General features: G+C 65.4%; 53 protein-coding genes (2 of these 53 cut by a window edge). 18 read left to right on the top strand and 35 right to left on the bottom strand.

Annotated elements, in window-relative coordinates; all coding sequences use genetic code 11:
* A protein-coding gene (locus J2Y55_RS19350) for a retroviral-like aspartic protease family protein (RefSeq protein ID WP_310156870.1) crosses the window boundary here: on the top strand, positions 1 to 503 show its 3' end. It extends 682 nt beyond the left edge of the window; only the last 503 of its 1185 coding nucleotides appear in the window; its start codon lies off the left edge, out of view; its stop codon occupies positions 501 to 503.
* A gap of 110 nt (positions 504 to 613) precedes the next feature.
* Here J2Y55_RS19350 and J2Y55_RS19345 read toward each other — a convergent pair whose 3' ends face one another.
* On the bottom strand, positions 614 to 1357 hold the full coding sequence (locus J2Y55_RS19345; RefSeq protein WP_310156868.1) for an SDR family NAD(P)-dependent oxidoreductase: 744 nt from the start codon (positions 1355 to 1357) through the stop codon (positions 614 to 616).
* A gap of 94 nt (positions 1358 to 1451) precedes the next feature.
* Between J2Y55_RS19345 and J2Y55_RS19340 the strand changes: the two genes are divergently transcribed.
* A complete protein-coding gene (locus tag J2Y55_RS19340) occupies positions 1452 to 2357 on the top strand; it encodes a LysR family transcriptional regulator (RefSeq protein ID WP_310156865.1) in 906 nt (301 codons plus the stop codon).
* Positions 2358 to 2441: 84 nt separating this feature from the next.
* Here J2Y55_RS19340 and J2Y55_RS19335 read toward each other — a convergent pair whose 3' ends face one another.
* The 4 genes from J2Y55_RS19335 to J2Y55_RS19320 form a co-directional block, all read right to left on the bottom strand.
* Positions 2442 to 3062: a helix-turn-helix domain-containing protein gene (locus J2Y55_RS19335; RefSeq protein ID WP_069692390.1), complete on the bottom strand. Its 621-nt coding sequence runs from the start codon at positions 3060 to 3062 to the stop codon at positions 2442 to 2444.
* A 135-nt stretch (positions 3063 to 3197) separates the two neighbouring features.
* Positions 3198 to 4121, bottom strand: a complete 924-nt coding sequence (locus tag J2Y55_RS19330) for a DMT family transporter (protein ID WP_310156863.1) — start codon at positions 4119 to 4121, stop codon at positions 3198 to 3200.
* A 146-nt stretch (positions 4122 to 4267) separates the two neighbouring features.
* Entirely contained in the window at positions 4268 to 4705 is a 438-nt protein-coding gene (locus J2Y55_RS19325; protein WP_310156929.1) for an ABZJ_00895 family protein, read from the bottom strand.
* A 186-nt stretch (positions 4706 to 4891) separates the two neighbouring features.
* On the bottom strand, positions 4892 to 5671 hold the full coding sequence (locus J2Y55_RS19320; RefSeq protein ID WP_310156861.1) for an SDR family oxidoreductase: 780 nt from the start codon (positions 5669 to 5671) through the stop codon (positions 4892 to 4894).
* Between the two features lie 124 nt (positions 5672 to 5795).
* On the opposite strand from J2Y55_RS19320, the gene J2Y55_RS19315 reads away from it, so the two are divergent.
* Both J2Y55_RS19315 and J2Y55_RS19310 read left to right on the top strand, forming a co-directional pair.
* Positions 5796 to 6626: a UDP-2,3-diacylglucosamine diphosphatase gene (locus J2Y55_RS19315; protein WP_310156859.1), complete on the top strand. Its 831-nt coding sequence runs from the start codon at positions 5796 to 5798 to the stop codon at positions 6624 to 6626.
* The gene (locus tag J2Y55_RS19310; RefSeq protein WP_310156857.1) at positions 6626 to 7738 is read left to right on the top strand and encodes a glycosyltransferase family 4 protein; all 1113 of its coding nucleotides are present in this window, start codon (positions 6626 to 6628) and stop codon (positions 7736 to 7738) included. Before J2Y55_RS19315 ends, J2Y55_RS19310 begins: the two co-directional genes overlap by 1 nt.
* On the opposite strand, the gene J2Y55_RS19305 is transcribed toward J2Y55_RS19310, so the two are convergent.
* Positions 7677 to 9467, bottom strand: coding sequence for a cation:proton antiporter domain-containing protein (locus tag J2Y55_RS19305; RefSeq protein WP_310156855.1), 1791 nt, complete (start codon positions 9465 to 9467; stop codon positions 7677 to 7679). The two genes, J2Y55_RS19310 and J2Y55_RS19305, sit on opposite strands and share 62 nt — an antisense overlap.
* Before the next feature lie 213 nt (positions 9468 to 9680).
* Between J2Y55_RS19305 and J2Y55_RS19300 the strand changes: the two genes are divergently transcribed.
* Positions 9681 to 10526 carry an AAA family ATPase gene (locus J2Y55_RS19300; RefSeq protein WP_310156853.1) on the top strand — a complete coding sequence of 282 codons (846 nt, stop codon included), beginning with the start codon at positions 9681 to 9683 and terminating at the stop codon, positions 10524 to 10526.
* A 6-nt stretch (positions 10527 to 10532) separates the two neighbouring features.
* On the opposite strand, the gene J2Y55_RS19295 is transcribed toward J2Y55_RS19300, so the two are convergent.
* Complete coding sequence (locus J2Y55_RS19295) at positions 10533 to 11798, bottom strand: ABA4-like family protein (RefSeq protein WP_310156850.1); 1266 nt, start codon at positions 11796 to 11798, stop codon at positions 10533 to 10535.
* 102 nt (positions 11799 to 11900) lie between these two features.
* On the opposite strand from J2Y55_RS19295, the gene J2Y55_RS19290 reads away from it, so the two are divergent.
* The 7 genes from J2Y55_RS19290 to J2Y55_RS19260 all read left to right on the top strand — a co-directional run bounded on the left by J2Y55_RS19290 (position 11901) and on the right by J2Y55_RS19260 (position 20850).
* Complete coding sequence (locus J2Y55_RS19290; RefSeq protein ID WP_310156847.1) at positions 11901 to 12620, top strand: TetR/AcrR family transcriptional regulator; 720 nt, start codon at positions 11901 to 11903, stop codon at positions 12618 to 12620.
* 9 nt (positions 12621 to 12629) lie between these two features.
* Positions 12630 to 13157, top strand: coding sequence for a SixA phosphatase family protein (locus J2Y55_RS19285; RefSeq protein WP_310156845.1), 528 nt, complete (start codon positions 12630 to 12632; stop codon positions 13155 to 13157).
* A gap of 169 nt (positions 13158 to 13326) precedes the next feature.
* The gene (locus J2Y55_RS19280; protein WP_310156843.1) at positions 13327 to 14772 is read left to right on the top strand and encodes a YcjX family GTP-binding protein; all 1446 of its coding nucleotides are present in this window, start codon (positions 13327 to 13329) and stop codon (positions 14770 to 14772) included.
* 13 nt (positions 14773 to 14785) lie between these two features.
* The gene (locus J2Y55_RS19275) at positions 14786 to 15796 is read left to right on the top strand and encodes a YcjF family protein (RefSeq protein WP_310156842.1); all 1011 of its coding nucleotides are present in this window, start codon (positions 14786 to 14788) and stop codon (positions 15794 to 15796) included.
* A 179-nt stretch (positions 15797 to 15975) separates the two neighbouring features.
* Positions 15976 to 17394, top strand: a complete 1419-nt coding sequence (locus J2Y55_RS19270; protein WP_310156840.1) for a flagellar hook protein FlgE — start codon at positions 15976 to 15978, stop codon at positions 17392 to 17394.
* Positions 17395 to 17452: 58 nt separating this feature from the next.
* The gene (flgK, locus tag J2Y55_RS19265; protein WP_310156838.1) at positions 17453 to 19321 is read left to right on the top strand and encodes a flagellar hook-associated protein FlgK; all 1869 of its coding nucleotides are present in this window, start codon (positions 17453 to 17455) and stop codon (positions 19319 to 19321) included.
* A gap of 11 nt (positions 19322 to 19332) precedes the next feature.
* A complete protein-coding gene (locus J2Y55_RS19260) occupies positions 19333 to 20850 on the top strand; it encodes a flagellin (protein WP_310156837.1) in 1518 nt (505 codons plus the stop codon).
* Between the two features lie 591 nt (positions 20851 to 21441).
* On the opposite strand, the gene flaF is transcribed toward J2Y55_RS19260, so the two are convergent.
* The 8 genes from flaF to J2Y55_RS19220 all read right to left on the bottom strand — a co-directional run bounded on the left by flaF (position 21442) and on the right by J2Y55_RS19220 (position 27962).
* A complete protein-coding gene (flaF, locus tag J2Y55_RS19255) occupies positions 21442 to 21813 on the bottom strand; it encodes a flagellar biosynthesis regulator FlaF (RefSeq protein WP_310156834.1) in 372 nt (123 codons plus the stop codon).
* On the bottom strand, positions 21797 to 22189 hold the full coding sequence (gene flbT, locus J2Y55_RS19250) for a flagellar biosynthesis repressor FlbT (RefSeq protein ID WP_310156832.1): 393 nt from the start codon (positions 22187 to 22189) through the stop codon (positions 21797 to 21799). Before flbT ends, flaF begins: the two co-directional genes overlap by 17 nt.
* A gap of 49 nt (positions 22190 to 22238) precedes the next feature.
* Positions 22239 to 23600 carry a flagellin N-terminal helical domain-containing protein gene (locus J2Y55_RS19245; protein WP_310156831.1) on the bottom strand — a complete coding sequence of 454 codons (1362 nt, stop codon included), beginning with the start codon at positions 23598 to 23600 and terminating at the stop codon, positions 22239 to 22241.
* Between the two features lie 233 nt (positions 23601 to 23833).
* Positions 23834 to 25153, bottom strand: coding sequence for a flagellin N-terminal helical domain-containing protein (locus tag J2Y55_RS19240; RefSeq protein ID WP_310156829.1), 1320 nt, complete (start codon positions 25151 to 25153; stop codon positions 23834 to 23836).
* Positions 25154 to 25410: 257 nt separating this feature from the next.
* Positions 25411 to 25839 carry a hypothetical protein gene (locus J2Y55_RS19235; protein ID WP_310156827.1) on the bottom strand — a complete coding sequence of 143 codons (429 nt, stop codon included), beginning with the start codon at positions 25837 to 25839 and terminating at the stop codon, positions 25411 to 25413.
* Between the two features lie 158 nt (positions 25840 to 25997).
* Entirely contained in the window at positions 25998 to 26486 is a 489-nt protein-coding gene (locus tag J2Y55_RS19230; RefSeq protein WP_310156824.1) for a hypothetical protein, read from the bottom strand.
* Positions 26473 to 26829, bottom strand: coding sequence for a rod-binding protein (locus J2Y55_RS19225; protein WP_310156822.1), 357 nt, complete (start codon positions 26827 to 26829; stop codon positions 26473 to 26475). Before J2Y55_RS19225 ends, J2Y55_RS19230 begins: the two co-directional genes overlap by 14 nt.
* Positions 26829 to 27962: a flagellar basal body P-ring protein FlgI gene (locus J2Y55_RS19220; protein WP_310156820.1), complete on the bottom strand. Its 1134-nt coding sequence runs from the start codon at positions 27960 to 27962 to the stop codon at positions 26829 to 26831. Before J2Y55_RS19220 ends, J2Y55_RS19225 begins: the two co-directional genes overlap by 1 nt.
* 229 nt (positions 27963 to 28191) lie before the next feature.
* On the opposite strand from J2Y55_RS19220, the gene J2Y55_RS19215 reads away from it, so the two are divergent.
* A complete protein-coding gene (locus J2Y55_RS19215; protein ID WP_310156818.1) occupies positions 28192 to 28599 on the top strand; it encodes a flagellar assembly protein FliX in 408 nt (135 codons plus the stop codon).
* 117 nt (positions 28600 to 28716) lie between these two features.
* On the opposite strand, the gene J2Y55_RS19210 is transcribed toward J2Y55_RS19215, so the two are convergent.
* The 3 genes from J2Y55_RS19210 to J2Y55_RS19200 form a co-directional block, all read right to left on the bottom strand.
* A complete protein-coding gene (locus J2Y55_RS19210) occupies positions 28717 to 29262 on the bottom strand; it encodes a 2,4'-dihydroxyacetophenone dioxygenase family protein (RefSeq protein ID WP_103717170.1) in 546 nt (181 codons plus the stop codon).
* Between the two features lie 111 nt (positions 29263 to 29373).
* Positions 29374 to 30108 (bottom strand): SDR family NAD(P)-dependent oxidoreductase, encoded by a 735-nt coding sequence (locus J2Y55_RS19205; RefSeq protein WP_310156816.1) that lies wholly within the window; start codon positions 30106 to 30108, stop codon positions 29374 to 29376.
* A 99-nt stretch (positions 30109 to 30207) separates the two neighbouring features.
* Positions 30208 to 30954 carry a hypothetical protein gene (locus tag J2Y55_RS19200; protein ID WP_310156814.1) on the bottom strand — a complete coding sequence of 249 codons (747 nt, stop codon included), beginning with the start codon at positions 30952 to 30954 and terminating at the stop codon, positions 30208 to 30210.
* 291 nt (positions 30955 to 31245) lie between these two features.
* Here J2Y55_RS19200 and J2Y55_RS19195 point away from each other — a divergent pair, with 291 nt between their 5' ends.
* Positions 31246 to 32460, top strand: coding sequence for an NADP-dependent isocitrate dehydrogenase (locus J2Y55_RS19195; RefSeq protein WP_310156812.1), 1215 nt, complete (start codon positions 31246 to 31248; stop codon positions 32458 to 32460).
* Between the two features lie 173 nt (positions 32461 to 32633).
* Positions 32634 to 33095, top strand: a complete 462-nt coding sequence (locus J2Y55_RS19190) for a GFA family protein (RefSeq protein WP_310156810.1) — start codon at positions 32634 to 32636, stop codon at positions 33093 to 33095.
* Positions 33096 to 33113: 18 nt separating this feature from the next.
* Here J2Y55_RS19190 and J2Y55_RS19185 read toward each other — a convergent pair whose 3' ends face one another.
* The 4 genes from J2Y55_RS19185 to recA form a co-directional block, all read right to left on the bottom strand.
* Positions 33114 to 33701, bottom strand: coding sequence for a hypothetical protein (locus J2Y55_RS19185; RefSeq protein ID WP_310156808.1), 588 nt, complete (start codon positions 33699 to 33701; stop codon positions 33114 to 33116).
* A 157-nt stretch (positions 33702 to 33858) separates the two neighbouring features.
* Positions 33859 to 35022, bottom strand: a complete 1164-nt coding sequence (locus J2Y55_RS19180) for a cyclic nucleotide-gated ion channel (RefSeq protein WP_310156807.1) — start codon at positions 35020 to 35022, stop codon at positions 33859 to 33861.
* A gap of 7 nt (positions 35023 to 35029) precedes the next feature.
* The gene (alaS, locus tag J2Y55_RS19175; RefSeq protein WP_310156805.1) at positions 35030 to 37672 is read right to left on the bottom strand and encodes an alanine--tRNA ligase; all 2643 of its coding nucleotides are present in this window, start codon (positions 37670 to 37672) and stop codon (positions 35030 to 35032) included.
* Positions 37673 to 37871: 199 nt separating this feature from the next.
* Positions 37872 to 38918 (bottom strand): recombinase RecA, encoded by a 1047-nt coding sequence (gene recA, locus J2Y55_RS19170; RefSeq protein WP_404978974.1) that lies wholly within the window; start codon positions 38916 to 38918, stop codon positions 37872 to 37874.
* 509 nt (positions 38919 to 39427) lie between these two features.
* Here recA and J2Y55_RS19165 point away from each other — a divergent pair.
* On the top strand, positions 39428 to 40717 hold the full coding sequence (locus J2Y55_RS19165) for an acyltransferase family protein (protein WP_310156800.1): 1290 nt from the start codon (positions 39428 to 39430) through the stop codon (positions 40715 to 40717).
* A 15-nt stretch (positions 40718 to 40732) separates the two neighbouring features.
* Here the strand turns inward: J2Y55_RS19165 and J2Y55_RS19160 are convergent, their stop codons facing one another.
* The 9 genes from J2Y55_RS19160 to J2Y55_RS19120 form a co-directional block, all read right to left on the bottom strand.
* Positions 40733 to 41062 (bottom strand): hypothetical protein, encoded by a 330-nt coding sequence (locus J2Y55_RS19160; RefSeq protein WP_310156798.1) that lies wholly within the window; start codon positions 41060 to 41062, stop codon positions 40733 to 40735.
* 97 nt (positions 41063 to 41159) lie between these two features.
* Positions 41160 to 43667: a cell cycle histidine kinase CckA gene (gene cckA, locus J2Y55_RS19155; RefSeq protein ID WP_310156796.1), complete on the bottom strand. Its 2508-nt coding sequence runs from the start codon at positions 43665 to 43667 to the stop codon at positions 41160 to 41162.
* 110 nt (positions 43668 to 43777) lie between these two features.
* Positions 43778 to 44845: a flagellar biosynthesis protein FlhB gene (gene flhB / locus J2Y55_RS19150; RefSeq protein ID WP_310156794.1), complete on the bottom strand. Its 1068-nt coding sequence runs from the start codon at positions 44843 to 44845 to the stop codon at positions 43778 to 43780.
* A gap of 6 nt (positions 44846 to 44851) precedes the next feature.
* The gene (gene fliR / locus J2Y55_RS19145; RefSeq protein WP_310156792.1) at positions 44852 to 45610 is read right to left on the bottom strand and encodes a flagellar biosynthetic protein FliR; all 759 of its coding nucleotides are present in this window, start codon (positions 45608 to 45610) and stop codon (positions 44852 to 44854) included.
* Positions 45611 to 45693: 83 nt separating this feature from the next.
* Positions 45694 to 45960 (bottom strand): flagellar biosynthesis protein FliQ, encoded by a 267-nt coding sequence (gene fliQ, locus J2Y55_RS19140; protein ID WP_069692353.1) that lies wholly within the window; start codon positions 45958 to 45960, stop codon positions 45694 to 45696.
* Positions 45961 to 46006: 46 nt separating this feature from the next.
* Entirely contained in the window at positions 46007 to 46330 is a 324-nt protein-coding gene (gene fliE, locus J2Y55_RS19135; protein ID WP_103717184.1) for a flagellar hook-basal body complex protein FliE, read from the bottom strand.
* A gap of 29 nt (positions 46331 to 46359) precedes the next feature.
* Positions 46360 to 46770 carry a flagellar basal body rod protein FlgC gene (gene flgC / locus J2Y55_RS19130; RefSeq protein WP_069692351.1) on the bottom strand — a complete coding sequence of 137 codons (411 nt, stop codon included), beginning with the start codon at positions 46768 to 46770 and terminating at the stop codon, positions 46360 to 46362.
* 28 nt (positions 46771 to 46798) lie between these two features.
* Complete coding sequence (gene flgB / locus J2Y55_RS19125) at positions 46799 to 47203, bottom strand: flagellar basal body rod protein FlgB (protein WP_310156786.1); 405 nt, start codon at positions 47201 to 47203, stop codon at positions 46799 to 46801.
* A gap of 72 nt (positions 47204 to 47275) precedes the next feature.
* Complete coding sequence (locus tag J2Y55_RS19120; RefSeq protein WP_310156784.1) at positions 47276 to 47452, bottom strand: hypothetical protein; 177 nt, start codon at positions 47450 to 47452, stop codon at positions 47276 to 47278.
* A gap of 10 nt (positions 47453 to 47462) precedes the next feature.
* Here J2Y55_RS19120 and J2Y55_RS19115 point away from each other — a divergent pair, with 10 nt between their 5' ends.
* Positions 47463 to 48845, top strand: a complete 1383-nt coding sequence (locus J2Y55_RS19115) for a hypothetical protein (protein ID WP_310156782.1) — start codon at positions 47463 to 47465, stop codon at positions 48843 to 48845.
* A 210-nt stretch (positions 48846 to 49055) separates the two neighbouring features.
* Positions 49056 to 49796 carry a flagellar type III secretion system pore protein FliP gene (gene fliP / locus J2Y55_RS19110; protein WP_404978973.1) on the top strand — a complete coding sequence of 247 codons (741 nt, stop codon included), beginning with the start codon at positions 49056 to 49058 and terminating at the stop codon, positions 49794 to 49796.
* Positions 49797 to 49799: 3 nt separating this feature from the next.
* Here the strand turns inward: fliP and J2Y55_RS19105 are convergent, their stop codons facing one another.
* The 4 genes from J2Y55_RS19105 to fliM form a co-directional block, all read right to left on the bottom strand.
* Positions 49800 to 53216: a tetratricopeptide repeat protein gene (locus J2Y55_RS19105; protein WP_310156780.1), complete on the bottom strand. Its 3417-nt coding sequence runs from the start codon at positions 53214 to 53216 to the stop codon at positions 49800 to 49802.
* Between the two features lie 804 nt (positions 53217 to 54020).
* Entirely contained in the window at positions 54021 to 54860 is an 840-nt protein-coding gene (locus J2Y55_RS19100; protein ID WP_310156778.1) for a MotE family protein, read from the bottom strand.
* Entirely contained in the window at positions 54857 to 55309 is a 453-nt protein-coding gene (locus J2Y55_RS19095; RefSeq protein WP_310156776.1) for a DUF6468 domain-containing protein, read from the bottom strand. The genes J2Y55_RS19100 and J2Y55_RS19095 overlap by 4 nt, the downstream gene beginning before the upstream one ends.
* A 19-nt stretch (positions 55310 to 55328) precedes the next feature.
* Positions 55329 to 56339, bottom strand: partial view of a flagellar motor switch protein FliM gene (gene fliM / locus J2Y55_RS19090; protein WP_310156774.1) — the 3' portion only. The gene runs 123 nt beyond the window's last position; the window shows 1011 of its 1134 coding nt (coding positions 124-1134); its start codon lies off the right edge, out of view — the gene reads right to left on this strand; its stop codon occupies positions 55329 to 55331.

The raw sequence follows: 56339 nt of genomic DNA, 5'->3' as shown, positions 1-56339 counted from the left end.
CCTGGATTGCCCTGAATCCGGCGCGGAACGACAACAGCCGAACCCAGGCCATGATCGGCGCCTTGCACGCCAAGGGCCAATGCGCCGCGAAGGCCGTGGCGGTCGATGAGACGATCCCGATCACACGCAAGGGCCAGACCATAACGGTCCCGGCGACGATCAACGGCATCAAAGGGATGTTCTTGATCGATACGGGCGCGACCTTTGTATCCCTGAAGCAGAGCTTTGCCGACCGTGCGAAAATCGCTGTCGATATGACGAGCAAAGTTCAGATGCACACTGCAAATGGCATCGCCGAGGCAAGACGAGGACGCGCATCGCGGATCGAGCTTCGACGTGTGCAAGCGATGGATGTTCCGGTCATTGTCCAGAGCGACAGTCGCGGCACCTACGGCAACGGCATCGACGGACTTCTTGGAATGAGCTTCCTCTCGCGCTTTGACGTCGTCATCGACCAGCGGAACGTTCGGATCAAGCCGCGCGGACGGAAGGACAAGCCATAGCAGATACAAGCCTACCGGTGAGATGGAAGCCTCTTCGCGCGTCGCATCAGCGCCAGTGAGGCGAGCGCCGCATGTTCGAAATCCTGCCGACGGTTCGCAGACCAGCCGGACTATAGCGTCTGCCCGTTCTCGATACGCCAGATCTGACCGGTGACGGAGCTTGCCTGCAGCAGGTACAAGGTGAGTTCGGCGACCTCCTCCGGCTTCGATATCCGCCCTAGCGGAAGATCGCCGGCCAGCGCCTGCATCTTGTCCTCGTGGCCTTGCCACCAGCGGGTCGCGACGGCGCCGGGCGCGATGCAGTTGACGCGCGTCGCTGGAGCCAGCGCGCGAGCGAGAGAACGGGTCATGCCGTGGACCGCCGCCTTCGATACCGCGTAGGGCAATGACGACCCATATCCGGTCTCGCCGGCGATGCTGCCGATATTGACGACCGACGAGCCGGGACGCGCCTGCATATGGCGGCTCGCCGCACGGCAGCAGTTGAATGTGCCTTTGACGTTCACCGCGAGAAGCTCGTCCCAGATCGCATCCGTTGCTGCATCGAGGTCTGCGAATGGAAGCTGTCGCGTGACGCCGGCATTATTGACGAGATAGTCGATCCCGCCGAATTCGCCGGCGATGGCCTCGATCGCGGTGGCGATGGCGCACTCGTCCCGGATGTCGGCCTGTGCTGCGCTTGCGGTTCCGCCAGCATCGCGGATCGATCGGACCGTCTCGTCTGCTTCGAAGAGACTGCGTGAATAGATGATCGCCACCGCCGCGCCTTGTCCTGCGAGCGCCTGAGCGGTGGCGCGCCCGATACCCGTGCCGCCGCCGGTAACGATTGCAACCTTGCCTGCGAATGAAGTCATGGAAAACCCCTGGTTTGGATGTAGGAGGGTTAGCACGACCCTTTGGGCGCATATGCTGGCAACAGGTCGCTAAAGAAAGAACCATAGGTGTGCAATGGATCGCCTGACCAGCATGCGGACCTTCGTGAACGCGGTTGATCTCGGCAGTTTCCGCCGGGCCGCGGAGGCGGGCCGAATCTCCGCAACCATGGTCGCCAAGCACATCGCCGACCTCGAGCAGCATCTCGGCGGGCAGTTGCTCATCAAGACGACGCGCCGGCAGGGTCTGACACTGCTGGGCGAGGCTTTCTACGAACGTTGTCTGCGCATAATCGACGAGGTCGCTCAGGCCGACGCGCTGGCGGAACATATGCTCCAACAGCCGAAGGGGATGCTGCGCGTCACGGCCCCGCCGACTTTCGGCAATCTCGTGCTCTCACCTCTGATCGTCGATTTTCTCCAGCGCTATCGCGATATCTCCATCGACCTCGTCCTGACCGATCGAAAGGTCGATCTCATCGAGGAGGGCTTCGAGATCGGCTTCCGCATCGGCTCGATCGACGACGACGCGCTCGTCGCTCGCCGCCTCCCGCCATATCGATTGAAGCTGGCGGCCAGCCCGATCTATGTCGCCGCCGCAGGGATACCGCTCGTGCCGGAAGATCTCGCGGCTCACGAGATCATCGGCTTTCGTCAGTGGGAGGCGCGTCGTTTCTGGCGGCTGCAACGTGGTGGGGAAGCCATCGAGATCGCGGTGCAACCCCGTCTTCTGGTGAACGACGCGGAAGCTGCGAGGCGGGCGGCGGTCGGCGGGTTCGGCATCGTGCTCCATTCGGCGCAGATGCTTGCGGACGATCTGGATGCCGGCCGTCTCGTCGAAGTGCTGCCGGAATTCACCCCGCCATCGCAGTCGGTTCACATGCTGTATTTGTCCGATCGCCGTCGACCCGAGAAGGTCTTGAGCTTCATCCGCTTCGTGCTCGCGCGCCTTGCGGCAGGGGCTGGCGGAAGGCAGATATGAGCGCGCATCGGCTCACGCGGCGGACCGGCGTGTGCCGAGGGCCTGCAGAAATTCCGCGGTGACAAGCAAGCCGTAGGCTGGCCCTTACTCCATCACCGCCGCCTTGAGGATGCACACCATCAGCGCCGAGCCGGGCTGGTCGCCGACGCAGCGGACGATGTGGCGACGGTCGCAGCGATAGCGCAGCGTGTCGCCGGCCTTGGCGCGCTGGATGATGTCGCCGACCTCGACCTCGAACTCGCCCGAGGTGACGGAGAGCGATTCGATCGAGCCGCGCTGATGACCTTCCGAGTCGAGCTCGCCGCCCGGCTCGGCCTGGATCTCGTACCATTGCAGCCATTCGACGGTCTTGATCCAGCCGATGATGGCGAGCCTGAGCTTGCCGTCCTCGGAGACCAGGATCGGCGTGTCGCTGCGGCTGGTCTTGTCGATGAAGGGCTCTTCCTCGCCGCTGGAGAGCACGCGTTCGATCGAGATGTCGAGCGCCTGCGACAGCCGCCAGATCGTCGCGAGCGTCGGGTTGGTCTCGTTGCGCTCGATCTGGCTGATGATCGACTTCGCCACGCCCGATTGCTCGGCGAGTTCCGAAAGCGAGAGATTATAGGCCTTGCGCAGGCGCTGAATCGTCTTTCCGAGTTGCCCGGAGACGATCTGGGCCCCGGATTCAAGCTCCCGGCCCCCGCGCTCCTTGGTCTCGATACCCATGCGTTTTGACCGTCTTACCTGTCTGTCGTTTGCGGAGGCGAACGATTGTTTGTCTAAGCGGACAATGCCCGTTCCTGATGCAAGCGGCAAGTTCCTGATGCAAGCGGCAAGCCGAAGCTCGCGGTTGCGCCGGCCTCAGGTGGTGCGCGTCGACCCGACTTCGCGCTGCTCGCGCCGGAGCAGGCCGAGCTGCTGTTCGCGCAGGATCACATAGATGCCCGAGGTGATGACGATCGTCGCGCCGATCAGCACGGCGGTCACCGGCCACTCGCCGAAGACGAACCAGCCGATCGCGACCGCCCAGAGCATGGTCGAGTATTCGAATGGGGCGATCAGCGAGGCGTCGCCATAGCGATAGGCCTGGACGAGGAAGATCTGGCCGAGGCCGCCGAGAATGCCGATCGCCAGCATCATCGCTGCATCCTGGAGGTTCGGCATGTGCCAGCCGAACATCGCAGTGGAGAGCCCGAGCGCGCTGGTCATCAGCATGAAATAGAACACGATCGCGCCGGTGCCCTCGCTGCGGGTCAATTGCCGGACCTCGATCGAGGCGAAGGCAGAGCAGCAGGCGCCGGCCAGGCCGATCGCCGCGCCGAAGGCCGGCCCGGGAGCAAGCCCCTTGCCGACGCCGCTGATATAGGGCGAGAGCATGATCAGCACGCCGGCGAAGCCGATCGTAACCGCGCTCCAGCGATAGATCCGCACGCGCTCCTTCAGGATGACGGCGGCCAGCACGACGACGGCGAGCGGCGCGGCATAGCCGATCGCGATCGAATCGGAGAGGGGGAGGAACTGCAGCGAGGCGAAGCCGCAGAACATGCCGGTCGAGCCGATGACGCCACGCTTGAGATGGCCGCGCAGATTGCTGGTCCTCAGCGAGGTGACGACGCCGCCTTGCCAGGCGAGCCAGATGAGCAGGGGAATCAGGGCGAAGAAGGATCGCACGAAGACGATTTCGCCCGTCGGGTAGCGACCTGCGATCGATTTCACGCCCGCCGCCATCAAGGTGAAGACCAAGGCCGAGAAGAGCTTCAGGCAAATGCCGAGGAGAGGTGACAACGGACCGGCGCTGAGGGAGGGCAGGGAGGGAGGGTCTTGTAGAAGACCGCTCCCTTAGATCATGTCCAGCCCGCGCTTCAAAGCGTCAACTCTGCAACCCTGATAGGCGGCGAGTGGGCTTCTCCATGGCCGCGGGCGCGATGGATCTACGAAGCCCGCAGGCGCTTCAGGTTCTGCCGCGCATAGAAGCCTGCGAAGAGGAAGGTGACGATCCAGCTCACCACGAAGGATATCGCCGCCATGCCGAGAAAGGCGACTGGCGCGGAAATTCCGCTCCTTGCCGCCTGGGCGAGCATGGCCTTGATCGGGTTCGTCCCGCCAAGCAGGGCGTCGACGCCGTAGAGAAACGCTAGTCCCAGGCAGAGATTGAGCACGACCACGGCAATGCCGATCCAGGCCGCGAAGAGCACCCGCTCGCCCGTGGTGAAGACGCGCTGATGGTCTTTCACGAAGCTTTGCACGGGGGCGGTGAGCGCGGCGATCAGAATGATGATGCCCATCGAAGAGGGCAGATCAAAATTCAGCAGGCTCGAAGCCGCGACCGAAATGACGATGCAAAGCAAGTATATGCCGCCGAATACCATCGCATATTTGAGCATTTTCCCGTCTCCGCAGATGTTCGTTCCGGCCATTTTCCGGGGCGGGCGATAGCGAGCCGCCCTAGCGGCGTCAACGACCATGTCTTGTCTGACTCTGGTGTCCTGGCCTGATGGGCTGCTGCTCGGCGGCCATCCTTGTCTCGATGATCGCGGGGATGGCCGGGCGGCGGCTCAGAAACTGCCCCTGAACACGCCGCCGTCGATCAGCAGGTTCTGGCCGGTGATATAGCCGGCATGCTGGCTGGCGAGGAAGGCGCAGACATTGCCGAACTCCTCGGCCGTGCCGAAGCGCCTGGCCGGGATCTCGGCCTTGCGAGCGGCGGCGAAGTCCTCCGGCGTCATGCTCTTGATGGCAGCCATTCGCGCCGTTCCACTCTTGAGCCGGTCGGTGTCGAAGGATCCGGGCAGGACGTTGTTGATGGTGACGTTGGCATGCGCCACCTCGCGCGCCACACCGGAGAGGAAGGCCGTCAGCCCCGCACGCGCCGCCGAGGAGACGTCGAGCCCCGTCAGCGGCGTCAGCACGCTCGCCGAGGTGATGTTGACGATGCGGCCGAAGCGCCGCGCGATCATGCCGTCGACGACACGCTGAACCAGCTCCAGCGGCGTCGCCATGTTCTGGATGACGCCTTCGAGCAGCGCTTCGCGAGACACATCGCGAAACGGTTTCGGCGGAGGCCCGCCATTGTTGTTGATCAGGATGTCGGGCTCGGGCGCCGCCGCGAGCAAAGCGTCCTGCCCAGCGCGTGTCGAAACGTCAGCCACCACGGCGATGACCGTCGCGCCGGTGCTGGCACGAATCTGGCTCGCGGTGGCTTCGAGCGTGGCTGCGTCGCGGCCATTGACCACGACAATGCAACCAGCCTCGGCGAGCGCTTGCGCGCAGCCGCGGCCAAGACCCTTGCTGGAGGCGCAGACGATGGCCGTGCGGCCGGAAATCCCAAGATCCATGATTTTTCTCCGGAAACTAGTTGCCTCGAAAGCGAGCCAGAGCACGGATCGTTGGTTCCGTCATCAAAGCGCAACGCAAATCAGCCAAACGCCGACAGCATCGCAACGGAACGGGCAAGCGGGCATGAGCGACGATGACGAGGCGAAGCAGGTTCGCAGCATCTTCATCTCCGATCTGCATCTCGGCACGCGCGGCGCACAGGCCGATCTCGTGCTGGAATTCCTGCGCGCCTATGACGCGCCGCAGATCTATCTGGTCGGCGACATCATCGATGGCTGGCGGCTGAAGAGCGGCTGGTATTTCCCCCAAGCGCATAACGACGTCATCCAGAAGCTGCTGCGCAAGGTGCGCAAAGGCTCGAAGCTGATCTACGTCACCGGCAATCACGACGATTTCCTGCGGGACTTCGCTGGCCTGCAGTTCGGCGGCATCACGCTGGTCGACGAGATCATCCACGAGACCGCCGACGGCAAGCGCCTGCTCGTGATCCATGGCGATCTGTTCGACCTCGTCGTGCGCAACGCCAAATGGCTCGCGCTGATGGGCGACTGGGCCTACACGGTCGCGCTTGCCTGCAACACCGTCGTCAACAAGGTGCGCCGCCGGCTGCACCTGCCGCATTGGTCGCTCTCGGCCTGGGCCAAGCTCAAGGTCAAGAATGCGGTCAACTATATCGGCGAGTTCGAGACCTGCCTGGCTGCCGAGGCGCGCAGGCACCATGCCGACGGCGTGATCTGCGGGCATATCCACCACGCCGCGCATCGCGAGATCGAGGGCCTGACCTATATCAACACCGGCGATTGGGTCGAAAGCTGTACCGCCTTCGTCGAGCACCATGACGGACGCTTCGAGATGATCCGCTGGCCACAATACCGACTGAAGGGCGAGGCACCGGTGCCGGTCGTCGTCAAGGTGCGCCCGGAGCCGGCAGCCGCGCTCGTCGAGGCCGCGTGATGCGCCTGCTGATCGCGACGGATGCCTGGCGCCCCCAGATCAACGGGGTCGTCAGGTCGCTGGAGCGGATGTTCGAGGCGGGGCCTGCCTTCGGCGTGACGCCGCAGGTGCTAACGCCGGAAGGCTTTCGGCAGATCGGCTTGCCGACCTATCCCGATATCAGGATCGCGCTGGCGACGCGCCGGGCGGTTGCCGCGCGGATCGCGGAGTTCAAGCCGGACCATATCCACATCGCCACGGAAGGACCGATCGGCTGGCTGACGCGTGCCGTCTGCCTGGCCCAGAAGCGGTCCTTCACGACGAGCTACCACACGCGCTTTCCGCAATATGTCGCGGCGCGCTGGCCGATTCCCGAAAGCTGGAGCTACCGCTTCCTGCGTCGGTTCCATGGTCCGGCCGAGGCGATCATGGTGTCGACGGCGTCGGTCGAGGCCGAGCTCAGACAGCATGGCTTCGAGAAGATCGTGCGCTGGGGGCGCGGCGTCGATCTCGGGCTGTTCCATCCGCGCCCGGTGAGCGTGCTCGACCTGCCGCGGCCGATCTTCCTCAGCGTCGGGCGGGTTGCCGTCGAGAAGAACCTCGAGGCCTTCCTCTCCTTGCGCTTGCCCGGCAGCAAGGTGGTGATCGGCGACGGGCCGGCGCGGGCCGATCTGCAGCGGGCTTATCCGGACGCGCATTTCCTCGGTACGCGCGAGGGCGAGGATCTGGCCTCGATCTACGCCTCCTCCGACGTCTTCGTATTTCCGAGCCTGACCGACACCTTCGGCATCGTACTGCTCGAGGCGGCGGCCAGCGGCCTTCCGGTCGCGGCCTTCCCGGTTCAGGGGCCGAGCGATGTCTTCGCAGGCAGCGGGGCTGCCGTGCTGAGCGAGGATCTGCGGGCGGCGGCGCTGGCGGCGCTGCGCATCCCGCGTGAGATCTGCCTGGAGCTTGCCTCGCATTACAGCTGGCGCCGCAGCGCCGAGCAGTTCTACGGGCATATCCAGCGGGTGGCGCAGCCGCCGGGGCAGGCGCTGCGCAACGAGCCGCCCTGCGCGCCCCTGCAGAGCGTCACAACCTTCGCGAGCGTGCGTCCCGCGGAAGGGCCTGTGCCGGAGCGTCTGCGGGCTTGAGTTCGGTGCGGAACTGATCGCGCCGCTCATGGATCGAGGCGATGACGAGGCCCATCGGCACGCCTAGCCCGACCAAAGCCGCTTCCGAGAGCTGCAGGCTCGCCTCGATCGTCTCGGGAACCGCATCGTTGACGCCGAGCTGGTAGAGATGGCGGGCATGGCTGGCGTCGCGGGCACGGGCGACGATCACCAGATCGGGCCTGAGCGTGCGCGCGGCCAGCACGGTCGCATCGACCGCGCGTGGATTGTCGAGGGTCACGATCAGCGCCGTCGCCTCGTCGAGGCCGCTGAGACGCAGGAAGTCCAGATTCGCGGCATCACCGTAGAAGACGGGCCGGCCGGCCCTGCGTTGGGTTGCGACCAGCGCAGGGTCGAAATCGATCGCGATATAGGGCTTGCCGTGCTCGTCCAGCATTGCGCCGACGAGCCGGCCGACGCGGCCGCAGCCGACGACGATGGCACGCGCCGAATGATCGTCCGGCGGCAGCACCTTGGCCTCGTCGGGCAGGGTCGAGGGCACGGCCAGTCGCTGCGACAAAGCCCTGGCCAGCCGGGCCAAGAGCGGCAGCACCACCATGGTCAGCGAGACGGCGGCCAGCACGAGACTCTCCGCATTCTGCGAGAGCAGCTTGGCCGAGACCGCGCCGCCGAACAGCACGAAGGCGAACTCGCCGCCGGGCCCGATCATGATCGCGGTTTCGAGCGCGGTCGCGCGTGACAGCCTGAACCGGCGCGCCAGCCCGAAGACGAGCAGGGATTTCGCCGCGAACAGGCCGATCGCGATGCCCAGGATGGCGAAGGGGTGGGCGGCGAGATCGGCCGGGTTCACGCCCATGCCGACGGTGAGGAAGAACACGCCGATCAGCAACGATTTGAACGGCTCGATCGTGACCTCTATGGCGCGGCGATACTCCGTCTCGGCCAGGAGCAGGCCGGCGATGAAGGCGCCCAGCCCCATCGACAGGCCGGCGGCTGCGGCGATCAGGCCGGTTCCGAGCGCGACCAGCAATGTCGCCGCCATGAAGCTCTCCGACGAATCGGTCGAAGCGACCAAGCGAAACAGCGGCCGCAGCGCCAGCCGGCCGATCACCACGATGGCGGCGATCGCTCCAAAGGCCTGGACCAGGGCCTGGGCGAGGCCCGCCAGCAGGGAGCCGCCATCGGCTTGCGCACCGAGCACGCTGACCAGGAAGAGCAGCGGGATGACGGCGATATCCTGGCAGAGCAGGATGGCGAAGCTGGCGCGGCCGGCCGACGAGGTCATGCGGCGCTTGGCCGAGAGCAATTCGACGACCATGGCGGTCGATGACAAGGCGAGGCCGAAGCCGATGATGAGCGAGGCCGCCGCCGGTTGCCCAAGCCAATAGGCCACTCCGCCGATGACGCCGCCCGAGAGCGCGACCTGGCCTAGTCCGAGGCCGAAGACGAGCCGGCGCATGGTCATCAGGCGCTCGAAGGACAGCTCGAGCCCGATGACGAAGAGCAGGAAGGCGACGCCGAGTTCGGCCGGCCCTGCCAGGGCTTCGGCCTTCGCCACGGTGATGCTGCTCAGCAGTGGGACCGAGGAGGCGAGCCCGCCGAGGCCGAAAGGCCCCAGCAGTGCGCCGCAAGCCATGAAGGCGACGACCGAATTGACCTTGAATCGCTTGGCGAAGGGCACGATGACGCCGGCCGTGGCGAGCACGACGATGGCGTCCTTATAGACGGAAGGGTCGACAGTTCCGGCCACGTCAGTCCTTGCGAGTCGGCGGTGAGAAGAGGCCCGGGAGCTTGCGGGTTACGCGACGGCAATACAACCGCCGGAGGCCCGCGATCATGCAGGAACTAGGCTTTGCGCATGCGGCGTTACGCCCCGTGATTCATGAAGGACTTCACGGGAAGCGGGTTTCCGGTTTCGGCGATCCTGCGCTAGCGTCTGCGGCATCTTTCAAAGGGATCGACGATGCGTTTTGCAGGCACTGAGAACTACGTCGCGACCGAGGATCTGACGGTTGCCGTCAATGCCGCGATCCGGCTGGAGCGACCGTTGCTGGTCAAGGGCGAACCCGGCACCGGCAAGACGGTGCTGGCGGAGGAGATCGCGGCCGCGCTGGGCGCACCGCTGATCACCTGGCACATCAAATCGACCACCAAGGCGCAGCAGGGGCTCTATGAATACGATGCGGTCAGCCGGTTGCGCGACAGCCAGCTCGGCGATGCGCGCGTCTCCGACATCGCCAACTACATCAAGCGCGGCAAGCTCTGGGAGGCCTTCGTCTCGGCCGAGCGGCCGGTGCTGTTGATCGACGAGATCGACAAGGCCGATATTGAGTTCCCCAACGACCTGCTGCTCGAGCTCGATCGCATGGAGTTCCATGTCTACGAGACCGGCGAGACGATCAGGGCGGCGCGGCGGCCGGTGATGATCATCACCTCCAACAACGAGAAGGAATTGCCCGACGCTTTCCTGCGGCGCTGCTTCTTCCACTACATCCGCTTCCCCGATGCGCAGACGATGCAGGCAATCGTCGAGGTGCATTTCCCCGGCATCAAGAAGCGGTTGATGGAGGAGGCGCTGAAGCTGTTCTTCGAGGTGCGCGAGGTTCCCGGCATCAAGAAGAAGCCTTCGACCTCGGAATTGCTCGACTGGCTCAAGCTTCTGCTTGCCGACGAGATGACGCCCGAGATGCTGCGCGAGCGCGATCCGCGCAAGCTGATCCCGCCGCTGCATGGCGCGCTGCTCAAGAACGAGCAGGACGTCTCGCTGTTCGAGAAGCTCGCCTTCATGACGCGGCGGGAGAGCCGCTGAGGCGGTTCAGCCGAGCCCCAGCAACGGCCGTGCCCGCAGAGCCGCGACAAGCGCGATCGTGGTGACGACGGCATAGGCGGTCGAGACTAAGCCGAGCGCTACGAGACCGGCTCTGGCCTGCCTCATTGCCAGCCAGAGCAGCAAGCCGATTGCAGGAATGATCTGCAGCGCGTGCAGCCCGAAGAAATGCGCGATGCGCAGATCCCCGATCGCCAGCGACCAGCCGAAGAACGGAACGGCCGGATGCGGGGCTGGTTGCGTGCCGACATAGTGACCGGTGGCGCTCGAGCCGAGGAGGGCGCCGCTCAGCAGGCCGAAGACGCAGGTGAGGGCGAGGCCGGCGACGAGTGACCAGCGCACGACCTCTGGCATCGGCGCGGAGTCACGGCGAGCAAGCCCATAGGCGAGGAAGCCGGGCGCGACCGTGAACATCACCGCGCCCACGCCCATCAGCGTGTAGAGCACTGCGCCGAGCGTGCTGTCGCTGTTGTAGTGCGAGGCTTCCACACGCGAGGCGCGCCAGGCGATGTAGAGCACTTCGAGGATGATCGGCACGATCACCGGCCAGACGATGTAGCGCCCGGCCCATGTGGTACGGAAGCGTTCGCTGGCGAGCGGCAGGAACAGCGCCAGCGTCAGCAGATAGAAGGCAACCGAGACCTCGAATTTCAGCGGCTTGATCCAGGTATCGACGCCTTGGAATTGTCTGATGTCGATCAGCCAGGCGAAGACGGTCGGCACGGCCAGGGCAAGCATGGCGAAGGCGGCGACGGTGAGGCGCGGCTCGAGTTCGAGATCGGGCAGCCAAGCCGGAAGGCGGGCCTGGAGACGGGCGATCCGGTCCTCTCGCGCCAGGCGAAAGCAGGTCTCCAGCAGCAGAAATGCGAGGTAGCCGATCGGCCCGAACAGGAAGGTCATCAGCAGCACCGGCACCATCAGCAGATGCGGGATCGCCTCCTCCTGCGAACGGCGCAGGATCCAGTTGCCGAGAAAGAGGTCGAAGGCGAGATAGTGCAGCCAGCCGGCGAGCAGCAGCGGCCTGGAGGCGAAAAGCCCGGCGACGCCGTCCAATGAAGAGAAATCCCCCTTCGCCTCGCTCCAGAACACGGCGATCAGCACGAAGTAGCCGAGCGACAGTACAGCTGGAATCATGGTGCCGGCGAGGATCGCGGAGAGGCCGCGCCAGCGCGGCAGCAGGAGAAGGGCGAGCCAGCCCAGGATCGCCAGGCGGGAACCCAGCATGAAGGCGTCGTCGAGCGTCACCGGCAGCATCATGTCCTCCATCTGAACGTTGTTAAGTTGCGGCGTCGTGATAAATCGCTATCTTGACGACGTCAAGATTGATTTTGACGATGTTCAGATCGCGAATTGGGAATGACGAAGATCGAGGCTGGCTCCGCTCGCGGCGGCTATCACCATGGTGACCTCAGGCAGGCGATGATCACGGCTGCCGAAGCCGTGCTGGCCGAGAAGGGCCTGGCCGGATTCACGCTGCGCGAATGCGCGCGCCGGGCGGGGGTCTCGCCAGCCGCGCCGGCGCATCATTTCGGCAATCTCACCGGCTTGCTGACGGCGATCGCGACGCTCGGCTTCGATGGCCTGTCCGACGCGATGGAGGTGGCGGCCGAGGCTGCCTCGCACCGCGCGAACGGCAACAGGATGGCTGCGATCTGTGATGCCTATCTCGCAACTGCGCTCGACAAGCCCGGGCGGTTTCGCGTCGTCTTCGGCCAGATGGGGTTGAATTGGGAGGAGCCTGCGTTCAAGCGCGCGGCCGGCCGCGCTTTCGGCATCCTGGTGCGCGAAACACGCCACGAACTGGGCCACGAGAGTGGAGAAGATCTGCTCGCCCGCCATCCGCCGAGTTTCGCCGGCGAGCCCGACCTCGCGGCGATCCTGTTCGTCTGGTCGGTGACGCATGGCTTCACCACGCTCATGATCGACGCTCAGCTCGATTTCCTGGCGGAGGAGGGAGGCCGCGAGGCGCTGCTCGCGCTCTATTCGCGGCAGCTCGTGGCGATCCTGATCGCGGCGTTGCGGACGCTCGATCCGCTGCAGCCGGAAGCTCTCGCAAAACCGCGGGGGGATGGTTAGGTTGCGCAGATGCGACGCCTCATGCTCCTGCGCCATGCCAAGTCGAACTGGCCCACCGGGGTGGCCGATCGTGAGCGCCCGCTCGCGACACGTGGACGCGAGGCGGCCCCTGTCATGGGGCGCTATCTCGCCGATGAGTTGCTGCTGCCCGACCTCGTGCTGATCTCGCCGGCACGGCGCACGCTGGAGACCTGGGATCTGGTGGCGGCGATGCTGCCGGAGAAACCGGCGAGTCATATCGAGCCGCGCATCTACGAGGCCAAGATGGAACGCCTGCTGCACACCACGCAGGAGGTCGATCCCGGCGTCCGCACGCTGCTGATGATCGGTCACAACCCCGGCTTCGAGGAGCTGGCGGCGATGCTGGCCGGCCATGGCGACCGCTACGCCTCGGCACGGATGAGCCAGAAATATCCGACCTGCGGGCTCGCCGTGCTTGATTTCGCGATCGAGGACTGGCGCGATCTCGGCCCGCGCGGCGGCCGGCTCGACCGTTTCGTCACGCCAGCATCCTTGGGCGAAGGCCCCGACGAGTGAGGGATGGCTCGATCCATCCACCGGAGCGGCCGTCTGACGCGACCGTCTGCGCTTCCGGTGCTCTCGGACAGATGTCCGCTCCGCTCCGGTTCTCGACGGCCGCGCCAGCCTGCTCGCCCCGCCGGCGTATCGAGCCATCCCTGCCTCGCATGCCAATCCGCGTTTGCTCATGAGCCAGCCCTCCTATCTCGACGAGGCCCGCAACGCCGCGCTTGCCTTTGGCGACAGCCTGCTTGGCCTGGCGCGGCCGCGCCTGCGGCTGGGCGTCACCGGCCTGTCGCGCTCGGGCAAGACCGTCTTCACCACGGCGTTGATCCAGAACCTGATCGAGGGTGCGAAGCTGCCGGTGCTGAAGGCTGCGACTGAGGGGCGGATCGCGCGGGTCAGGCTGGTGCCGCAGCCCGATCCCGATATTCCGCGCTTTCCCTATGAGGCGCACCGCGCTGCGCTCAACGGTCCCGAACGGCGCTGGCCCGATTCGACGCGGCGGATCTCCGAATTGCGCGTCGAGATCGACTATGAGCGCGCCGCCGGCTGGTTCAAGGGACCGGCGACGCTGACGCTCGACATCGTCGACTATCCCGGCGAATGGCTGCTCGATCTCGCCTTGATGGGCCAGGACTACAAGGCCTGGTCGGTCCAGGCCGTGGCCGATGCGCGCAAGCCGCATCGCCGTGCCGTCGCCTCAGGCTGGCTTGCGGACCTGGCCGGGCGCGATCCGGCGGGGCCGGCCGACGAGCTCGCGGCGGAAGCGGCGAGCATCGTCTTCAAGACCTATCTCGCGGCGCTGCGGGCCGATCCCGAGGCGGTCGCGGTGACGCCGCCAGGGCGCTTCCTGATGCCGGGCGATCTCGAAGGCTCACCGGCGCTGACCTTTGCGCCGCTCGACCTCGGGCATGACACCGAGCCTTTGCCCGGTACGCTGGCCGGGCTGATGGCCGAGCGCTTCGAGGCCTATAAGCGCGTCGTCGTGGCGCCGTTCTTCCGCGATCATTTCGCCCGCCTCGACCGGCAGATCGTGCTGGTCGATGCGCTGGCGGCGCTCGATGCCGGCGCGCCGGCCCTGGCCGATCTGGAGACGGCGCTAGGACAGGCGTTGGCGGCCTTCCAGGTCGGCCGCAATTCCTGGCTGTCGAGCTGGTTCGCGCCCCGGATCGAGCGGGTGCTCTTCGCCGCGACCAAGGCCGACCATATCCACCATGCCAGCCATGACCGTTTGGCGGCGGTGATGTCGCATCTCGTGGCGAGGGCGGCCTCCCGGGCGCAAGGAGCGGGTGCACGGGTCGAGTCGATGGCGCTCGCCGCCGTGCGCGCGACGCGCGAGGTCCGGATCAAGGAAGGGCGCGACGAATTGCCGGCGATCGCCGGCGTGCCGGAGGCTGGCGAGGAGATCGGCGAGGAGATCTTCGACGGCGTGGCGGAGGCGGCGATCTTTCCGGGCGAGTTGCCGGAGCGCCCCGAGGCGATCTTCGATCCGGCAGTGCGCTGGCAGATTCGCGCGCCGCGCTTCCGGCCGCCTCTGGTCGCGCCCGATGCCGGCGGGCGGACCCGGCCACCGCCGCAGATCCGGCTCGACCGGGCGCTCGAATTCCTGATCGGGGACAAGCTCGCATGAAGGAGCTTCTGTCATGACGGGCAAGGCGCCCCGCGCGGTTCGGCTGGATCCACAACCGCCGGATGCGGGTGGCGACGGGGCTATCCGGGAAATCAACGTCGCCATTCTGCCCGAGAGCGAGCCCTTCGATGCCGCCGAGCCGACTGCCGCTCCCGTGGCGCGGCGGCGTTTCTCCTGGGGCAGCGTGTTCGTCGCCGGCCTGTCGGGGTTCCTGACGCTCGCGGTCGGCGTCTGGGTGGAGAACACCGTTACTGCGCTGATGACGCAGAACCCGGTGCTCGGTTATGCGGCGCTGGTTTGCGCCGGTTTCGCCGCGCTTGCACTGTTGGTGATGCTGGCCCGCGTCCTCAGCGACATCCTGCGCGAGCGCAAGGTCGAGGCGCTGCGCCTGCGCGCGACGGCTCTTCTCGCGGGAGGCAGCACCGGCGAGGCCAAGGCGATCGCCGGCGAACTCAAGGCGCTTTACGCCTCGCGTCCGGAAACGGCGAAGGGCCGGGCTGCGCTCGACGAGGCGCTGCCGCAGCTCTTCGCGGCGCGCGACGTGCTGGCCATCGCCGAGCGCAGCCTGATGGCTCCGCTCGACCTAGCCGCCCAGGCGCAGATCGCGCAGGCCGCGCGGCGCGTTTCGCTGGTCACGGCGGTGAGCCCGCGCGCTCTGGTCGATATCATCTTCGTGCTCGTCGCCTGCGCCAGGCTGCTGCGTTCTATCGCCGGCATCTATGCCGGCAGGCCTGGCGCGCTCGGCCTGTTGCGATTGGCGCGTCAGGTCCTGGGCCATCTCGTCGTCACCGGCGGCATCGCGGCCGGCGATGCGGTGATCCAGCAAGTAGTCGGGCAGGGGCTCGCGGCCAGGCTCTCCGCCAAGCTGGGCGAGGGCGTGCTGAACGGGCTTCTGACCGCCCGCATCGGGCTGGCGGCACTGGCGGTGTGTCGGCCGCTGCCTTTCGTCGAGGCGCGGCCGCCATCCCTATCGGATGTCGCCGGCGATCTGTCGGGCTGGCGCGGCGCCGGCGCTGAGAGCTGAGCGCAGCCCGGCAAACATTGCCGGGCTGCGGCGGTTTTGCCCGGTCGAAACCGCCGCGCTACGTTTCGGAAACCATCCAAGTCTTTGACGAATAAGGCTCAAACGCATGGCACAGGCCATGCAGATCAAACCTCGATGTTGTGGGGCGCCCATCGTGCGCCAGTCGAGGTGAGGTTGCCATGGGTGTTTTCAGTGCGTTGACGACGGCGGTGTCGGGTCTTCAGGCGCAGTCCTACGCGCTGGAAAACATTTCCGGCAACATCGCCAACTCGCGGACGGCCGGGTTCAAGCGCGTCGATACGACCTTCTCCGACCTGATCCCGGACTCGGCGCTGAACCGCCAGATTGCGGGTTCGGTGGCGGCCTACAGCCAGGCGACCACGACGATTCAGGGCGATCTTTCGGCGACCAAGATCGACACCAATGCGGCGATAAACGGCGACGGCTTCTTCGTCGTCGACCAGCGCCAGAGCGGGCTTGGCGCCAACACGACCTTCTCCAACTCAAACCTCTACACGCGTCGCGGCGATTTCGATTTCGACGCCAATGGCTATCTCGTCAATGGCGCCGGCTATTTCCTGAAGGGCCAGAAGATCGACACGGTCACGGGGCAGGTGATCGGCAGCGACCCCCAGGTGCTGCGGATCACGCAGGAGCAATATCCGGCGAAGGCGACGACCTCGATCGAGTACAGCGCCAATATCCCGGCCTATCCGGCGACGACGCGCTCCGACAAAACCGTCCCGGGCTCCGAATTGCTTCAGCCGGCTGCTTCATACACGGCCGGAGCGGATCCGCATGCGACGCCGGCCGGCAACGGCGTCGTCATCGGCACCGACCTGACCAATTTCCTGGCCCAGTCGATTCCCGGCGGCCAGGCGACCGTTTACGACTCGCTCGGCAAGGCGACCAGCGTCGATCTGCGCTGGGCCAAGGTCTCCAATGCAGCCGCCGGGCCGCCGGTCGTTACCGACACCTGGAACCTGTTCGTCGCAGAGAACACCAGCGCCACTGGCGCGACGGTGGCCTATCGCAACGCCAATGTGAACGTCACGTTCGACAGCACCGGCAAGATGACGTTGCCCGCGAACGGCAACATCCTGCTGCCGACCATGACGATTGCCGGCACGACGATCAGTTCGGCGGCGAACCCGATCAACCTCACCACCAATGGCGGCATCAGCCTGACGCAGAATGGTGATGTCAGCGGCCAGATCGACGCCCGCAGCATCCGTCAGGACGGCTACACGGCCGGCACGCTCGACCGTGTCTCGATCTCCGCCGCGGGGCAAGTCGTCGGCACCTTCAGCAATGGCCAGGTCAAGGCGCTGGCGCAGATTGCGACCGCTCGCTTCAACGCCGGCAACGCCCTGAAGCGGCTGGATGGCGGCGCTTTCGAGGAGACGATCGAATCCGGGCCGCCGATCGTGGGGCTGGGCACCTCGCAGCTCATCGGCGGCAATGTCGAGCAGTCGAACACCGACATCGCCGACGAATTCTCGAAGATGATCGTCACCCAGCAGGCCTATTCGGCCAACACCAAGGTGATCACCACGGCGCAGGACATGCTGCGCGACGTGTTCGCCATCATCCGCTGAATTCTCGCAAGGAGTTGGCGCGGCCCAGAAGGGCCGCGGGTGACGACAGGAGTTGACGATGGGCCTCAGCACTTCCCTGAACACCGCGGTCGCTGGCCTCAACGCCACGCAGATCGGCATCGGCGTCGTTTCGCAGAACGTCTCCAATGCCGGTACGGCGGGCTATGTCCGCCGTCAGGTCTCGACCACGGACACGCTGGGCGGCAACACTGTCAGCACCGGCAGCACTGCAGTTCAGCGCCTGCTCGATGTCATCGTCCAGCGTCAGCTCTGGCAGGCGAACTCCGGCGCCGCCTATACCTCGACGCGCTCAAATGCGCTGTCGAACCTCGACCAGCTCTTCGGTGCGCCAGGCAGCACGACGGCGCTGGATTCGATCTACAGCAATTTCACCAGCTCGTTGCAGGCCCTGCAGAACGATCCGTCGTCCTACAGCTTGCGCACCAGCGTTCTGGACTCCGCCTCGCAGCTCGCCGGCCAATTGAACACGCTGTCCGACGGCGTGCAGAATCTGCGGACGCAGGCCGAGGCCGGGATCGCCGACGGCGTCACCAAGGTCAACGCGCTGCTGAATTCGCTGACCTCGATCAATGCCAGCATCGTCGGCAAGCCGAATGATACGGGTACGGCCGATCTCAAGGACCAGCGCGACCGGGTTGTCGCCGAGCTTTCTCAGTATGTGGACATCAGGACCAACGAGGACGCGCAAGGTTCGCTGAGCATCACGACGAGCTCGGGCACGCAGCTCTTCGATGGCCGACCCACCGCGACCTTTTCCTTCGATGAGCACCAGGGACTGAGCGCGGGATCGCAGTGGAGCGCGGACCCGACGAAGCGCGGTGTCGGCACCATCACGATGACCGACAGCTCCGGCAACAGCCGGGATGCAATCGCCAATGGCACGTTCCGCTCCGGCGCGATCGCGGCCAATATCGAATTGCGCGACAAGACGCTGGTCCAGGCGCAAGCGCAGCTCGACGAGATCGCCGCGCAGATGTCGAGCGCGCTGTCGGACCGCGAGGTCAAGGGCACGGCCGCGACATCGGGCGCCGCGACCGGCTTCGATGTCGACCTCACCGGGTTGCAGTCGGGCAATACGGTTACCCTCGACTATCAGGTCACGCCGGGCGGGACGACGCAGCGCTTCACCTTCGTGCGGGTCGACTCGGCCGCTTCGCTGCCCCTGCCGGCTTCCGCCAGCGGCGATGCCAACAACCGCGTCGTCGGCATCGATTTCTCCGGCGGCACCGCCTCCGTCGCGGCCCAGATCCAGGCCGCCGTCGGCACGAACTTCACGGTTTCGGGCTCAGGCTCGACGCTCACCATCCTCGATGACGGTGCGGCCGGCACGCGCGACGTCCTCGGCGTGACCGCGCGGCCGACCAATTCGGTGCTGTCCTCGGCGGGCGGCGCGGCGGAGCTGCCCTTCTTCGTCGATGGCGCGCGCGGCAACGCCGCTTATACCGGCTCCTATGACAACGGCTCCCAGCTCGTCGGCTATGCCGGCAGGATCATCGTCAATCCCGCGCTGATCGCCGACCGGTCCAAGCTGGTCACCTATGACACCACGACCGCGGCCGGCGACACGACGCGGCCGCAGCTCATGCTGCAGCGACTGACGCAGAGCCAGCGCGCTTTCACCAATGCGACGGGCTTCGATGGCTCGACCGCGACCAGCAGCCAGACCATCTCCTCCTTCGTCCAGCGCGTGGTCAGCTCCACCGGCCAGGCGGCGGACACCGCCAAGCGCCTCGACCAGGGGCAGCAGGTGGCGCTGGCTTCGGTGCAGAGCCGCTTCCAGGCCACCTCCCAGGTCAGTGTCGACCAGGAGATGTCGACGCTGATCGAACTCCAGACCGCTTACGCCGCCAATGCGCGCATCATCTCGACCATCAAGGAGATGATGGACGTTCTGCTGAGAGTGTAAGGAGGCAACCGATGACCATCAGCTCATATGGCACAGGCGCCTATCGCTCGGCCAAGCCGAACGAATTCGTCGCGACCCGCAACCAGTTCGACGATCTGCAGCGCCAGCTCTCGACGCAGAAGCGCAGTGAGACCTATGGCGATCTCGGCATCGCGCGCGGCACCAGCCTCGATCTTAACGCCAAGATCTCGACCATCGATTCCTGGCTCTCGGGGATCCAGCTCGCCGACGTCAATCTCAACCTCCAGACCCAGGCCGTCCAGAATTTCGCGACGCTGACCAACGAGACCAAGAACGATGTGCGCTCGAACAGCTATGTCGCCAGCGCCAGCGGCCGTTCGGCGCCGCAGCTTCTCGCCGAGGAAAAGTTCAAACAGACGCTCGATCTGCTCAACAGCAATGTGAACGGGCGCTACCTGTTCTCCGGCCGGACCTCGGACGTTCAGCCGACGGTGAGCTATTCCGAGATGATGGATGGCGACGGGGCAGGGCGCGCCGGGCTGAAGCAGCTGGTCTCGGAGCGCAAGGCGGCCGATCTCGGCACCACGGGGCTCGGACGCCTGACGGCGGCGGGTGCGGGTACAACGGCGACGATCGCCGAGGAGATTCCGGCCCAGCCCTATGGCTTCAAGCTCACCGGCGCCTCGACGGATTCGGCAGCGCTGGTGCCGACTTATACGGCCGGCCCGCCGGCTGATATCGGCGTCAATGTCGTCGGCCAACCTCTGCCGGGCGAGAGCCTGCATATCAAGCTCAACCTGCCTGACGGCACGCAGCAGGATGTGGTCCTGACGGCGCGAGCTACGGGAACGACCGGCAACGCCAATGACAGCTTCGAGATCGGCGTTGACGCCAATGCGACCGCAGTCAATCTGCGCGCCTCGATCAGCGCCGCGCTGGGCACGCAAGCTGCGACGACGCTGTCGGCGGCCTCCACCATGGTCGCGGCCAAGAACTTCTTCGATGGCAGCGTCAGCAACCCGCCTTTGCGCGTGCCGGGCCCACCCTTCAACACCGCGACCGGCGCTCCGGCGCCCGGGACCGCGGCCAACACCGTGATCTGGTATCAGGGCGACGACGGCACGGACCCCGCTCGCAGCACCGCGACGGTGCAGGTCGACAAGAACCAGGTCGTGGGCACCGGCGCGCGTGCCAATGAGGAGGCCTTCCGTGTCGGCCTCGCCCAGTTCGCCGCACTCGCGATCGAGACCTTTCCCGCGACCGACACCAATTCGCAGGCGCGCTATGACGCGCTGACCGAACGGGCGAGCAACAATCTCGGTTTTGGTGGCAGCGTGCAGAAGCCGGCCGAGATCATCACCGAACTGGGCACGGCGCAAAGTTCGCTGGCGGCGGCGAAGGAGCGCAACGAGAGCACGAAGAACTATCTCACGACGGCGGTCTCGGGCGTCGAGAACGTTACGACCGAAGAGGTCGCCACGCAGATCCTGGCGCTGCAGAACCAGTTGCAGGCAAGCTATCAGGTGACCTCGATCCTGTCGAAGCTCTCGCTGACGAATTACCTCTGACGTAGAGAGTATCGTCTACGCGCTGAACCACGCCGTCATTCTCGGTTTGTGCCCTGAGAATTTCATGACGAGAGCGCTCTGGTTTACGAGATGGTCGGGTCAAGCCCCCGCGAGCGCCCGATCGAAAAAGCTCCGTTCATTCAAAGCTTTCCAGCTAGCGGTCACAGAGGAGACAAGCGCGGGAACCCCTCTCCCGGATGGGAGAGGGGCAGGGGTGAGGGTGCGCCCTTTCAGTAGAAGGCGCTGCGGCGCGGTCGCGCCTCAACAATCAGCGGCAGGCTCTCATCCCTGCCCTTCTCCCACACGGGAGAAGGGTTCCCCGCACCCTTCATCCGGCACTTCGCTTCATCTCGCCCGGATGAGGAGCGCTGCACATGATCCGCTCAGGGCCCTCCCAACCGGCACCCGTGGGTCAAGCCCGACCATGATGTGCTGTGGATTCCGGGTCTCTGCTCCGCCCAGGATGACGCTGAGTTTCCGAGCCCGAACAGCATGCTCCAGCGAGCCGTGGCGCCAAATGAAACAGGCGTCGCCTTTGTGGGCGACGCCTATTTTGTTGTCTGCGATGGGGCGAAGACCTGGGGAGCCGCCTCAGCGGCCGCGCAGGCCCGCGGCGATGTCGCGATTAATGTTGATCAGCACGCCGAGTGCTTCTGGAGCAGGTTGGGCGGCGATGCGGAAGGTCTGGTTGAAGATGAAATTCGCCAGGCCGAGGATGTTGCGCTTGATCTCAACCGGAAGTGGATTGTCTTCCGCGATTATGGCCGAGACCAGCAGTGTCCAGAGCTTGCGATTGTAATGCAGTGCTTCGTCGAGATCACGCGCGCGCTCGGTCCAGTCATCGGCGATCGACTGGAGGCGCGTGGCGGCCTTGATCAGCAGGGAGGCTTCGAGTTCGCGAGGAGAGACGGTGGCTTGGGCCGTCTTGGCGGCGGAGGCGTACGCGTTAAACCCGTGTTGCATTCTCGATGAGTTCCGCTTCGTAGGCGATCAGCTTTTTCGCTGCCTTCAGGGCTTTGTACAGATCGCCACTTAAGATGCGGTTATTGATCTCATGAATATGCGACAGAGAACTTGGCGCGGCCTGGACGAAATCGCGCACCAGCTCGAAATAGATGTCGTGCTCGAGCGTCGGATCCTGCGCGAGGTACATGAGCTGGATGGCGAGGTAGATCTTCTTGGCCGGCGTATCGGCACTGGCCGCGGTGAGGATATCCTTCTCGCGCAGGATCGGCGCGTCGCCATCGATGAAGAAGCGCGTGCGCTGCTCATCGTTGCGGATCACCACCTGGCCGATGATGATGCGCTCATTGGGCTTGAGTTCGACCTTGAGGGCCATAGCTGTCCTGCCGTCTGGCTGCGGGAAGGGCGGTCGGGCTGCCGGGCTCTTACTGGAAGAGCCGCAGCACGCCCTGGTCGGCCTGGTTGGCGAGCGAGAGCGCCGTCTGCGAGAGCTGCTGGCGCGTGTTGAGCGCAAGCAGGCTGGCGCCTTCCGCGTTCGAGTCGGCCGAGACAAGGTTGTCGGCGCCGGTCGTCAGCGTGTTGGCCAGGTTCTTGGTGAAGTCCTGCCGGGTCTGGACGACCGAGAGGCTCGAGCCGAGCGTCGAGGAGGTCGAGCGCAGGGAGGTCAGGGCGCCGGTCAGGATGTCCGACATGTTGTTGAGGGCGTTGTCGTCCTGGATGTTGAACTGGCCGGTCACGGTCGTGCCGCTGACGGCCTGCAGGATACCGAGATTGGCGGCGGTGATGGTTTCGCCCTGGACGTCGAGCTTGGCCTGGTTGCTGCCGGTCTTCTCATTGAAGATGATCGAGAGCTTGTCACCGGAGAGCAGGTTCTTGCCGTTGAACCCGGCATCCTTTGCCAATTGGTCGATCTGTTTGGTCAGGTCGTTGAACTGGTTGATCAGGTTGGTGCGGACGGTGGAGTTGCCCGCGCTCGCCGCGATACCGGTGTTCGCTGTCGTCAGGGGCAGGCCGAGCACGGTGTTCTGGCTCAGGGTGTCGCTCTGCGAATTGGCGAGAGCTGTGGCGGCAGTCGCATTGGCGGCAATACCGATCTGCAACGTGCCCGAGCCGGTGCCCGTGACGTTGAGCTTGCCGCTGCTATCGACCGAGGCGTTGGCGATGCCGGAGCGGTTGATCTCGTTGACGACGTCGCGAACCGTCGAGGTTGCCGTAAGGGTCGTCGAGACGAAAGTGGTGTTGCCGGCCTTGATCGACAGGGTGATGTTGCCGGCGCTCAGACCGAGCGACGCATCCGTGGTGACGCCGGTCGTCGAATTATAGCTTGCAGGAGCCTCTGTTCCGCCGAGCGTGGTGTCGAGCGCCAAATCCTTCGCGCTCTTGTTGCCAGTATAGATACCGCCGCCGATCTTGCCGAGGAGGGTCGCCGGAGGCGTTCCGCCGCTGCTTGTGCCGCCGATAGCGCTCGGCCGGTTGGCCGCCGCGTCTGCCTGCGCCTGCTTGATGGTCGATTGCAGCGACGAAACCAGCTTGCTGATCGCATCGATGCCCTGGGAGGCCGCCGTGATGGTCTGGATGCCGTTCGAGATGCCGTCCAGCAGGCCGGTCAGCGCGTTCGAGCGGTCGTTCAGGCCCAGCGAGGTGAAGTAATTGACCGGGTTGTCGATGGCCGAATTGACCTTCTTGCCCGTGGAGAGCCGGTTCTGGATCACGGACTGCTGGTCGCGGGTCTGCTGGAGAGTCAGAAGATTCTGCCTGACGCCACTGGTGAGAATCGGATTGGCCATCGTTCGGTCCCCTACAGCGCGATTCAGCGCTTGCGCGGTTTGCTCTGGACCGAAAATGCTTTGTTAAGGATAATAAAACGTTAATAGCGCGGTGTTTCCCGGCGTTTCTCGTCGGCTTTTGCGGGAGCCCCCATTTCGGGCGTGCCAATGGAAAAGGCGGCGGAGCTTTCGCTCCGCCGCCTCTTGTCTTCGGCCCACATTCTGTGGGCAAGCCCGCTTCTGCGGACGAAGGATCAGAACAGACGCAGGATCGCCTGGTCGGCTTGGTTCGAGAGCGACAGAGCCGTCTGGGACAGCTGCTGGCGGGTCTGCAAAGCAAGCAGGTTGGCGGCTTCCTGGTTGGTGTCGGCTGTGACGAGGTTGTCGGCGCCGGCAGTCAGGGTGTTCGACAGGTTCTTGGTGAAGTCCTGGCGGGTCTGCACCGTCGACAGGCTGGCGCCCAGCGACGAGGAGGTCGAACGCAGCGTGGTCAGCACGTTCGTCAGGGTGTCCGCGGCGTTCGAAAGCGAGGTATCGTTCTGGATGTCGAAGCTGGTCGTCGTGTCAGACGAGCCAGCCTGAAGGATACCCAGGTTCGCGGAGGTGACAGTCGAGCCCTGCACGTCGAGCTTCGACTGGTTCGAGCCGGTCTTTTCGTTGAAGACGATCGACAGCTTGTCGCCGGTCAGCAGGTTCTTGCCGTTGAAGCCGGAGTCTTTGGCCAGCTGGTCGATCTGCTTGGTCAGATCGTTGAACTGGTTGACCAGGTTCGAGCGGACCGCCGAATTGGTAGTCGCGGTGACGCCGGTTGTGGCGAAGGCCGCGGTCAGGCCGATCTTGGCGTTGTCGTTCGTTGCAGTGAGCGAAGCCGCGACCGCGGTGGCGCTATCGACGGCGCTTGAGGCGAGGCCGACCTTGAGCGTGTCGGAGCCCGAACCGGTGACGGCCAAGTGACCACCGTCATCGATCGTCGCCGTGGCGATGCCCGACTTGTTGATCTCGTTGACGAGATCGCGAACCGTAGACGTGCCGGTCAGGGAGGTCGACGTGAACGTCGTATTGCCCGCGCTGATCGTCAATGCGACGTTCGCTGCAAGGCCGAGCGCGCCGTCAGCGCTCGCGGTAGCGAGTGCTTCAGTGCCACCGAGTTTGGTGTCGAGAGCAACGTCCTTGGCCGATTTTGTTCCAACGGCGCCGCCGCCGATCTTGCCGCTGACCGTGGCCGTCGTGGAACTCGTAGCGCCGGTCTGCGTCGGACGGTTGGCGGCAGCATCGGCCTGAGCCTGCTTGATGGTCGACTGCAACGACGACACCAGCTTGTTGATGGCGTCGATGCCCTGCGAAGCGGCGGTGATCGTCTGAATGCCGTTCGAGATGCCGTCGAGGTTCTTCGTCAGCTGCGAAGCGCGGTCGTTCAGGCCGGCAGCGGTGAAGAAGTTGACCGGATCGTCAACGGCAGAATTGACCTTTTTGCCGGTGGAGAGGCGGTACTGCGCCTGGCCGGCGCTGGACTGGACCGAGGAGAGCGAGCCGAGTGCGGCGCGAACGCCAGAGGAGAGCGAGATGGTGGACATGTGACTAATACCCTTCTGGGATGATGCCTTCTGGCGTCGCGATCATTCTGGCCGCGACACCGGGACACTCATCCGCCAGCTCGTAACAAGCGGTAAATTTCTGCCGTCAAATTGTGCAGGAACGCGCTCAAGGCTGGGCGTGGTTAACTAGATGTCAATTCCGTTCGGACGTGAACCTCGGTCCGCGGACAGGCCCAAACGAAAACCGCCCGCGTGGAGGCGGGCGGTTCAAACGGGGCTCGTTCCTGGCGGTCTGGTCAGGCGGTGCGTTCGACGGAGTGCGCCGCGGTCTCGCTGGCCTCGCGGGCAAGCTCGGCGAGCTGGCGGTTATAGATGCGCAATTTCAGCGTCGCCTCGTCTGGCACCTGCTCCGTCGTCTCGCCCGTCTGCATGTCCTTCCTCTGCAGAACGAGGCTGCGCGTCAGCGGCTCGATATAGAGGCGGCTCTCGACCACGTCGCGCGGGGCCTGCTCGCTTTGGCGGTTGGCGGCGCTGCGGTCGGGGCTCGTCTGAGCCTTGCGATCCTGCGTGCGGATTTCGATCCGGACGGCTTCGCCCGCCGACTGGACCGTCTGCTCTGGCGGCAGCTCGACCGTGACGCTGCCTTTGGCCGCGACGACGTCGGAGCGCGGAATGATGTTGACGCCGGCTACTCCCGTTACCCTCGGTGCGTTGCCAAGATCCATAGCTTCACTCCTTCTGGAGCCTATCACGGCGCCGATGCGCCGCGTCCCGTAGCAAGGTCGACGCAGGACATGCCGCGCCAGCTGCGCAATATTGCAGCTAAGCTTGAATTTGACGTTAGGGAATTAGGTAAATATTGATGGTTTACGTGGCAGCCGCTTCAGAGGCGCCGCGAAACCACCAAAGGCCCGGAGTTGGGGCGCGCGAAGACTCCGGCGCCGACCGTGGAGGCCGGGCCGTAGCCGGCGGCGCGGGTGGGCTTGCCGGCATCGCTCGCGAGATCGCGGACGATCGATTCCGAGACCGCACGGGCCGTGGCCAGGACGAGCTGATTGATGTCGATCAGCGCCTGGAAACCGACATGGGCGAGCTTGAGCCGCGTGACCTGGTCGGGTGCGAACCGCGCGAGCGCGACCGCATTGAGCTTCACCTGCTCGACGCCGCGCATATAGATGCCGGCGAGCTCGGCCTTGCGCGGCTCGCGCGTCATCGCCTCGGACAGGCGCCCGGCGCGGACGAGCTCGGTCTCCTCGCCGACGATATGGGACAAGGCGCTGAGCGCCTCGAGCACCGCCTCGATCAGCGCGCGGGCTTCGAGGGGGCTCGCGATGCGCGGGCGCTCGTCGAGGATGCGCTTAGCCACCGACATGCGTCGCTCCGCTGCTCTGCTCCTGGACCTTGAGCAGGTCGCGCATGATCTGGTCGGACAGGCCGACGCCGCCGGCCTTCTGCAGCTGCTTGGCGTATTGCTGGCTCAGCATCGACTTGTAGATGCCGCCGCCGGTGCCGTTCTCGCCCAGCGGCCCCTCGGTGCCCTCGGGGGTGGCGAGGAGGCGCTCGGTGGTCTGTTCGAGGAAGACCGTCTCGAAGTCGTCGGCCTGCTTCTTGGCTTTGGCCTTGGCGGGATCAAGCGCGTTCTTGACGCTGCCGAGAACGCTGCCGGCCGTGTTCAGCGCCAGCTTGGCGGCGGGGATTGCAAGAGCAGCAGTCATCACATCACCTCGATTTCTGCCTGGAGGGCGCCGGCCGTCTTGATGGCCTGGAGAATGGAGATCAGGTCGCGCGGGCCGATGCCGAGCGCATTGAGGCCGTCGACGAGCTCGGCCAGCGTCACGCTCTCACGGACGAGCGCCAGCTTGTTGCCGCCTTCGGTATCAACCTTGACGTTGGACCGCGGCACCACCGTGGTCTCGCCGCGGCTGAGCGGGGCGGGCTGGCTGACCTGCGGCGCCTCGCTGATCGTGACCGTCAGGTTGCCCTGCGCCACGGCGACGGTGGAGACGCGGACATCCTTGCCCATCACGATGATGCCGGAGCGCTCGTCGATGACGATGCGGGCAAGCTGGTCGGGCTCGATCTTGAGCTGCTCGATGTCGGTGAGCATCCGGATCATGTTGCCTTGGAAGCGCGGCGGGATCTGGAGCACGATGGTCGAGGGATCGGTGGGCTCGGCCGCATCGCCGCCGAGGAAGTCGTTGATGGCGGCCGCCACCCGGCGCGCCGTCGTCAGATCGGGATTGCGCAGCGAGAGCCGGAGCGTCTTCAGCTTGTTCAGCGCGAAGTCGATTTCGCGCTCGACGAGACCGCCATTGGCGATGCGCCCGACGGTCGGCACGCCGCGGGTGATCTTGCTGGCCTCGCCCTCGGCCGAGAAACCGGCGATCGCGACCGGCCCCTGCGAGACCGCATAGACCTCGCCATCGGCGCCGAGCAGCGGCGTTGCCAGCAGCGTGCCGCCCTGCAGCGACTTGGCGTCGCCCAGCGCGGAGACCGTGATGTCGAGCCGCGTGCCTTGCGTGGCGAAGGGCGGCAGGTTGGCGGTCACCATCACGGCGGCGACGTTGGCGGTGCGCATATTGGCGCCGCGCGTATTGACGCCGAGCCGCTCCAGCATCGCGGTGAGCGACTGCTTGGTGAAGGGGGCGTTGTTCAGCGTGTCGCCGGTGCCGTTGAGGCCGACGACGATGCCGTAGCCCAGGATCTGGTTGGTGCGGACGCCCTCGACCGAGGCGAGGTCCTTGATGCGGGAGAGCGCCTGGGCCGGCCCGGCCGCAATGACGAGGCCGAGCGCGAGCAGGGCCGCGACGGGTGTCAGCAGGGTGTGGAGGGCTGGCAGGCGAAACATGAATGCACCGGCAAGAGGGCAGGGATAGCGCTGATGCCCTTGCGATCCCCATGCCAGTTGGGTCCAAATCGAAAGCCTTTGTTTATCAATGTTTTGGGAATTGGTGGCATGGTCGGGGTCGGCGCATCCTTGCCGCCTTTCCTGCCGGCCCGGCAGTTTCTGCCGGGTGGTTTACTGGTTGTTAACCACGCAACGCCCTAGTCTCCTGGTACCAATTCGCGAGGCCGCCATGATCCGGATCGACCAGCGCGCGCCCGTCACCAATGCCGGCTCGGCCAATACTGCCCGGCGCAGCGGGGGGACGGCGTTCACGCTTCCAACCAAGGAAACCGCGACCACGGCGCGCGGACAGGCTGTGAGCTCGACCAGCGGGCTCGAGACCCTCATCGCCGTACAGGCCTATGAAGAGCCCCTGGAACGCAAGAAGCGCCAGGCCAAGCGCGGGCATGACCTGCTCGACGGGCTCGACAAGCTGAAGGCGGCGCTGCTCTCGGGCCGCGTCCAGATTTCCGAGCTCGAGAATCTGAAGACGACGCTTTCACTGCGGCGCGAGATGACCGACGACCCGCGCCTCGACGACGTGCTGGCGCATATCGAATTGCGGGCGGCGGTGGAGCTGGCCAAGCTCGGACGCTGATCTCCGTCACGCTCGGGCTTGACCGGAGCATCTCGTGACAAGAAGGCTGTGCAGCCCTTTCCGGCAGGAGGTTCTCGGGGCTGCGCCCGAGAATGACGCTGGTCAGCAGCGTGCCCTTCAGCGGATGAACTGATCCGCGTAATCCGCTCCAAGCCCGTTGCCCGCATAATGCGCCCGGCACTTGTCGAGGCGGGTGAAGACGTCGTCATAGCCGAGGCATTTGCCGTCGGGATCGACATAGATCATCGCCCCATTGACCTGGAACATGGTGATCATCTCCTCCGTCTCGGGGTCGACCACCAGCGTGTGGGTCTCGCCCGGCGCCTCATAGACATAGGCGCCTTCGGTCGCGACCCAGTCATGTTCGAGATAGCGCCACTGGCCCTTCAGCACATAGCCATGCACCGGCTGGGGATGGCGGTGGCGCGAGAGCACGCCGGAGCGGCGCACGCGCAGCAGGTTCATCCAATAGCCGCGCGTGACCGAGAGGCAGAGCGGCCGGAACCAGACATTATCGTCGACCGGCACCCAGACGCGTTCGTCGCTGGGAATGACGTTCGGCACGATCAGTTCGGGCGGGGAGTCCTTCGGCTGGGGATGGCGATAGGGCGTCCAGCGCTCGGCATCCGAGGCGATGACGGGGATGGGGCTGACCTTGTTCATGGCGTCTCTCCGGTTCTGACATCCTGATTCAAGTCGTTGCCGACCTGATTCCGCAAAGTCCGGCATCTCATTGCGCCGGTTGGTGTTTTTGTCGTCGCGCTGCGCCTGCTTTCAAACCGCGAGATAGCCGCCGTCGACAGGCAGGATCGCGCCCGTGACGAAGGCAGCCGCGTCCGAAAGCAGGAAGGCGATCGCACCGCCGACATCGCCGGGCTCGCCCCAGCGGCCCATCGGCGTGCGCGCCAGGATCGGCGCCGAGCGGGCGGCGTCCTCGACCAGCGGCTTCGTCAGCTCGGTTGCGATCCAGCCCGGTGCGACCGCGTTGACGCGGATGCCGTCGGTCGCCCAGGCCGCCGCCAGCGATTTGGTGAGCTGGCCGATCGCGCCCTTGGAGGCGGAGTAACCCGGCGCATAGGCCGAGCCGTGGAAGGTCAGCATCGAGGCGATGTTGACGATCGCGCCGCCCGCCTTGTCCTGCGCCTTCGCCGCCAGCTTGTCCTTCACTGCGAGGCACATCCGCATGGTGCCGTTGAGGTTGACCTCGATCGTCATGCGGAAGGCGTCGATCTCGAACTCCTTGCCGTTGCGCTGGATCATGCCGGCGCAGTTCACCAGCGCGTCGAGGCGCGGGCACAGGGCGATGATGCTTGCGACCTGCGCGTCGCTGGTGACGTCGAGCTGCGCGTGGCGGATCGCGGGGTGGGGCGGGGCAACCGCAACCTCCTCCGCGGTCAGTCCGGTGGCGAGAACCTCGTAACCGGCCCGGGCAAGAGCGAGCGCGGCTCCCGCGCCGATGCCGCGCGTGCCTCCGGTAACGAGGGCGAATTTGGAAGATGAGCTGTCCATGGCGGCAAGCTAAAGCGGCCGGCGCAAAGGGGGAAGGCTGGGAAAGGCAGGGCAGGGCCTCGTCAATCGAGCGGAGTCTCGTCGATTGATCGGATCTTATCAATCGAGAGTGTATTTCAGGCGCAGCATGGCGGTGCCGCGCGTCTCGAAATCGCTTGCGACGAGCGGCATCTGCCGCGCCAGCGCGACGTCGAGGGAGGCCTCCCAGGGCAGGTCGGCCAGGGCGGCGAGGTTGGCCGAGAGCTTGACCTCCGGCACCAGGCTCGAGTGCGGTCCGTCGCCGGGCGCGAAGACATAATTGCCTGCCATGCTCAATTGCGAGGTCATGGTCAGGTGCTCGAAAAGCTGGTGGCGATAGCCGACGAGCAGATTGGCGTTCTGCTCGGGATTGCCGAGGACGCCGCTGCCGCCACCCGTCGAGATCGTCCAGATGAAACCGGGGCCGGCATTGGCGATCGGGCGGGCGAGCCGCCAGTCGATGCGGGCGTCGCGGCCCCGTTCATCTCCGGGCGGGGCGGTGAGCCTGGTGGAGACCGAGAAGATATCCGCACCGAGCTTGAAGCCGACCGAGCGTTCCGGCAGCGCACCTGCCATCGTGCTGCGGGCGGCAAAGCCCTTGCGAATGATGTCGACGGGAATCGGCGCACGGGCCTGGCCATGGGCGTTCGATGCGGCGATCTGCGCCGCGAGCCCGGTCAGATCGGGTTCGAGGAGGGCGTCATTGGCGCTGTCCTGCTTGCCCTGGCCGGGCGCGTCTCCGGGAGCTTCGAACTCGAGCGCGGGTCTGGGGATCGGGATACGCGGGCTATAGGGCAGGCCGTCCTGAGCCTGTGTGGTGCCTGCCATGACGAACACTGCTCCAGCGATGCCGGTGCGCATCCAGGCGAGCGGGCCAAGGCGAAGTCTGCGATGGTGGTGATGCATGGTGGTCGCCCCTGCGCGATGACGATCAGCACGCAAGGCTAGAACGGGACCGTGCAATTTTTGCGGCAGTGCAGCATCGCCTTCGCGCCATTCGCCCAAAAGCCGTGCTTCCCCCTTGCCCTCGAACCCGCTAGGAAGCGCGCAGCCGCCTGCCGCGTGCTTGCTGCAGGCCGGAATCGTTCCAGTCTGGCCAGCATCAGGGGTCGAAATCACATGAGCAAGATCAAGGTCGCCAACCCGGTCGTCGATATGGACGGCGATGAGATGACCCGCATCATCTGGCAGAAGATCAAGGAGACCTTGATCTTCCCCTATCTCGACCTCGAGCTGGATTATTACGATCTCTCGGTCGAGAACCGCGACGCCACCGACGACCAGGTCACCATCGACGCCGCCAACGCCACCAAGAAGCATGGTGTCGCGGTGAAATGCGCGACGATCACGCCCGATGAAGGCCGCGTGAAGGAATTCAACCTGAAGTCGATGTGGAAGTCGCCTAACGGCACGATCCGCAACATCCTCGGCGGCGTGATCTTCCGCGAGCCGATCATCTGCAAGAACGTGCCGCGCCTCGTGCCGGGCTGGACCCAGCCGATCGTCATCGGCCGCCATGCCTATGGCGACCAATACCGCGCCACCGACTTCAAGTTCCCCGGCAAGGGCACGCTGTCGATCAAGTTCGTCGGCGAGGACGGCGCGGTGATCGAGAAGGAGGTCTTCAAGGCCCCCGACGCCGGCGTCGCCATGGCGATGTACAATCTCGACGATTCGATCCGGGATTTCGCCCGCGCCTCGCTGAATTACGGCCTGATCCGCAAATACCCGGTCTATCTCTCGACCAAGAACACCATCCTCAAGACCTATGACGGGCGCTTCAAGGACATCTTCGAGGAGATCTACCAGGCCGAGTTCAAGGCCGAATTCGACAAGCTCGGCATCACCTATGAGCACCGCCTCATCGACGACATGGTCGCCTCCGCGATGAAGTGGTCGGGCGGTTATGTCTGGGCCTGCAAGAACTATGATGGCGACGTGCAGTCCGACACCGTCGCGCAGGGCTTCGGCTCGCTTGGCCTGATGACCTCGGTGCTGATGACGCCGGACGGCAAAACCGTCGAGGCAGAGGCCGCCCATGGCACGGTGACGCGCCATTATCGCGAGCACCAGAAGGGCAAGGAGACGTCGACGAACTCGATCGCCTCGATCTTCGCCTGGACGCGTGGCCTTGCCCACCGCGCCAAGCTCGACGGCAATGCCGAGCTCGCCAAGTTCGCGCTGTTGCTGGAGAAGGTCACGGTCGACACGGTCGAGGCCGGCGACATGACCAAGGATCTGGCGCTGCTGGTCGGCGCGGAGCAGAAGTGGCTCTCGACAACCGGCTTCCTCGACAAGGTCAGCGACAACCTGCGCAAGGCGATGGCCGCCTGAGGCGTTAGAGCCGTTTCCGATCCGATCGGGTCGTTCAACAGCTCCTGCGCTTTGTTGGAACGCGTTTTCTTCACGCGAACCGGTTTCCACTTCGCTCGAAAACGAGCCCGCGCGACTTGTCGTCGCTTTCAAGCCCGGCCAATCTGGCCGGGCTTTTTCGCGGGGACCCCATCATGTCCAAGACACAGCCCGTGACCGGCGGCTGCCAGTGCGGCGCAGTGCGCTACCGTCTGAAGCAGCCGCCGTCCAAAATCTCGATCTGCTTTTGCCGGATGTGCCAGAAGGCTGTCGGCGGCTATTTCGGCGCTTTCGCCAGCTCTGCGCTCGACGATCTCGTCTGGACCAAAGGGCAGCCCAGCATCTTCGCGTCCTCAGAGGTGGCGGAGCGCGGCTTCTGCTCGTCCTGCGGCACGCCATTGAGCTTCAGCTATCGCGGCAGCGGCCGAATTTCGGTCACTGCCGGCAGCCTCGATGATCCGGCCGGCCATCCGCCGAGCCTGGCCTATGGCGTCGAGGGCCGCATGCCCTGGTTCGACGATCTCTGCCGGCTTACGGGCAGCAGCACCGAGGACGATATCCCGCCGGGCGAAATCGCCCGATACCGTTCGCGCCAGCATCCCGATCACGAACTTTGATGGGGCCGGCGCGGGAGCCTATTCGACCGTGATCTCCTGGCGCGCCAGGATGCGATGTTCGGCCAGCGGCGCGTGCATGACATAGCGCAATTCATAGGCGCCCGGCATCTCGGGAGCTTCCAATGTCGCCTCGATGTTTTCCGCCGGGAAGAATGAGGGGCCTGCAGCGTCCGCTGCGGCATCCTTCGGCACGATGACGACGCGATCCTGCTCGCCATTGGGGCCGATGCCCCGCACGGGCAGGCCATTTCCGCGCGCGACGCGGGCGGGCGCGGAGACTGTCGCGCTGGCCGGCGTCGTGACCAGCGGCTGGCGCAGCAGGATGACCGGCGCGCCGTCGCGATCCTGGGTCAAGCGCAATTCATAGGAGCCAGCATCGCCGGGCGTCTGCAGGCTTGCGGAGGGCCGGCCGGACAGTTCGACGACGATGATGGCGCGCGTCGCGGCGTCATCGGGCCGCGCGATGGCGAGCCTTGCCTTGCCGGGAGCATTGCTGACGGCGACGCCGAGCATCGAGCCCGCCATGATGGTGCGCGACGCCGACAGGCCTGGGCCCGGCCGGGCCGGGCCGGATTGGGCGAGGGCGAAAGCCGGAGTGAGCAGCATGACGAGCCCGCTAGAGCAGGATGCGAAAAAGTGGGAACCGGTTTTTCGCATCGATCCTGCTCTAACTTTTTGATGAGAGACGGATTCAGATTTCAGACGGGATCACAAAGTGACCCCGTCTGAAATCATCCGGCTCTTGCGATCTGCAGTAGCCTGATCATGCCTGCGCCAGTGTCCTGATGCGCTCGGCGAGCTTGGGGTGGCGCTTCGTCAGGGCGTGGAAATCGATCGGATCGAGCACCAGGAGTTTTGACGGCGCCGTCGCGACCGCAGCATTCGGGCAGGGGGAGTGGCTCGCAATGGCCATATCGCCGAACCGCAACTCTCCGAAGAAATGACCTTCGTCCAATCGCTTCTTGCCCTCCGGCAGCCGGATCTCGACCTCGCCGCTGGCGATGAAATAGAGCGCCCGGCCGGGCTCGCCTTCATGCATGACTACAGCTCCGTTCCGGACTGTCTGGGCGCGCAGGAACTGCATGACTTCGGCGATCTCGGCGGCGTCTAGCCCGCCGAACAGCGGTACGCGTGCGATCATACTCCAGGTCACGACGAATTCGCGCCGATGGATCTCCTGCGCGAAAGCGGTCGCCACGATGCCAACGGGCAACGCCAGCATGATGAGACCGAGCACGGCCGTCACCGCCGCGACAGCCTTGCCCGCCGCGGTGACAGGGTAGACGTCGCCATAGCCGACCGTGGTCAGCGTAATGATCGCCCACCACATCGCGTCGGGTATCGTGCCGAATTTCTCGGCTTGCGCTTCATGCTCGACGATATGCATGGCGCTTGCCGCCATCAGCATCACGCCCATCAGGATGACGAAGCAGGCGAAAAGCGCCTTGCGCTCCGCGGCGAGCGCGGCCGAGAGTGAGGCCATGCCGGGGGAATAGCGTCCGAGCTTGAAGAAGCGCAGCAGCCGGAGCAGCAGCAGGACCTTGAGTTCGCCGAAGCCCATGAGGCCGAACAGGAGCGGCAGGGTCGCCAGCAGATCGACGACCGCCGGCACGGAGGCGGCATAGGCGAGGCGCGCCCGCGCCGGGCTCAGTCCCCGGTAACGCGCATGCTCCGGGGCGGCCCAGAGCCGGATTGCATATTCGAGTGCGAAGATGAGGAGGGAGACGAGCTCGAAGGCCTGGAAGCCGACGCTGAACCGGGCGGCGATCGAGGGTACCGATTCCAGGACGATCGCCACGACATTGGCGCAAATCAGCGCCACCAGGCCGCGATGGAGCATGGTGGCGACGAGATCGTCGCCGGCGCCATGGTCGATCCACAGGTGAACTTGCCGCCGCCAGGTCGATAACGACGCGGCGGCGGCCATGACGGGGTCAGCCCATCGCGGCTGCGACGGCGTCGAGCGCAGCCTGCGCCTTGTCGCCGTCGGGGCCGCCTGCCTGGGCCATGTCGCGCCGGCCGCCGCCGCCCTTGCCGCCAAGCTGTTCGGAGGCCGCGCGCACCAGCGCCACCGCGTCGAAACGGGCGGTCATGTCCTCGGTGACGCCAACCACCACGCCGGCCTTACCATCCTCGGCGACGCCGACGATGACGACGACACCGGAGCCGACGCGCGTCTTGGCTTCATCCGCCAGGCTCTTCAGATCCTTCATCTCGACGCCGCTGACGGCGCGCGCGAGCAGCTTCGCGCCGGCGATCTCCTGGATAGGCTCGTCTGCTGCGCCACCGCCGCCCATGGCGAGCTTCTTGCGCGCTTCGGTCAGGTCGCGGTCGAGCTTGCGGCGCTCCTCGATCAGGGCGGTGAGCCTGGGGCCGGCCTCGGAGGCCGGAACCTTCAGCAGATTGGCGAGGCCCTGCAGCAAGCGGGATTCTGAGTTCAGATGCGCGCGGGCATGGTTTCCGGTCATCGCCTCCAGGCGCCGCACACCCGCCGCCACCGCGCTCTCGCCGACGACGCTGACGAGGCCGATATCGCCGGTGCGCGTCGCATGGGTGCCGCCGCAGAGCTCGATCGAGAACGGCTTGTCCGCAGCCGTCGTTCCCATCGAGACGACGCGGACTTCATCGCCATATTTCTCGCCGAAGAGCGCGCGCGCGCCCGAGGCGGTCGCCTCATCGACGCTCATCAATCGCGTCGTCACCGGCTCGTTGCGCAGCACGATCGCATTGGCGATCTCCTCGACCTCGCGCAGCTCCTCCGCCGAGATCGGCTTGGGATGCGAGAAGTCGAAACGCAGACGCTCGGGCGAGACCAGCGAGCCCTTCTGGGCGACATGGTCGCCGAGCACGAGGCGCAGCGCCTCATGCAGCAGATGGGTCGCGGAATGGTTGGCGCGGATCGCGCCGCGGCGGGCATGATCGACCAGGAGCTCGACCGGCTGGCCGCGCTTCAACTCGCCCTCCTTCACCGTGACGATGTGAGCGAAGACGTCGCCGAGCTTCTTCTGGACGTCGGAGACTTCGGCGACGGTGCCCGAGGCGCGGATCGTGCCGGCATCGCCGATCTGGCCGCCGGATTCACCGTAGAAGGGCGTCTGGTTGACGATCACGAAGCCGCTCTCGCCGGATTTCAGGCTCTCGACCTCGGCATTGTCGCGGATCAGTGCCGTGACCACGCCCTCGGCGGTCTCGGTGTCGTAGCCGAGGAACTCGGTTGCGCCGACGCGGTCGCGTAGCGGGAACCAGAGCTTTTCGGTCGCGGCTTCGCCGGTGCCGGCCCAGGCGGCGCGCGCCTTGGCCTTCTGCTGCTGCATCGCCGCATCGAACCCCTCGGTATCGACCGAGACGCCACGCGCGCGCAGCGCGTCCTGGGTCAGATCGAGCGGGAAGCCATAGGTATCGTAGAGCGTGAAGGCGACATCGCCCTTCAGGCTCTGGCCGGAGACCAGGTCGCGGGCGGCGTCGTCGAGCAGCGTCAGGCCGCGCGCCAGCGTGGTGCGGAAGCGCGTCTCCTCCAGCTTCAGCGTCTCGGAGATCAGGCTCTCGGCGCGCAGCAGTTCGGGATAGGCGCGGCCCATCTCGCGCGTCAGCACCGGCACGAGCTTGTAGAGCAGCGGCTCCTTGGCGCCGAGCAACTGGGCATGGCGCATGCCGCGCCGCATGATCCGGCGCAGCACATAGCCGCGGCCTTCGTTGGAGGGCAGCACGCCGTCGGCGATCAGGAAGGCCGAGCAGCGCAGATGGTCGGCGATGACGCGGTGGCTCGCCTTCATCGGTCCGTCCGACGCCACCGAGGTCAGGTCGGCGATAGCGCCGATCAAGGCCGCGAACAGGTCGATAGCGTAGTTGTCATGCGTACCCTGGAGCACGGCGGCGATGCGCTCCAGCCCCATGCCGGTATCGATCGAGGGGCGCGGCAGGTCGGTCCTGATCCCGCCCGCTGCTTCCTCATACTGCATGAAGACGAGATTCCAGATCTCGATGAAGCGGTCGCCATCCTCATCGGGCGAGCCCGGAGGACCACCGGGAATGTGGTCGCCGTGGTCGTAGAAGATCTCGGAGCAGGGGCCGCAGGGGCCGGTATCGCCCATGCGCCAGAAATTATCCGAGGTCGGGATGCGGATGATCCGGGAATCCGGAAGCCCGGCGATCTTCTTCCAGAGAGCATGCGCCTCGTCGTCCTCGGAATAGACGGTGACGGTCAGCTTCTCCTTGGGCAGGCCGAATTCGCGCGTGATCAGGGTCCAGGCGTGAGTGATCGCCTGTTCCTTGAAATAATCGCCGAAGGAGAAATTCCCCAGCATCTCGAAGAAGGTGTGGTGACGGGCGGTGTAGCCGACATTGTCGAGATCATTGTGCTTGCCGCCGGCGCGCACGCATTTCTGCGCCGTAGTGGCGCGAGCATAGGGGCGCTTCTCCTGGCCGGTGAAGACGTTCTTGAACTGCACCATGCCCGAATTGGCGAACATCAGCGTCGGGTCGTTGCGCGGCACGAGCGGGCTCGAGGCGACGACCTCATGGCCGGCCGACTTGAAATAATCGAGGAAGGTGGACCGGATCTCGTTGACGCCGCTCATCGCAATTGGAAACTCTGGTTCAGGACGGGGCCGGGGCGCTTCCCGGCGACATCAGCGTTCTAGTCAGGCGGCTTGCCCCTGTCGAGAGAGCCGAAGCGCGAGATGTTGTCCCAAAGCCTTGGCCACAAACGAAAGCTTGGCCGCAAACGAAAACGGGCGGCCCGATCGGCCGCCCGCTGAGAGATCCGCTTCGCCTGGCTCAGGCCTGCCCCTCGTCGAGATCGTCGTCAGTCGGGGTCGCCTGGTCGAGGATGCGTTCGGCGACGAGGCCGGAATTCTGCCGGATCGTCGCCTCGATCTTGGCCGCCACATCCGGATTGGCCTTGAGGAAAGCCTTGGCGTTCTCGCGGCCCTGGCCGAGGCGTTGGCTGTCGAAGGAGAACCAGGCGCCGGATTTTTCGACCATGCCGGCCTTGACGCCGAGATCGACCAGTTCGCCGACCTTGGAGATGCCTTCGCCGAACATGATGTCGAACTCGACCTGCTTGAAGGGCGGGGCGACCTTGTTCTTCACGACCTTGACGCGGACCTGGTTGCCGGTCGCTTCCTCACGGTCCTTCAGTGTCGAGATGCGGCGGATGTCGAGGCGCACCGAGGCGTAGAATTTCAGCGCATTGCCGCCGGTCGTGGTCTCGGGCGAGCCATACATCACGCCGATCTTCATGCGGATCTGGTTGATGAAGATGACCATGCAGTTCGAGCGCGAGATCGAGGCGGTCAGCTTGCGCAGCGCCTGGCTCATCAGGCGGGCCTGCAGGCCGGGCTGGACATCGCCCATCTCGCCCTCGATTTCGGCGCGCGGGGTCAGCGCGGCGACCGAGTCGACCACCAGCACGTCGATCGCACCCGAGCGCACCAGCGTGTCGGTGATCTCCAGCGCCTGTTCGCCGGTGTCGGGCTGCGAGATCAGGAGGTCGTCGAGATTGACCCCGAGCTTGCGGGCATAGACCGGATCGAGCGCATGCTCGGCGTCGACGAAGGCGCAGACGCCGCCCTTCTTCTGGGCCTCGGCGATAGTGTGGAGCGCCAGCGTCGTCTTGCCGGAGGATTCAGGCCCGTAAATCTCGATGACACGGCCGCGCGGCAGGCCGCCGACGCCGAGCGCGATGTCGAGGCCCAGCGAACCCGTCGAAATCGTCTCAATCTCGATCGCCTGCTGGTTCTTGCCCAGCCGCATGATCGAGCCCTTGCCGAAGGCGCGTTCGATCTGCGAGAGCGCGGCGTCCAGCGCCTTGGCCTTGTCCATCGAGGAGCCTTCCACGAGCTTGAGATTCGCCTGATTCACGGATTGCGCTCCTTATGGCAGGGGCGCGGGGACATCTCAATCCGCGCCGATGGCGAAGATTGATCATGGTTTGTTCTTGTTCGCAAGTTCTTTTTTTGTTCCGGTCATCGCGTGGCGATATACACCGGGCTGAGCCGTTCTAGCAGAGATGGCGGGATAACCGCTTGGTCGGGTTAAGCCGCCGCTCGGCCAAGCATTTCCGCGCTTGCATAGCTTGAATGACCAAGTCGCTGATTCCGTGGTTTCGCAGCACGGGCTGGCACGGATCGTGCCTGCGGTTCTCGCTTCGCCTGTGTCTAAATGCCTAGGACTATGCTTGGCCATATGCCGAGTGGCGGCTCGGACGCGCCGAAATGTCAGGCCTTCGATCTGGTGCCTTCCACGAAATAGTGCTCGGGCGATGTCTGGGCTTGAGGTTGTTTTTGGGTCCAGGCCGTTTGGGATAATCTGTCGTTGCGTGGTGTTGATGAATGGTTTTCGCCCGTGTTCATCAAACCGCGGAGGGTGATTTGCTGCCTCAAAAACTGGCTGAATACTACGGCGTCGGTGCTGTTCCAGGTTTTGAAGGGCGAGCTTCCGATCCGCGGCGCGGCCATTTGCCGGAGCTGATGGGGCTGCGTGGCGTCGCTATACTGATCGTCGTTTGCGGTCATTTACTGCAGAGGGTGGAGCGCTTTTACGGCGAAACGTCCCTGGTCGCTTGGGAGAAGTTTCTGTTCAACGTTCTCGCGACGCCGTTTACTGGGTGTCGGCTGCTGTTTTTCATCAGCGGCTATGCCCTGATGATATCGCTGCAGGACAAAGGGCAATCTTCACATCGATCCTCCGCTGCGATCGAAATAAAGAAAAGGTTTCTCAGGATATGGCCTCCGTATTTTATGGTCCTGGCGGCGACGCTTCTTTTTCTATCAGCGACAGGGTATAAGCCGTCTGGAACATATCAATTTGAATCTAAGCCTGATTCTCTTGTTGTAAGCTTCTTATTTAGTCTTGTATTTTTACACGATTTGATTTTTGATACGTTTCCGAGATTGTTCCCGCCGGGATGGTATCTCGAGGTTCACGTTCAATTCTTCTTGGTTGGCGCTTGGGTCTGGCGCTGGTATCTTAAAATTCGGGCGGGCGCAGCACGGCTGAGCATCGGGGTGATGCTCCTGATCTTGTTCCTGCTCGTCTCGTCGCTTGCCATGGAATACGGATCCCGCGGCATCCGATACTCAGTCATCGCCTTCATGCCCTATTTCTGGGCGGGCGCGCTTCTCGCTGATTTTCGTATCCATCGCGACGGTGATCAGATCGATCGCGCCCTCCGGCGCGTGTGGCTTGTCGGTTGGCTGGGGCTGGCGGCGCTCATCATCCTTGGGGCGCCTTTCGGCGATGCGTTGGTGCAGTTGTCGGGGCAGGTCATCTGCCTCGGACTGATCATTCGTGCCTCGTTCGTCGGCAGGACCAATTTTCAACGTGCGCTGGTCAGTCGATGGCTGGCCAAGGTCGGCGTCGCCTCCTATTCGATCTATTTGGTTCACCTTCAGATCTTGCAGGTCGTGATAGAGCTTGTGGTGATAAATTTTAGGCAATTTCCTGTATTTATGCTGGTCGCCCTGTGCGTTTTTTGGGGCCTTTCAGCGGTAATGGCAGTCTCCTTCCTTTTCTATTGGCTGGTTGAGCGCCCGTGGATGGTGGTTGCGCTGCGGGCATCTCCCAGTTCCGAGACAAGTGATGCCGGCTCTCGCAAGGAGAAAACATTTTTTGCACTCTAGGGAGGCGGCCGGACTTCAGTCGGGCTCTCCGAGCGCTTCCTGCCCGGGCTTTTCCTGAAGCGCATCGCCGAGGCGTTCGAGCTCCAGCGTGTAACAGTAGAGAGCGAAGAGAATGGCGATCAGGATTCCGCCGCGCCAGCTCAGACCGAGATAGTCAAGGTCGAACTCTGGAACATGCCGAGGAAAGTAGAGCGAGAACAGCGCCCCGCCAAAGATCAATCCGATCTTGCTCGCAAAGGCGAGGAAGTGGCTGATGACAATGTTCTTGTCGGGGCTTGGAACGGCAACCGTTCTCTGACGCCGCCAATAGAAGACCTGTCCGGCGCAAATCGTCTGAGCGACCATCAGGACAATGTATCCGCGCGGGTTCTCGCGCGGCATACGGAACATTTATATCTTCGTCGCGGCCAGCCCTTCGCCGCGGCGCCCGGGCCGATCCCGCTCACCCCATCGCCGCCTTCACCGTTTCCACCAACTGCTTCATCGTGAAGGGCTTGGGCAGGAACTGGAAGTCCTCGCCCTCGGGCAGGTTCTTGCGGAAGGCCTCTTCGGCGTAGCCGGAGACGAAGACGACCTTGGTCGCCGGGTTGCGCTGGCGCAGTTCGCCGAGCAGGGTCGGGCCGTCCATCTCCGGCATGACCACGTCGGAGACGACGAGGTCGATGCGGCCATCATGCTTCATGAAGATGTCGAGCGCCTCGACGCCCGAGGCCGCCTCGTGGACCGTGTAACCGCGCGAGACCAGCATGCGGGCATTGAGCGCACGGACCGCATCCTCATCCTCGACCAGCAGGATGACGCCGGCGCCGGTATGGTCGGCGGCGAGCTTCTTGGGCGCCTCCTTGGCGGCGGCTTCGGCGGCGATCTCCTCGGCGCTCGGCACATGCCTGGGCAGGAAGATGCGGAAGGTCGTGCCCCGGCCGACGGCGGAATCGCAGAAGACGAAGCCGCCGGTCTGCTTGACGATGCCATAGACCATGGAGAGGCCCAAGCCCGTGCCCTTGCCGACCTCCTTGGTGGTGAAGAAGGGCTCGAAGATCTTGTCGAGATGCTCGGGCGAGATGCCGGTACCGGTGTCCTCGACCTCGAGCAGCACATAGTCGTCGGCCGGCAAGGCGGCATGGCCGAAGCCCGCCGCATCGGCGGCCGCGACATTGCGGGTGCGCACCGTCAGCTTGCCGCCGTCGGGCATGGCGTCGCGGGCGTTGACTGCGAGATTGACGATGACCTGTTCGAGCTGGCCGAGATCAGCCTTGACCGACCAGAGGTCGCGACCCTGGCGGACATCGAGCCCGACCTTGTCGGCAACCACGCGTTTCAGCATCAGCGAGAGATCGGAGAGCACGTCGCCAAGCTCGAGCACCTGCGGGCGCAGCGTCTGCCGGCGCGAGAAGGCGAGCAATTGCCGCACCAGAGCCGCCGCACGATAGGCGTTCTGCTTGATCTGCATGATGTCGGGGAAGGAGGGGTCCGTCGGCCGGTGGCTGGCGAGCAGGAACTCCGAGGCGTTGATGATGACCTGCAGCACATTGTTGAAGTCGTGTGCGATGCCGCCGGCGAGCTGGCCCACCGCCTGCATCTTGCCGGCCTGGTCCATATTGTCCTTGAGCTTGCGCTCGTCGGTGGTCTCCAGCGCGTAGATGATGGCGCGCTCGCCGTCGCCATCTTCCGTGGCCGCCACGGGAGAGAGGTAGAGCCTGGCCGAGCGCCCGTCCTCGCCTGCAAGCGTGACGTCGAGCGGGGCGATGTCGGCGCGGCCATCCATCGCATCCGACAAGGCGCGCTGCAGCTCGGCCGCGCCCGGCGTGACCAGGTCCTGGATCGCGGCCGGCTGGGGGCCGGCCTGCGTCAAGCGGGTGAAGGCGGCGTTGGAGCGCAGGATGGCGCCGGCCTTGTCGACGGTGGCGATCGCCATCGGAGTGGAGTGGAAGAAGCGGGCGAAGCGGACCTCGGCGTCGCTGCGGCCGTCGGAGCCGGCCTCGCCGGAGGTGCGGTTCAGCACCAGCGTGCGCGAGGGGCCGGCGCGGCCGTCGCTGCCGAAGGCAACCTGATGATGCAGCCTGACGGGCAGCGGCACGCCGTTGCGGCGCTTGAGGTCGACATCGAGCACTTCGGTGCGGACATCGCCGGGCAGGCCGCGAATGGCCTGGACGAGGGCCGCGGCGTTGGGCGTAGCGATGTCGTCGAGATGCAGGCCGCCGGAGCCGAAGCGGGCGAGATCGAAATCGAGCCAGCCGGAGAGGGTGGCGTTGAGATAGGAGACCTCGCCATCGGCATCGATCGAGACGAAACCGGCTGGCGCATGGTCGAGATAGTCGATCGCGTGCTGCAACTCCTGGAAGGCGTTCTCCTGACGCTCGCGCTCGGGCGTTACGTCCGAGACGCTCCAGAGCGTGGCCGGCCTGCTGTCGCGGTGAACGGAGGAGACGCGGATGCGGTACCAGCCGACGCCGCCGCGCCCGTCCAGCGCGGGCTCGAGCCTAACCTCCTCGATGAGGCGGCGGTTCTCGCGTGCTGCGGTAGCGAGGCGGTAGATCGCCTCCGACACGTCGGCGCGGCCGGTGAAGAGGCGCTCGACCGGGCGAATGTCGCTGGCGCCGCGGGCGCCGGCCAAAGCGAGATAGGCCTCGTTGGCATAGACGATGCGGTTCTCGCCCTCGGTGACGACGACGCCGTCCTCGGCACCGTCGACTATGGCCTTGGTCAAGTCGTTGCGGGCGGCGCGGCCGGAAAACTGGATGAGGCCGATGGCGAAGGCAAAGAGGCCGAAGACGCCGATCACAGAGAGCAGCGCCAGCAATCCGAGGATCAGCGGCTGCGCCCATTCATTGGCGATGAAGCCGAGCGCGATCGCCGCGCCGACGAGCAGCCCCGCGACGAGCAGGATGACGCCGATATGGCCGGGCTTGTCGGAGCGATCGATCGCCGTGGTCGCCGTGGTTCCGCTCATTGCGGTTTGGTCCGTTCCATTGACACCGCAGCGGCGGTCCTGCGACCGGCCGATGCGCGCTCAGCCTGTCTTGCACGTTAAGCCTATCTTGCGCGCCAAGCTCTTGCGAGTTAGGCGCGCCGGCCCTTCAGGCGCAAGATGTAACCGATCACTTCGGCGACGGCCTTGTAGTGTTCGACAGGAATCTCTTCGTCGATCTCGACGGTTGCGTAAAGCGCCCGCGCCAAAGGCGGGTTCTCGATGATCGGCACGCTGTGCTGGCCGGCGACCTCGCGGATCTTGAGCGCGACCGCATCGACGCCCTTGGCGAGGCAGAGCGGCGCGCCCATGCCGGGTTCGTATTGCAGCGCGACGGCGAAGTGGGTCGGGTTGGTGATGATCACGGTCGCCTTGGGAACGGCAGCCATCATGCGCTTGCGCACGCGCTGCGCGCGGATCTGGCGCAGCTTCGCCTTGACCTCGGGATTGCCTTCCGAGTTCTTGTACTCGTCCTTCAGCTCCTGCTTCGTCATCTTCTGGCGCTGGTACCAGGAGTAGCGCTGATAGCCGAAATCGCCGATCGCGATCACCGCGAACAAAGCGAGCGCGCTCGCCATCAGCTTGATCGTCAAGGCCAGCGTCGCCGGCAGCAGCGCCGAGACATTCATCTGGGCAAAACTCTCGAGCCGGTCATGCTCGTTCCAGAGCGTGGTCCAGAGCACGACACCGATCAGACCGGTCTTGGCGAGCCCCTTGGCGAAATTCACCCAGGCTTCCTTGCCGAACATGCGCTTGGCGCCGGCCATGGGCGAGATGCGGCTGAACTTCGGCATCATCGGCTCGAAGGTCCAGAGCGGCCTGTGCTGGATCAGCGCGCCGGCGAGTGCGGCGCAGAGGATGAAGGCAAGCGGCAGCCCGATCGCGGAAAAGCCGGTCATGATGCCTTGCCGGGTGACGTTCATGAAGGCCGTGCCGTCGGAGGGCACCTGGTGGGCGTTCATCAGGAAGCTGCGCAGCGAGAGTGCCGATTCCCGCGCCGACCAGCCGGCTGCGACGAGCAGCGCCAGGGTGAAGCCGCACAGCACGAAGAAGGTGCCGATCTCGTTGGAGCGGGCGACGTCGCCCTTCTCGATCGCCTGATCCAGCTTTCGCTGGGTCGGGTCTTCTGTTCTGTCCTCGTTGTCGGCCTCGTCAGACATCGCCGCTCAGTTTCCGGTGAATTGGCGCAGGAAGACGCCGAGGTCATTGAGGAAGACGCTCATCATCACGCCGAGGACGGCAGCGAGCACGACCATGCCGCCGAAGATCGAGGCCGGCACGGCCAGGAAGAAGACCTGGAGCTGCGGCATCATCCGGGCGAGCACGCCCATGCCGAGATTGAACAGCAGCCCGAAGACGATGAAGGGCGCCGAGATCTGCACGGCGAGCGCGAATCCTTGCGCGGCGGCGCGGACGGCCAGGGTCATCACGTCGCCGATATCGGGCAGGCCGCCCGGCGGCAGCACGCGGTAGCTCTCATGGACCGCGACGATGGCGACATGATGCAGGTCCGTCGTCAGGATGAGCGTGATGCCGAGCATGGTCAGCAGGTTGCCGACCGAGGGATTCTGCTGCCCGCCCGTCGGGTCGATCGTCGTGGCGAAGCCCAGCCCCATCGTCTGCGCGACGATCGCGCCCGCCGATTGCAGGCAGGCCATGACGAAGCGCGAGCACAGGCCGATGACGAGGCCGATCAGCACCTCGCTGGCGAGCAGGCCGACGACGCCGGGCATGTCGCTCGGCACGCGCAGCAACGGACGGACCATCGGCGCCAGCATCAGCGCGATGAAGAAGGCCAGCGACAGCCGCGCCCGCGAAAAGACGAAGCGCTCGCCGATGCCCGGCATCAGCATGACCATCGTTCCGACCCGCGCGAAGACGAGCACGAAAACGGCGCTGATCTCGGGCAGGATCGCGATCTGCATCGGGCGCGGCGGGCCTCTTCGCCGATCGGTGCGTCGCAAGCTGGGGCCATGGGCGACCATGGCCGGGCAAAGCTGCGGCAGGTTCATTCGCCCGTGGCGATTCGGACGGCGACCCGCCCCATATAACCTGCGAGCGCGTCGCCCATGAACGGAAGAAACACCATCAGCGTCACGAAAACGGCGAGGATCTTCGGAACGTAGACGAGCGTCTGTTCCTGGATCTGCGTCAGGGCCTGCACCAGCGAGACGGCGAGGCCGACGATGAGCGCAACCGCCATCACCGGCCCACCAGCCTTGAGGAAGACGAAAATGCCGTCGCGCGCGACGTCGAGGATGGCTCCGGAGGTCATTGCTTCGCTTCTTGTCCTGGCTTCTCGTCCTGAAACGCGGCGGCCGTCAGACCGGCATCCGCATGATTTCCTCATAGGCTGCGATGATCTTGTCGCGTACGGCGACGAGCGTCTCGATTGCGGCCTCGCTTTCGGCGACAGCGGTCACGACATCGACCACATCGGAGCGGCCGGCGGCGACATTGGCCGTCTGCGTGTCGCTCTTCTTGCCGGCGTCGGCGGTGGCTTCGAGCGCCTTGCTGATCAGCGACGAGAAATCCGGGCCGTCGCCTGCGCCGGTCGCGGCGGCGAGCGGCTTGCGCATCAGATTGCCCGCGCCCATCCCCTGGATCGAGGCGTAGGCTCCCGCGGCGAAGCTGGGTGTGGCCATGGCTGGGATTCCTGTTCCGGGCCGCGCGATCAGGTGCGCAGGATGTCGATGGTGCGCTGGATCATCCGGCGCGTGGAGGAGATCAGATTGAGGTTGGCCTCGTAGCTGCGCTGGGCCTCGCGCATGTCCACGGTTTCGATCAGGGTATCGACATTGGGCATGCGGACATTGCCCGAGGCGTCGGCGACCGGATTGCCGGGCTCGAATTTCGTGCGGAAGGCGCTCTGGTCGCGCTGGACGCGGCCGAGATTGACCAATTGTGCATCGAGGTCGCGATCGAAACGGCGCTGGAAGGTCGGAATCTTGCGGCGATAAGGGTCGGCACCGGCGCTGGCGGGACCGGAATCGGCGTTGGCCATGTTCTCCGCGATCACCCGCATGCGGCCGGACTGGGTGCGCAGGCCCGATGCCGCGACCGCGATGCTCTTCATCAAATCCATGATTTGCCTCCCACCTTAGCGGTGCCGGTCAGCGACCCTTGCCGATCGCGATCTTCATCAGGCCCAGCCCCTTGGTGTAGAGCGAGGCAGCGAGCTGGTAGTCAGACTGATTCTGCGCGACCTTCATCATCTCGTCCTCGAGATTGACCGCGTTGCCGTTCGGCGTGATTTCGAAACGCGGAGCGCCCGTGCTGTCGAAGCCGCCGCCACGCTGGCCGGAGAGGCCCATATGACTGGCGCTGGTCTGCGCCATCACGACTCCGGCCTGGCCGGGCGCGATCGCGGGCGCCTTCAAGTCATGCGGACGAAAGCCCGGGCTGTCGGCATTGGCGACGTTCTCGGCCAGCAGCTTCTGACGCGATTGATGCCAATGCATGCGCGTCTTCAGCGCCTGCATCAGGTTTCCGCCGGTGCCCAAAGCAGTGTCGGCCATGGTCGCTCGTTCCGTTCCGGTCACCCTGGGGCCGGCTGTCGCCAAGGGGCGACCGCGCGGCGAGGCTTTCGCTCACTGGGTAAATATTGCCGGGTGCAGGGTTAACGACTGGTTAAAATCGGACTGGGTGCGCGAAACGGTTAACCACGCGTTCACCATGTTGCCCGATAAGAAAAGCGTTATGCTATAGCCAAGGCGTTGAACCTTGGGCGGAAACATCGGCCGCTCGAAGGCGTCGCCGTCGCTCATGAGGCAAACCTTGCAGACGTTGTTTGGCTTCGATCTTTCCACCGGGCAAAAGTGGATCATCGCTTTCGCTGTCATCCTGGCTCTGCTGGCGCTGCTCGGCTTGTTCGCGCGCCAGATCAAGGGTGGCCGTCTAAGGGTGAGAGGGCAGGGCGGCGGTCGCGCTCGCCAGCCGCGCCTCGGCGTCGTCGACATCCACGATCTCGACCGTCAGCGTCAGCTCGTCCTGATCCGACGCGACAATGTCGAACACCTGATCATGATCGGCGGTGTCTCGGACATCGTGGTCGAAACCAACATTCTGCGCAGCGGCGGCCGTGCGGCGTCGGCGCTTCCCACGGAGACCCAGGCGCCCGAGCGGCCGGGCGCCTTCGAGGCCCTGCCGCCGACCGAGGCCGCGCGTCAAGACACGCGTCAAGACCTGCGCCAGGAACAGCCCGCACTGGATCGGCTGCCGATCCGATCGGTTCCGGGCAGTGCGCCGTCGCGCCCTGCGCAACAGGGGGCGACGCAGGCCGAGGCTCCTGGCGCTATTGCTGCCGCCGTCGTCCTGCCCAGCCTTGCGGCTGCAGCTACCCAGATGCCGGCACCGGTGGTTCAGCCGCCGAGCTTCACGCGCGATTTTTCTCCGTCGCAATCTGCCAGCGCCGTTGAACTCGACAGCATGACGCAGCAATTGGAGGAGGCGCTGAAGCGGCCTCACTCGGCCGTCCGCTCGGCGAATGCGCCTGCAGAGCCGCCGCGACCTCAGGACGTGCCCAAGCCGCCAGCGCCGCCGATCGAGCCGGAGGTCGAGACCCCCACTCTTGCGCCGGCGATGCCGACGCCGACACCACCTGCGCCGCCCGAAACGGCTGGGCGGCCGATTCCGTTGCCGGCCGATGTCGAGGCCGAGCTCGAAATGGCCCTGGGCCTCAGGCCCGAGCGCATAGTTCCCAAGGCGCCTGCCGTCACCGTCACGGCAAAATCTGCTCCCGTCGCACCGCCACCCGTGGCTCCCGTGCCGGAGCCGGTCGTGGAGCCGGAACCCGTCAAGGCTGCCCCAGCCAAGAGCGAGCCTGCGGCCGTGATCGAGCAGGCTGCTGTCGAGTCGATTCTTGCCGACGATATCGACGATTCGTTCCTCGAAGCTCCGGGCAAGCCCGCCGAGTCTGCGCCTGCCTCCGAGCACAAGCATGAGGCGAGCCCGGCTCCCGAGCCCAAGACCTCGGCGAGCGAACCGGAACCCGCCCTCAAGCCTGAACCCAAGCCTGAACCCAAGCCTGAGCCCAAGCCTGAACCTCAGCCCGAGGCTGCGCCTGCGCCGAAGCCTGCCGCCATCGACCCTTTCTCCGTCGATGCGATCGAGGCGGAGTTCGCACGCCTGCTCGGCCGCGATCCCAAGCCCAAATCCTGACATCACACAGGCCCGCCTCGTCGCCTTTGCGAGGCGGGCCTGGGCGCGATCAACGGGCACGATCAACAGGATTGTCGGTGTGCGCGGGCTTGACGCCCGGTCCCCGGTTGCCGGGGCGCGCTGGCCGGTTCTAGCGTTGGCCGGCCCGATCGACTGAGTCGGGCGCTGTTCCGGCCCGGCGTGACCTTGACGAGAACCCTTGAGAGATCGCTGCGAGGCGGCCGCGCCCTATGGGGCGCATTCGCGCTCTTGCCGGTGCTGGCGGCTCCGGCCTGGGCGCAGACGCTTTCGCTCGACCTGGGGCAAGGCGGGGGCGTTGCCGAGCGCGCGCTCCAGCTCATCGCCGTCATCACGGTGCTGTCGCTCGCGCCGTCGATCCTGGTCATGGTGACGTCGTTCACGCGCATCGCCGTCGTGCTGTCGTTGCTGCGCTCGGCGCTCGGCACGCAGACCGCCCCGCCGAATGCCGTGATCATCGGGCTGGCGCTGTTCCTGACCGGCTTCGTCATGACGCCGACGCTGCGCGAGGCCTATCGCACGGCGATCGAGCCGCTGGTTGCCGGCCAGATCCAGCCGCAGGAGGCCTATAATCGCGGGGTCGTGCCGTTCAAGGCGTTCATGCTCAAGAATGTCCGCGAAAAAGATCTGGCGCTGTTCATGGAGATGTCGCGCGAGCCGGTTCCCGCGCGGCCCGAGGATGTCCAGATCCAGGTGCTGGTGCCGGCCTTCATGATCTCGGAACTGCGCCGGGCCTTCGAGATCGGCTTCCTGCTGTTCGTGCCCTTCCTGATCATCGACCTGGTGGTGGCCTCGATCCTGATGTCGGTCGGCATGATGATGCTGCCGCCGGTGACCGTGGCGCTGCCATTCAAGCTGATCTTCTTCGTGCTGGTCGACGGCTGGGGGCTTGTCGCGAGCTCGCTGGTGAAGAGCTATGGCGGGTCGGGATAGGGCTCAGCCCTGCCTGGGCGATGGGGTCGCGCTTTCAGCAGCGCCGGTCTGGCCATCGGCCGGGGGCTGCTCGGGCCTGGGGCGCTGCCGCACGGCGGTGGAGTAGCCGGGGTAGCGGGCGCGGTAGGCCGTCATGAAGTCGGTCAGGGTGTCGGAACCCGCTGCCGCGCGGGCCATCTCGCGGATGTCGGAGGCCTTGGCGCGGCTGGCTCCGGTGACGAAGGCAAAGGTGCGCGCATCCGTGCTCTGCGCCATCTTGACGGCGAATTTGCCTCGCAGCCGGTCCAGCGAGAGCGCCTCGTTCGACATGACATAGGAAATCGCGCTGCGCATCACGTCGGCGCGCTCGCCTTCGCTGAGGGGCGCGGTGCCTCGCCAGCTTTCGCCGAGCATGCGTTCATGCGCCTCGCCGGCCTCCCGCCAGCGCTTGCCGGTCCAGAAGATGTCGGAGCGCAAACGGTCGACCTCGGGCCCGCGCTCGGCTTCCAGCAACTCGAGCGCCTGGTCGGTGCGCGACAAATCGGACAATGCCTTGGCCTCGAGCAGCAGGCGGGCGCGCTTGACGTCGCCGGGCAGTTCGATCAGCCGCGTCGCGTTGAGCGCACGCAGCGCCTCGACCGGCTTGCCGTTCATCAGGTTGATCATGGCGAGCTTGGTCGCGACGGTGGAGCGTGCCGCGCCGGTCAGGCGTTTCTCGATCTGGTAGCGCAGGATTTCGCTCGCCTGATCCAGCAGGTCGAGTTCGACCAGCCTGTCGGCCAAGAGCCGGGTGATTTCATCGCCGCGCCGGCCGACCGGCAGGAATTCCTTGAAGTCGTAGAACAGGGCCAGCGCTTCGATGCGCGGCAACTCCTCGGTGCCGCGCCCGCTGAACAGCTCGGCGAAGCGCTGGGCGGTTTCGTCATGCATGCGTCGCGTCAGCGGGTTGTCGGGGTAGTTCTCATTTGCCCGGCGCGCGACCATGAAGGCGTCGCGCCAGCGCTGGTGGTCGGCATAGAGCCGGCCAAGTTCGGCCAGCGCCTCCATCTCCAGATCGCCGCCGCGCCAGATGATCGATACCGTCTCCAGGCGAGCGATGGCTTCGTCGGACGATATGTCCGGCCGCTTTTCGGTCTGTACCAGTTTGACCGCGCGCAATTGCGCCTCGGCGGCGACAGGCCGGCTGCGGGCCTCGAACAAGGGCTTGTAGCCGTTCAGCGCCGCTTCCGGCCGGCCGCCGACATCGTCGAGGATGGCGCGCAGGAGCGCGAGTTTCTCGGGGTCGACCAGGCCGCGCGGCAGGTTCGAGAGTTTTTCGATCTCGCGCTCGGCTACGGTGAGGTCCTGCATCGCCAGTGCCGCGCGAGCCTTCGCGAAGCGCAGTTCGGCCTGGATCTCCGGTGGATAGCGATCGAGGGTCGCCTCCGCGCGGCGAAAGCCAATGAGCGCCTGGGCGTTGCGCCCAAGTCTCTGCTCCGGCAAAGCACGCCAGAGGCCAGCTTCGGCATCCTCCTTGATCGGGCCGGCATCGAAGGCGGTGATCGCCTCCTGATTGCGATGCATGCGCACCGCGATCAGCCCCTTCAGGAAGAGCGGCTCGCGCTGGTTCCGCATGGCCGGGTCGTCCGCCATCATTGCCGACAGGGGGCCATTGGCTTCCGCCATCAAACCATTGGCCGCGTAGAAGCGCGCCAAGGCGAGACGCGCCTCGGATTTGCGGCCGCGCGAGGCGTCGGCGACGTCGCGCAGCAGGGCGCGTGCGCCGTCCCGCACGGTGTCGACGTGCAGCTTGTTCCATTGCTCGGGATCGAGCAGGGGCGGCTGGGCGGCCGCAGTCTGGTTCGTGTCGCTCGGCGCCTCGGCGGGCACGTCGAGCGTCACCGTCAAGCCACTGGCGCGGCCGATCTGGGCCTGGTCGTTCCCGGCGCGCACCAGGAGATCGTCGGCGCGGGGCGCGACGGCAAGGCCATGGGCGGTCTGGAGCAAGTTGAATTCGACGAACTGATAGGGCTTGGCCATGACGCGCGCCGGGCCGAACGCCGTCGCGACCGCCAGCGACGTCCCGGACGGGCCCGGCTCGAGCCAGTGCACTCCCGTCATGCCAGGCAGCGGGACGGCGAGGATGGTCTGGCCGCGCTCGTCGACCGCGCGGCGCGGCGCGATCGGGGTAGCTGTCTTCTTCTGCGGCTCGCCAAGGCTTAGCGACCAGGTCGGGCCGTCATCGAGCAGCCGCGTCAATTGCTGACTCGTCAGTCGCAGACGCACCAGCGTGACCTTGCCCTCGCGGGTTACGGTCGCATCTTCGACGAGTTGCGGCAGGATGGTCTTGAAATCGGCAGGGTTGATCGTGTCGCGCGTGTCGAAGACGAGGGTGACGATCCCCGCGTCGATGAAGGCGGCTGCGCCGGTCATGCGCGGAAAGCGGAAGTCGATATGGCCGCCTTGCGCAGTGCCGGCAGCCTCGATCTTCACTGCCTGGGGTGTCGGGTCGATAACCGGCTGGGCGACAGCCGCAGGAGCTGTCGCGGGCTGGCTTTCGGGAGTGACGGCGGAGGCTGCTGCGGCAGCCGGCAAGGAGGCTGGCGTCGGCGCGGCCTTCACCGCCACATCCGTTCCCTCCGGCAGGCTCGCCAATGTCGGTCCGGTGGTTTTGGTGGGGCGCAGGAGATCGACCGTCAGCCCATCCTCGTCCTGGAAGTTCCTGACCTGCCAGTCCTTCGGAATCGAGAGTTCAAGCCGTGTCGTGGTCTCTGCGGTCTCGTGGGAGAGCAGCGCGACGCCGTCCGGCAAGGCGCGTTTGAGGGCAGAGGGTTCGACCGTCAGCGGCTGGTCGAGGGTCAGGTTCAGAGTGCCGTCCTCAAGCGCAGTCGTGAGAGTGGTCCCGAGAGGCGCCTGGAAGACCAGGCGCTCCAGTGTCGGCAGCTTGGCGCCGCGCACGATCAATGGCTTGTTCTGGGGCCGCGGCTGACGCGCAGCTTCCTTGACGCGGGCTTCAGCCTGCTTCAAGCGCTCCGCCATGTCGGCGATCACTTCGGGCGGTGGACCGGGCAGCAATCCGGTCCAGTTCTCGGGCAAAAGATCGATGAAGGCCTTGTCGCCAGCCTCGATCAGATTGGCGCGGAACCGCTTGGGCAGCGCGAAGCGCATGCCGAGCCCGTCGGGATCGAGCCGCGCCAGGGTGATGTATTCCGGCAGCTCCTTGGCGATCTTGTTGATGTCGATCTTCACCGGGGAGGCGAAGGCGACCACGAGCACGCCATTGTTGAGGCGGATGCGGGTGGGCGTCGGTTCGTCGAAGGTCAGGGCGAGGCGGCCGAAGCCCGGCGGCATGTCCTGGCCGCGCAAGGTGGCGTTGGCGGCGAGGGCGGGCTCGCACAGGCCCGCGCCGATGGCGAGCGCAGCCAACCCGATACCGAAGGCAAGGGAACGCGGGACACGCAAAACCGGAGAACTCACGCAACGCGACACGAACAGGCCGGAGCTGCCTGACCAGGCCGCCCGCCTGCTTTGGACGCTAGCCTGTCAAGGATAATGCCGGGTTAACGTGGCCGCGCCATAATATCCTTGTGGAACAATCGTTTAGAGGGTTCGTCGGGGTTGCGGGCTTTCGTCGGGGCTGCGGGCTTGGGCAATACGGAAGCCGCCGAGGGCCGGCCATGGCACGGCGCCAGCCACGCGATGATTTCGAGCGCGCAGGCGATTTAGGTTTACCCGCCGGCTGCGCGTGCCGATTTGGCGCTCACAAGGCCAGAATCATGCCGTGCCGGCTAAAAAACGGGTGCAATTATCAAGAAATTAACCATACTTCCGCACTGGTCAGTAGGGGGTCGCGTTCTATCCGAAACAAGAGCCTGGGTTGGAGGACGCGATGCTGATTTATGTCGGGATTTTCTATTTGTCGTGCTTCGCGGTCTTCCTGGAACTGGTCGATCGCGCCCCGATCATGGATTGACGTTCGGCCGACGCCAGGCCGCCCGGCCAAGACATCCGACCCGTGAAATCGTCGTGCTGACGAAAAGCAGCGCTGTCGTGGCGGTCATCAGCCTTTGGGCGAGCGTTTTTGCTGGAGCCTGATCTGTTGCGGCGCTCGATTTTCGCGCGTTGGCCGGCCATCGCCGATGCCGGCAATCAGATCATCGCTTGCTGCGGTCCGCGAATTCATGAGGGCGGCCCTCTATTGCCTGACCGCCCATAAGGAAAAGCCGCAGCCCCGGTTGCGTTGAGCCCGGCCTTGGTTTGGTGCGATCAGCGACGCGGAGCGGGCGCTATGGCCGGCAGTTCGTTGCCCGGTAGCGGCACGAGTTCGGCCGTGCTGCGCTCTGGTGCGCGCGAGCTCGTGGCGAGGGCCACCGTCAGTTTCTCGGCCCGCTCGGGCGACATGGCGGCGAGCACGTCGGACATCTTGCGCGGGTTCATCTGCTGGACAACCGGCAGCAGCACGTCGAGGCCGAGGCGGTCGAAGACGCGTGCGGCGTCCTTCGGCTTCATCGTCTCGTACATGATCACGAGATTCTTGATCGCCTTGAGTTCATCCTCGGCGGGTTTGCGCTTGGGGCCGTCGACCTTGTCCTCAAGCTGCTTCAGGTCGCCGACGCGGCCGTCGAGCTTCTTCTCGGCGGTGTCGAGCAGGCGTTCGCGCATCTCCAGTTCGCGAACCCGGGCATCGATCTCTTCGCGCCGCTCGCCGAGGCGTTCGAGAATGGCCCGCTCGGCGGGGGAGGCGATCTTGGCCGTGCCGTTGACGACGCCGGCCTTGTTGTTGGGGTTGGCGGCGCGCGCCGCCTCGGCCTTGGCTTCCGCCTCGGCCTTCTCCTGCTCCTTCTTCGGATCAGGCTTGTCGACCGAGCCGGTCGTCTCGGGGTCGCGCAGGACGCGATCGGGTGCATGCGCCTGGGCGATCACCTTGGCGAGGGCCCAGACCTGGGGCTCCGGCTTCATGGGGCGAGTATTGTCGGAGGAAAAGACACTCGCGCTTGACGGCACCTTTCCCGGATAGGGCTCCGCCGTCCAGGCAAGCAGCTTCAGCGCCAGGAGACCCATGGCGCCGAGAATCACTGCCGGAAAGAGGCGGGGCCTTTCGATCACGCGGCCTGGCCTTCCAGGCGTCGGGCGGCACGGGCGCGGATGGCGGCCGCGGATTCGGCGGCGCTGGTCATGCGCGAAATCGGGGTGGGCTCGGGCGCTGGCGGTTCCGCGGCTTTCGGCGCGACCAGCGTGGCGGCGCTGACGATCTGCGAGATCCGCTCCATCACGGTCTGACCGGCTTCGATCTGGGCGGCGAGGTCGGCGGCGTAGCGTTCGGCGGTGCGCAGGCGCTCGGCCAGGGTGCGGTCGCAGTCGCCCAGCGTCAGCTTCAACCCGGCGATGGCGCGCTCAGCGGTATCGGTCGCCGAGATCAGCGCGCCGACGGTCTGGCGCATGGCACCTTCGTCGGCCTTGAGGCGCTCGATGCGCTTGGCCAGCACGTAGCAGGTGATGATGGTCGCGACGAGGAGGCTTGCGACGAGGGCATCGGCGATGAGGGTGATCGTCATGGCTTGGTGAATATCCGCGTCAGGAGGGGGAACCGAGATGGCTCGTGGCGCTGTCGAAGGCGGCGATCGTGGTCTTGGAGCGGCGCAGCGGGCTGACGACCTGAACGGCGATCTTGTCGTCGACACGTCCGATCCGGCCCTCGCTGACGATGAAGTCGCCGCAGCGCAGTGCGACCGTCGAATCGGGCCTGGCGTCGAACATCAAAGTGTCGCCGATCTCGAGCTTCATCACCCGCTTCAGCGGCATCTTTGTCTCATGGAGCACGCAGGTCACGGCGACGTCGGTCTGCCAGACCTCGGTCGCCAGATGGTTTTCCCAGATCGCATCGCGCCCGAGCTTCTCACCCATGAAGCTTTCGAGCAGCAATTCGCGGATCGGCTCGATCGTGGCGTAAGGCAGCAGCAGATGCAGGCAGCCGCCCCGGCCTTCCATGTCGAATTTGAGCTCGACGCGGATGGCGGCGTTGGCGGGGCGGGAGATCGAGACGAAGCGCGGATTGGACTCGATGCGATCGACCGTGAATCGCACCGGCGAGAGCGGTCTGAAGGCGGCCTCGGCATCACTCAGGATCAGCGCGATGACGCGCTTGAGCATGTTGATCTCGATCGAGGTGAAAGGGCGGCCGTCGACGCGCGGCGCCGGCTGGCCGCGCTTGCCGCCGAACATCGTGTCGAGCACGGAATAGATCAGCGAGGACTCGATCGTGATCAGGCCGAAATTGTCCCACTCCTCGGCCTTGAACACCGAGAGCATGGCGGGCAGCGAGATCGAATTGATGTAGTCGCCGAAGCGCACCGAGCGGATGCTCTCCAGCGAGACCTCGACATTGTCGGTGAAGAAGTTGCGCAGGCTGGTCGAGAGCAGGCGCACGAGACGCTCGAAGATGATCTCGAGCATCGGCAGGCGTTCATAGGCGACCGAGCCGGAATCGACGATGGCCTGGATGCCGTTGCGGGCGTCCCGGTCGTCGCCGATGGAGAAACCGAGCATCGTGTCGATTTCGTCCTGCGACATCAGGCGGTCGGTGCC

The sequence above is a fragment of the Allobosea sp. BE125 genome, assembly GCF_031456075.1.
GTDB lineage: Bacteria > Pseudomonadota > Alphaproteobacteria > Rhizobiales > Beijerinckiaceae > Allobosea.
Note: the sequence above shows the minus strand (reverse complement) of the source record. Positions and strands in the feature narration are given on the sequence as shown.

Coding starts and splice junctions, on each gene's coding strand:
- J2Y55_RS19345 (WP_310156868.1), bottom strand. CDS start 1,357: ATGACTTCATTCGCAGGCAAGGTTGCAATCGTTACCGGCGGCGGCACG.
- J2Y55_RS19340 (WP_310156865.1), top strand. CDS start 1,452: ATGGATCGCCTGACCAGCATGCGGACCTTCGTGAACGCGGTTGATCTC.
- J2Y55_RS19335 (WP_069692390.1), bottom strand. CDS start 3,062: ATGGGTATCGAGACCAAGGAGCGCGGGGGCCGGGAGCTTGAATCCGGG.
- J2Y55_RS19325 (WP_310156929.1), bottom strand. CDS start 4,705: ATGGTATTCGGCGGCATATACTTGCTTTGCATCGTCATTTCGGTCGCG.
- J2Y55_RS19320 (WP_310156861.1), bottom strand. CDS start 5,671: ATGGATCTTGGGATTTCCGGCCGCACGGCCATCGTCTGCGCCTCCAGC.
- J2Y55_RS19315 (WP_310156859.1), top strand. CDS start 5,796: ATGAGCGACGATGACGAGGCGAAGCAGGTTCGCAGCATCTTCATCTCC.
- J2Y55_RS19310 (WP_310156857.1), top strand. CDS start 6,626: ATGCGCCTGCTGATCGCGACGGATGCCTGGCGCCCCCAGATCAACGGG.
- J2Y55_RS19300 (WP_310156853.1), top strand. CDS start 9,681: ATGCGTTTTGCAGGCACTGAGAACTACGTCGCGACCGAGGATCTGACG.
- J2Y55_RS19295 (WP_310156850.1), bottom strand. CDS start 11,798: ATGCTGCCGGTGACGCTCGACGACGCCTTCATGCTGGGTTCCCGCCTG.
- J2Y55_RS19290 (WP_310156847.1), top strand. CDS start 11,901: ATGACGAAGATCGAGGCTGGCTCCGCTCGCGGCGGCTATCACCATGGT.
- J2Y55_RS19285 (WP_310156845.1), top strand. CDS start 12,630: ATGCGACGCCTCATGCTCCTGCGCCATGCCAAGTCGAACTGGCCCACC.
- J2Y55_RS19280 (WP_310156843.1), top strand. CDS start 13,327: ATGAGCCAGCCCTCCTATCTCGACGAGGCCCGCAACGCCGCGCTTGCC.
- J2Y55_RS19275 (WP_310156842.1), top strand. CDS start 14,786: ATGACGGGCAAGGCGCCCCGCGCGGTTCGGCTGGATCCACAACCGCCG.
- J2Y55_RS19270 (WP_310156840.1), top strand. CDS start 15,976: ATGGGTGTTTTCAGTGCGTTGACGACGGCGGTGTCGGGTCTTCAGGCG.
- flgK (WP_310156838.1), top strand. CDS start 17,453: ATGGGCCTCAGCACTTCCCTGAACACCGCGGTCGCTGGCCTCAACGCC.
- J2Y55_RS19260 (WP_310156837.1), top strand. CDS start 19,333: ATGACCATCAGCTCATATGGCACAGGCGCCTATCGCTCGGCCAAGCCG.
- flaF (WP_310156834.1), bottom strand. CDS start 21,813: ATGCAACACGGGTTTAACGCGTACGCCTCCGCCGCCAAGACGGCCCAA.
- flbT (WP_310156832.1), bottom strand. CDS start 22,189: ATGGCCCTCAAGGTCGAACTCAAGCCCAATGAGCGCATCATCATCGGC.
- J2Y55_RS19245 (WP_310156831.1), bottom strand. CDS start 23,600: ATGGCCAATCCGATTCTCACCAGTGGCGTCAGGCAGAATCTTCTGACT.
- J2Y55_RS19240 (WP_310156829.1), bottom strand. CDS start 25,153: ATGTCCACCATCTCGCTCTCCTCTGGCGTTCGCGCCGCACTCGGCTCG.
- J2Y55_RS19235 (WP_310156827.1), bottom strand. CDS start 25,839: ATGGATCTTGGCAACGCACCGAGGGTAACGGGAGTAGCCGGCGTCAAC.
- J2Y55_RS19230 (WP_310156824.1), bottom strand. CDS start 26,486: ATGTCGGTGGCTAAGCGCATCCTCGACGAGCGCCCGCGCATCGCGAGC.
- J2Y55_RS19225 (WP_310156822.1), bottom strand. CDS start 26,829: ATGACTGCTGCTCTTGCAATCCCCGCCGCCAAGCTGGCGCTGAACACG.
- J2Y55_RS19220 (WP_310156820.1), bottom strand. CDS start 27,962: ATGTTTCGCCTGCCAGCCCTCCACACCCTGCTGACACCCGTCGCGGCC.
- J2Y55_RS19215 (WP_310156818.1), top strand. CDS start 28,192: ATGATCCGGATCGACCAGCGCGCGCCCGTCACCAATGCCGGCTCGGCC.
- J2Y55_RS19210 (WP_103717170.1), bottom strand. CDS start 29,262: ATGAACAAGGTCAGCCCCATCCCCGTCATCGCCTCGGATGCCGAGCGC.
- J2Y55_RS19205 (WP_310156816.1), bottom strand. CDS start 30,108: ATGGACAGCTCATCTTCCAAATTCGCCCTCGTTACCGGAGGCACGCGC.
- J2Y55_RS19200 (WP_310156814.1), bottom strand. CDS start 30,954: ATGGCAGGCACCACACAGGCTCAGGACGGCCTGCCCTATAGCCCGCGT.
- J2Y55_RS19195 (WP_310156812.1), top strand. CDS start 31,246: ATGAGCAAGATCAAGGTCGCCAACCCGGTCGTCGATATGGACGGCGAT.
- J2Y55_RS19190 (WP_310156810.1), top strand. CDS start 32,634: ATGTCCAAGACACAGCCCGTGACCGGCGGCTGCCAGTGCGGCGCAGTG.
- J2Y55_RS19185 (WP_310156808.1), bottom strand. CDS start 33,701: ATGCTGCTCACTCCGGCTTTCGCCCTCGCCCAATCCGGCCCGGCCCGG.
- J2Y55_RS19180 (WP_310156807.1), bottom strand. CDS start 35,022: ATGGCCGCCGCCGCGTCGTTATCGACCTGGCGGCGGCAAGTTCACCTG.
- alaS (WP_310156805.1), bottom strand. CDS start 37,672: ATGAGCGGCGTCAACGAGATCCGGTCCACCTTCCTCGATTATTTCAAG.
- recA (WP_404978974.1), bottom strand. CDS start 38,918: ATGGACAAGGCCAAGGCGCTGGACGCCGCGCTCTCGCAGATCGAACGC.
- J2Y55_RS19165 (WP_310156800.1), top strand. CDS start 39,428: ATGGTTTTCGCCCGTGTTCATCAAACCGCGGAGGGTGATTTGCTGCCT.
- J2Y55_RS19160 (WP_310156798.1), bottom strand. CDS start 41,062: ATGGTCGCTCAGACGATTTGCGCCGGACAGGTCTTCTATTGGCGGCGT.
- cckA (WP_310156796.1), bottom strand. CDS start 43,667: ATGAGCGGAACCACGGCGACCACGGCGATCGATCGCTCCGACAAGCCC.
- flhB (WP_310156794.1), bottom strand. CDS start 44,845: ATGTCTGACGAGGCCGACAACGAGGACAGAACAGAAGACCCGACCCAG.
- fliR (WP_310156792.1), bottom strand. CDS start 45,610: ATGCAGATCGCGATCCTGCCCGAGATCAGCGCCGTTTTCGTGCTCGTC.
- fliQ (WP_069692353.1), bottom strand. CDS start 45,960: ATGACCTCCGGAGCCATCCTCGACGTCGCGCGCGACGGCATTTTCGTC.
- fliE (WP_103717184.1), bottom strand. CDS start 46,330: ATGGCCACACCCAGCTTCGCCGCGGGAGCCTACGCCTCGATCCAGGGG.
- flgC (WP_069692351.1), bottom strand. CDS start 46,770: ATGGATTTGATGAAGAGCATCGCGGTCGCGGCATCGGGCCTGCGCACC.
- flgB (WP_310156786.1), bottom strand. CDS start 47,203: ATGGCCGACACTGCTTTGGGCACCGGCGGAAACCTGATGCAGGCGCTG.
- J2Y55_RS19120 (WP_310156784.1), bottom strand. CDS start 47,452: ATGAGCGACGGCGACGCCTTCGAGCGGCCGATGTTTCCGCCCAAGGTT.
- J2Y55_RS19095 (WP_310156776.1), bottom strand. CDS start 55,309: ATGACGATCACCCTCATCGCCGATGCCCTCGTCGCAAGCCTCCTCGTC.